Origin of the sequence: Bradyrhizobium sp. MOS002 (assembly GCF_003020115.1) — a bacterium.
Lineage (GTDB): Bacteria > Pseudomonadota > Alphaproteobacteria > Rhizobiales > Xanthobacteraceae > Bradyrhizobium.
Window position 1 is genome coordinate 394,670 of sequence record NZ_PYFX01000004.1, and the last position, 56,466, is coordinate 451,135.

Consider the following 56,466-nt stretch of genomic DNA (forward strand, 5'->3'; position numbering starts at 1 on the left):
CCGCTCCGATGTCGACCCTGCGCCACTAGGACTTATTCACCAGCCAGCTTCAGCCTCGGCCTGGCGCCGGCTTCGACGGCCCGGAGCCTGACTTCTTCACGTGCGATGTAGTCGCGCGTCATCGGCACGACGCCTTGACGCCGGGTGAGTTGAATCTGGAAGTTCATCATCTCCTGCTTGCGGAACGTCATCTCGCTGGCTGCCAGATAAAATTCCCACATCAGCGCGAAGCGCTCGTCATACAGTTGCACGGCTTCTTCGCGCCGCGCCATGAAGCGCTTGCGCCATGCCTTCAGCGTTTCGGCGTAATGCAGGCGCAGGATCTCGATGTCGCAGATCAGCAGGCCCGCCCGCTCGATCGCCGGCAACACCTCCGAGAGGGCGGGGATGTAGCCGCCGGGAAAGATGTATTTGGCGATCCAGGGATTGGTGGAGTCCGGGCCCTGCGAACGGCCGATCGAGTGCAGCAGCATGATGCCATTCTTGTCCAACAGCTCGGCACAGCACTGGAAGTAGGTGTCGTAGAAGCGAGCGCCGACATGCTCCAACATGCCGACTGAGACGATGCGGTCGAACGGGCCGGCGATGTCGCGATAGTCCCGAAGCAGGAATTTGGCCGATCCAGTCAGGCCTTTTTCGGCTGCGCGCGCATCAGCGATCTGCAACTGCTCGGTCGACAACGTGATGCCGGTGACGTCAGCACCGGCGATCTCAGCGAGATAGAGCCCAAGTCCGCCCCAGCCCGAGCCGATGTCGAGCACGCGCTGGCCGCCCTTGACGAGCAGCTTTGCGGCGATGTGCCGTTTCTTGGCGAGCTGGGCATCGTCGAGCGTGCTCTCCGGCGTCTCGAAATAGGCGCAGCTGTATTGCTTGTCGGCATCGAGGAAGAGCGAATAGAGCCTCGCATCGAGATCGTAATGGTGTGCGACGTTACTGCGGGATCGCGGGCGCGGATTGAACTGCTTCAGGTGCCGCACCAGATAGCGCAGGTGCCACCAGGGTTTTGCCCAGTGCGGCAATAGGTCGGGTTGATCGAGCAGGATCGCGAGCGCATCAGCTATGGTGCCGTGCTCGACGACGAACTCGCCGTCCATGTAGGCCTCGCCGAGCCCGAGTTCAGGATTGACGAGGATTTTCCGCTCAGCGTCCGCGGTGACGAAGCGGACTGCGAGCGGTTCGCCCGAGCCGTCCCCCACGGTGAACTTCGAGCCCTTCGCCGTGGTCACCGTCATCGACCCGCGGCGGATGAATTGAGACAGGAATTGACGCAACAATCGGTCCATCGGCACTCATCCTCTCGAGCGAACCCGAAGAGATGCGACGAACCCGGCATTCACACCTTACGCCAAGGCATCCCAGCGGTTCCTATGCGTTTGCATCTAAATCTAGGGAGGTGTGACGGGCCCGCTATTGCGCTGTGTTCAAAGCGGATATTCCAAAACCGCTTAATCACATCCTTGCGCGCGGAGCCTGCTTCCATTCGCGGCTCAATGGGATAAAAGGTGACCCGCCGCGGCGCCGCCTTCCGGCTGCACCTCTCGGAATTCAATGGAGATGATGGGAATGTCGAGCCGAGCGCTCAGCCTCGCGATGATCTTGCTTCTGATCGGCTTCGGCGCGACCGATACCGTTCTCGCGCAGGCGACGAACCTCGAGGCCGGCAAGGCCCCATCCCAGCTTTTCGCGCAGACCTGCAATGCATGTCACAAGAGCCCGCGCGGACTGTTGAAGACCGTGGCGCCGGGCTCGCTGCCGGGCTTCCTGCGCCAGCATTACACGACCAGCTCCGACATGGCCGGCGTGCTCGCCTCCTACCTCGTCTCCAACGGAGCCACCGACACCCGCTACCAGGCCAAGGATGGCAAGGACAAGAAGGACGGCGCCAAGGACAAGGAAGCCAATACAAATCCCGCGCAGTCCCCTGAACGTCAGGGCCGCCGCCAACGTTCCCAGGAAACCGCCAAACCGGAAGGCGAGGGTGTCGCTCCCGCGGCCGATGGCGCACGTCAGAAGCGCGCCACGCGGCCGGCCGAAGAAGGAACGAAGGAAGGCGCGACGCCCGAGGGCCAGGCTTCACCCGAAGGGCGCAAGGCCAAGCGTCTCGGCAAGCGCGGCAAGCCTGGAAGTGATGAGGCGCCGAAGGTCGATGCCGCGGCGCCGGCGGCAGACGACAAGAAGACCGAGCCGAAGGTCGAGTCCAAACCGGAGACAAAGCCCGAGACCGCGAAGGTGGATTCCGGCGAGGCTAAATCTGAAGGCAGCAAGCCGTCCGAGAAACCAGCCGAGGCCAAGCCGGAAAGCGCCAAGGTTGAGCCGCGCGGCAACGAGACTCCGGCGTTGCGGCCCGATCCGGTGCCGCAGGTGACGCCGGCGGCACCGTCCGCCGCGAAGCCCGCCGAGCCCGTTGCGCCCAAGGCGGCGGAAGAGGCTGCTCCCAAGCCCGCCGCGAGGTCCGAACCGCCGGCGAAGTCGCAGGAGCCGGCGCCCGCGACCGCTGCGGCTCCACCGGCGCCGGCTGAATCGTCCGGTCCGCCGGCGCCGCCGATTTCGCGATAAGCGACCACGTTTTATAGACATGCGAAGGCCGCGCACTTGCGCGGCCTTCATCGTCTTGACCGCTGCACGATGGCGGTGGAACGCCGGCCGAACAGCACGGCTTCTTCCATGGCGGCGTCACCGCCTTCCTGATCGACAACGCCACCACGATCGCAGCCGCGACCTCGCGGGGCCAGCCGACGCTGACGGCGGAATACAAGCTCAATCCGTCGATCGTGATGCTGAGCGAGGACGTCACCGCCAAAACGAAAAGCCCGGCCGCCTGAGGCGACCGGGCTTCGAAAGCCTGCGCGAACGCGAGGCTTACTTCTCGGTCTCTTCAGCAGCCGGCGCCGGCTCGGCGTCGTCCTGCAGGGCTTCCGGGTCGAAGAACTCGCCGGCGGCTGCGATCGCTTCGGCCGCAGCATCCCGGTCTTCGTTCCGGCTCGAGATGTCCTCGCCGCGGTTGATGCGCTCGGCCTCGTCCTGGCTGCGCGCCACGGTGACACTGATCTCGATCTCGACCTCGGGGTGGATGGCAACCGTGATGGTGTGCTTGCCGATGGTCTTGATCGGCGCGTCGAGCTGAACCTGCGGGCGGGACAGCGAAACGCCGTCGGCTTCGAACGCCACGACGATGTCGCGCACGTTGACCGAGCCGAACAATTGGCCGGCTTCCGAAGCCTGACGGATCACGATGATGTTCTTGCCCTGGATCTTCTCGGCGACCTTCGACGCCTCGCCCTTGGACTCAAGGTTGCGAGCCTCGAGCTCGGCCTTCATGCCGTCGTACTTGGCACGGTTGTCGGCGGTGGCGCGCAGCGCCTTGCCGCGCTTGAGCAGGAAATTGCGGGCATAGCCGTCGCGAACCTTCACGACTTCGCCCATGTGACCGAGCTTGTTGACGCGTTCCAGCAAAATGACTTCCATATTCGTTCTCCTTTGATGTGTTGAGTGAGTTGGAATTTCGAACTTGAACTTTCGGACTTGAACTCAAGAGGTCGGCAGCGGCGGTGGCTGGCGCGTACGAAGGAAGCGTTCGCGGAGGCCGAATACGGCATCCGCGAGGCCGAGGATCACCATCGCCATCACGGGCCATCCGAACACGACCACGACGGCGTAGATCGAGCCGAGCCAGAAGGTGCGGCTCTTCAGCGCCAGCGTCAGCGTATGCAGCACGGCAAAGCCGGTCAGCGCATATCCCATCATCAGCGCCGCCGCCGCGATCTGCGCCACGATCGCAAGCAGTCCGCCGGTGAAGCAGAAGGCGAGCGCAATGCAGAGCGCCACGAGGGTCATCGGCGGCAACTCCGCCGTCATCAGGTCCGGCCAGGGGCGTCGCAGCCGGCCCGACGTCGCCGTCACCTTGGTGCTGAGCCAGAGATTGAGGGTCAGCGTCATCATCGCGACGATGGTGGCGGCGGCCGGCACGATCCGCACCAGCGCGTCGACGAATTGGTCGGTCTCGCCGGAGGTCTGCGGGTCGGCGGCGCGGAGGAGGCGCATCAGGCCGCGGCGCAGCGTGCCGGTGATGGTCTCGGCGTCGGTGCCGAGCGTGAGCAGGGCGGCGAGCGTGGTCAGTGTGGCGAAGCCCGCGATCCACAGCAGGATGCGGCCGACCGGATACCACTCGAGCGCAGGCTCAGTGGGCGGCTCGGCGGTTGCCTTGGGCGCGGCGGGTCCGACCGGCCGGCTGAGCAGGACGAGATGGCCGAGCCACCAGGCCGGCAATGCGACGGTGACGGCGAAGGCGATGCAGTAGGGCAGGCCGAACAGGGCACCGAGGCCAATGGCGGCGGCGATGCCGCCGAGGCTCGCGCAAAGCGGTCCCCAGCCGATCGAAGCGACCATCAGCGGCAGCGGTGCGAGATAGAACAGGACGAGCGAGATCAGCGCGCCCGAAGCGATCGAGGCGAACATCAGGGCCGACGCAGCGCCGGCGATCAGGGCTATCAGTCCAAAGGCCATCATCAGCTGTCCCGCTCCCTTCGAGCGGTTAGAGGCATCTCGCCCCAACCATCGGCGACCGGACGACCCGGAAGCCTTATGAGAAACTAGGTAGCTCGGCCGGCGGCGATGTCGCCGCCGGCCGAATTCGTCTTAGCGAATGACGTAGGGCAGCAGGCCCAGGAAGCGCGCGCGCTTGATGGCGCGGGCGAGCTCACGCTGCTTCTTCGCGGACACCGCGGTGATGCGGCTCGGCACGATCTTGCCGCGCTCGGAGACGTAACGCATCAGCAGCTTGGAGTCCTTGTAGTCGATCTTCGGAGCATTCGCGCCCGTGAACGGGCAGCTCTTGCGACGACGGAAAAACGGGCGGCGTGCACCAGCTTCAGCCATTGTTCTTACTCCCCATCCGTCGTGGTGGTGGTGGTGGTTTCAGCGTCTTCGCGCGGACGGCGCGGACCGCGGTCACCGCGGAAGCCGCCACCTTCACGATCGCCACCACGGAAACCACCCTCGCGGTCGCCACGGAAGCCACCGCCTTCGCGATCGCCACGGAAGCCGCCGCCACGGTCGTCACGCTCGCGGTCACGGTCGGCCTTGCGCATCATCGCGGACGGGCCTTCCTCGAGCTCCTCGACGCGAACGCTGAGATAGCGGATCACGTCTTCGCTGATGCGCTCCTGGCGCTCGATCTCGGCGATCGCCGCGGACGGCGCATCGATGTTGAGCAGCACGAAATGCGCCTTGCGATTCTTGTTCATGCGGTAGGTGAGGGAGCGTACGCCCCAATTCTCGGTCTTGGTGACCTTGCCGCCGAGACCCTCGACGATGCCGGTCATCTGCGCAGTCAGCTCTTCGACCTGCTGCGTGCTCGCGTCTTGGCGCGCGAGAAAAACATGCTCATAGAGAGCCATGGAAGTCCTTTCCTCATGTTGGCGCATCGCCCGGCGTCAAGCCCTTAAGAGGCCTTCGGAAAGGACTCTGGGATTAAGCTCAGAAGGCGGAAACACGGGACGACGGGCCGACTGGCCCTGCCACACCAAAATCACGAATGATTTGCTGAGACCGTCCGTTCAGCTCCCGGCCGGGGTCTGCGGATGGGCGCCTTATACGGATTTCGGCTGACTTGGCAAGGTTTTTGGCAAGGTTGCAGGCGGCGTTTTGGCGTGGAGGGTCCCGATGCGGGCGGCTAGATCCCCCGCCGGCTACCATACCAGCTTGATTTATTTGTTTGTATATCATACAAATAAGTCAACGGGAGTGAACCCCAATGGCAGAAAAGTCGGGCCATCAACCGCTCGAGGCAGGCGACCCCAAGCACGCCGCCCGCGCCACCCGGTCGGCCGGTCGCAAAATGCGCTCGCTGCTGCTGGATGCCGCGAGCCCGCTGTTCCGGGAGCGGGGGCTGTCGGGCACGGCGATCACCGACATCGCAGCCGCTGCGAACGCGTTTCCAAGCCAGATCACCTATTACTTTCGCACCAAGGAAGCGCTGTTCGTCGAATGCGCCTGCCGCGAGCTGCTGTATCTGGCGCGGGCGACCGAGCAGGCGGCGCTAAAGGCGCGCACGCCTCAGGATTATACCCACGCGCTGGCCGAAACCGTCACGGCGAGCGATTCGGTGGTCTTCTTCGCTGAGGCGCTGACGCTGACGCGGCGCCGCCAGGATCTCGCGCCGCTGGTCGAGCGCACCATCGAGCGCCTGCACAGTGAAGGTGCGCGGGCCTATGCGAGCCAGGTCGCGCGGCAGGGCTGGCGCTCCCTGCGCGCGCCCGATGAGAGCTCGCGGCGGTTCTGGGCCGTCGCCATCGGCGTCATCCTCGAGGGCTACGCCATGGGCCGTTTGCCCGAGGCGCTGTGCGCCGAGATGCTGCGCGTGCTGGGCGAACAGGCAAAGTCCAATGATGACGCTGCGCGCCTGCGCCTCGTCGACGCGCGCGACGCGTCAAGCAATTCGAATGAGGAGAGTTAGGCCATGACTGCGCTTCGCATGCGTGCCCGCGATTTCCTGACCGACGACCAACTTGCCGACGTGCGCCAGCGCGTGACCTGGAAAGGCGTCGCGCTGATCGTGCACGCCTGGGCGCTCATCATCGGAGCAATCGCCCTGGTCGCGTGGTGGCCCAATCCGATCACCTATATCTTCGCCGTCGCCATCATCGGCTCGCGTCAGCTCGGGCTCGCGATACTCATGCATGACGGCGCGCATGGCTGCCTGTCCGCCGACGAGAAAACCAATCTGACCCTGAGCCAGTGGTTCTGCGCCTATCCACTCTTCGCGGAGACGCGCAGCTACCGGCGCTATCACCTTCAGCACCATGCGCGCACCCAGCAGGAGGATGATCCTGATCTCGTGCTGTCGGCGCCATTTCCGATCACGAAGCTGAGCTATCGCCGCAAGTTCATTCGCGACCTCACCGGGCAGACGGGCTACCAGCAGCGCAAAGCGCAGTTGCTCAACGCGCTCGGGCCGAAGGACTGGCCGTTGCGACAGCGCGCGGCGCATTTTTGGGAGAAGCTTGGTCCGCAATGTCTGGTCAATGGCGCGATGTTCGCAGCGCTCACTGCGGCCGGCGTGTGGTGGGCCTATCCGCTGCTATGGCTGGTGCCGCTCCTGACCTGGATGATGGTCATCACCCGCATCCGCAACATTGCCGAGCACGCGGTCGTGCCAGACAGCAGCGATCCCTTGCGCAACACCCGCACCACCTACGCCAATTTCCTCGAGCGCCTGTTCATCGCGCCGTATTACGTGAACTACCACCTCGAACATCATCTCTTGTTCTACGTGCCCTGCTACAATCTGCCCAAGGTTCACCGCGTGCTGAGCGAGAGCCGGCATGCGGGCCGCATGGAGGTGCAACCGAATTACGCCGCCGTGCTACGCCTTGCGACGGCGAAGCCGAACCGCGATGACCGGCCGGGACAATTGGTCAACAGCGCGCGCCGCGCGCAGGCGGGGTCCGAGGTCGACGCCAACCAGACGGCCGGCGGATTCTAGGGACCGGTCTCTATCAGTTGACGGCAGATCGAAGTTCCTATCTTGGCTTGACATTCCGGCCCCGGACAGTGTCTACGGCCCCCTTTGGAGCATGATCCGGAACCATGGCCCAAGGCCGTGCGTAATCGGCTGCCGGTTCTCGCAGGGATCACGCCCGACAAGCAGGGAGCGCCGATGACGGCAGCATTCACTTTTCCGGGGCAGGGTTCCCAGGCGGTCGGCATGGGCAAGGCCCTGGCCGATGCTTTTCCGGTGGCGCGCGCCGTGTTCGACGAGGTCGATGCCGCGCTGGGGGAGAAGCTGACGGCGACCATCTGGGATGGTCCGGCCGAAATCCTCCAGCTCACCCAGAACGCTCAGCCGGCCCTGATGGCGGTGTCTGTCGCCACCCTGCGCGTGCTGGAGGCCGAAGCCGGGTTTTCCGTGGGGCGGGATGCGGCCTTCGTCGCCGGCCACTCGCTCGGTGAATATTCGGCACTGGCCGCGGCCGGCAGCCTGACGATTTCCGACACTGCGCGGCTGCTTCGCATCCGCGGTCTCGCAATGCAAAAAGCCGTGCCGGTCGGCGTCGGTGCGATGGCCGCTCTGCTCGGCCTCGACTACGAGGCCGCCGTGGCCGTGGCGGACGAGGCCGCTCAGGGGCAGGTCTGCCAGGCCGCCAACGACAATGGCGGCGGGCAAGTGGTCGTCTCCGGTGACAAGGCCGCGGTCGATCGCGCCGTCGAGATCGCCAAAACCAAGGGCGCCAAGCGCGCAATGTTGCTGCCGGTGTCCGCGCCGTTCCATTGCAAGCTGATGCAGCCGGCTGCCGACGCGATGGCGGAGGCGCTGGCCAAGGTCACGATCAAGGCGCCGGCGGCCCCGTTGGTGTCGAACGTGCTGGCGAGCGCGATCACCGATCCCGACGAGATCCGCCGCCGCCTGGTCGAGCAGGTCACCGGCACCGTGCGCTGGCGCGAGTCGGTTGCCTATATGGCGGGGCAGGGCGTCACCCGTTTCTTCGAGATCGGTGCCGGCAAGGTGCTGACCGGCCTCGTCAAGCGTATTGCGGACGGTGCCGTCGGCGTTGCGGTCGGTGGTCCCAACGACATTGCTGCCGCCAAAGATGCATTGGCCGCTGCTAAGCAGGCCTGAGGCGCGATGATTCGCCGTCGCGCTTGAGTTCTTTAGTTGACGCACGATCCTTTCGGAAAACCGCTGCGCATTTTTCCGGATCGTGCCTTGGAGGAGTTATCGATGTTCGATCTGACTGGCAAAAAGGCGCTCGTCACCGGCGCAACCGGCGGCATCGGCGGCGCGATCGCCCAGGCGCTGCACGCGCAGGGCGCCACCGTCGCGATATCGGGGACGCGCAAGGAAGTGCTGGATGAGCTTGCCGGCAAGCTCGGCGAGCGCACCCATGTGCTGCCCTGCAATCTCTCCAAGGCCGACGAGGTCGAGGCGCTGGTGCCCGCTGCGGAAGCGGCGATGGGACAGGTCGACATTCTCGTCGCCAACGCCGGCATCACCCGCGACAATCTCTTCGTGCAGCTGCGTGACGAGGACTGGGACGAGGTCATCAACATCAATTTGACCTCGACCTTCCGGCTTGCCCGCGCCGCCACCAAATTGATGATGCGCAAGCGCTTCGGCCGCATTATCGCCATCACCTCGGTGGTCGGCGTCACCGGCAATCCGGGGCAGGGCAATTATACCGCGTCGAAGGCGGGCCTGATCGGCATGATCAAGACGTTGGGTGCCGAATACGCCAAGCGCGGCGTCACCGCGAACTGCATCGCGCCCGGCTTCATCAAGACGCCGATGACCGATGCGCTCAACGACAAGCAGCGCGAAACGATTCTGACCAAGGTTCCGGCCAATCGCCTGGGGACTCCCGAGGACATCGCGGCAGCCGCCGTCTACCTGAGTTCGAACGAAGCGGCCTATGTCACCGGCCAAACCATCCACGTCAACGGCGGCATGGCCATGATCTGACGCCTCATGCCGCACCGCCCCCTTAGCGGCGCGGAATGCGGCAAACGGCCGTTTCCGGAGCGAAATGAGGCTTGTAGTCAACGCAATTGAAGTATGATAACCGGACCTTCAACGGATGGGCAAAGAACGCCATTGCAGGTTTTTGAAACCCTGTATATTGGCGATGCGGAGCCTTGGCCGTCATTCGCCGGGCCTGCATCGGTTAGGATGGGGCCAGCAAAGTTCGTAAGCGAAGGCAGTCAACGACCACGACGGCTCGTATCGTCCCGGGGGGTCGGGTCTACAGGGAACAACACGAGGTTATGCAATGAGTGAGATTGGCGAGCGGGTTAAGAAGATCGTGGTCGAGCACCTTGGTGTTGAACCCGAGAAGGTTGTCGATGCTGCGAGCTTCATCGACGACCTCGGCGCCGACAGTCTGGACACCGTCGAGCTGGTGATGGCGTTCGAAGAAGAATTCGGTTGCGAGATTCCGGACGACGCGGCGGAGACGATTCTCACCGTCGGCGACGCCACGAAGTTTCTCGAGAAGAACGCGAAGAGCTAAGGCTCTTCATTTTCGCGGGGACAACATTGAAACCGGACGGACCGCCCAACAGCGGTCAGCCGGTTTCTTGTTATTGGCCGTGAATCTTTCGATGCGGAGTTTTCGGATATGAGGCGGGTTGTCGTTACGGGTCTTGGCATGGTTTCGCCACTCGGCTGCGGAGTCGAGCCGACCTGGAAGCGCATCCTGGCCGGCGAAAGCGGCGCACGCAAAATCGAGAGCTTCGATGTCTCCGATCTTCAGACCAAGATCGGCTGCACGGTCGTGCGCGGCGACGGTACCAACGACACTTTCAATCCCGATATCTGGATGGAGCCGAAAGACCAACGCAAGGTCGACGACTTCATCATCTTCGGCATGGCCGCAGCCGGCCAGGCGCTCGACGATGCGAACTGGCATCCCGAGACCGAAGAGGATAAATGCGCCACGGGCACCATGATTGGGTCCGGCATCGGCGGCCTCAACGGTATCGCCGAAACCGCGGTCCTGCTGAAGGAACGCGGGCCGCGCCGGGTCTCGCCGTTCTTCATTCCGGGCCGCCTGATCAATCTCGCCTCCGGCTATGTCTCGATCAAGCATGGGCTGAAGGGGCCGAACCATTCGGTGGTCACGGCCTGCTCGACCGGCGCTCACGCGGTCGGCGATGCCGCCCGCCTGATCGCGCTCGGCGATGCCGACGTCATGGTTGCCGGCGGTGCGGAATCGCCGATCGGTCGCATCGGCATTGCCGGCTTCAACGCCGCGCGTGCGCTTTCGACAGCCTTCAACGATACGCCTGAGAAGGCCTCGCGTCCCTACGACAAGGACCGGGACGGCTTCGTGATGGGCGAGGGCGCCGGCGTTCTGGTCCTTGAAGAACTCGAACACGCCAAGCGCCGCGGCGCGAAGATCTATGCCGAGGTGATCGGCTACGGTCTTTCGGGCGATGCCTATCACATCACCTCGCCGTCACCCGACGGCGACGGCGGCTTCCGCAGCATGGCGGCGGCGCTCAAGCGCGCCGGCCTCACCGCGTCCGATCTCGACTACATCAACGCGCACGGCACCTCGACACCGCTTGGTGACGAGATCGAGCTCGGTGCTGTTGAACGTCTGCTCGGCAATGCCGCCTCCAAGGTCGCGATGTCCTCGACCAAGTCGTCGACCGGTCACCTCTTGGGTGCGGCCGGCGCGATCGAGGCGATCTTCGCCATTCTCGCGATTCGCGATAATGTCGTGCCGCCGACCATCAATCTGGACAATCCGTCGGTCGAGACTGCGATCGATCTCGTGCCGCATCAGTCGAAGAAGCGCGAGGTCAATGTCGCGTTGTCGAATTCTTTTGGTTTTGGCGGTACCAACGCGTCGGTCATCTTCCGGCGTCTGGTCCATTAGTTTGTTGTTGCGACGAATCCACCGTTTTGCCGTATTCGGCGATAGTCATGGAAGCGGGCGCGTGCATTTGGCTCGGCAAGCGATTGTCAGGTCGCGATTGAACCGGCAGGATTCAGGTTGCTTCGATGAGTGAAAGGCCGCCCATTTCGCCCCGAAGCCCGCGGGCAGCGCTCGAGCCCGAGCAGGTCCCGCCGCCGCCGAAGCGATCGGACCGCGCGCGCAATCCCTTCGTGATCGTCGGCAACGCCATCATTACCCTGCTGCTGATTGCGATGATCGGTGCGGGCGGCGTGTATTATTACGGCCGACAGGTGCTCGAGGCGCCGGGACCGCTGAAGGAAGACAAGATCGTCAACATCCCGCAGCGCGCCGGCAAGCGCGACATCGCCGAGACGTTGAACCGGGAAGGCGTGACCGACGTCAATCCGTGGGCGTTCATTGCCAGCGTCGCTGCGTTGAAGGCGAGCTCGGACCTCAAGCCTGGTGAATACTCGTTCCAGAAGAACGCATCCTTGCGCGACGTCATTGCCACCATCGTCGAGGGCAAGGTGGTGCAGCATGCCGTGACGATCCCGGAGGGCCTGACCTCCGAGCAGATCGTGGCGCGCCTGTCCGACAACGACATCTTCACCGGCAGTGTGCGTGAGCTGCCGCGCGAAGGCACGTTGCTGCCCGAGACCTACAAGTTCCCGCGCGGCACCCCGCGCGATCAGGTGATCCAGCGCATGCAGCAGGCGCACAAGCGCGTGCTGACCGAGATCTGGGAGCGCCGCAATCAGGACATTCCGGTCAAGAGTCCGGAGCAACTCGTGACGCTGGCCTCGATCGTGGAGAAAGAGACCGGCAAGCCTGACGAGCGCAGCCGCGTCGCCGCGGTGTTCATCAATCGCCTCAAGCAGAGGATCAAGCTGCAGTCCGATCCCACGATCATCTATGGCCTCGTCGGCGGCAAGGGCACGCTCGGCCGTCCGATCAAGCGCAGCGAGATCACGCAGCCCTCGCCCTACAACACCTATGTCATCGAGGGCCTGCCGCCGGGCCCGATCTCCAACCCCGGCCGGGCCTCGCTCGAGGCTGCCGCCAACCCGGCCCGCACCCGCGACCTCTATTTCGTCGCGGACGGCACCGGCGGGCATTCCTTCACCGAGACCTACGACGCGCACCAGAAGAACGTCGCGAAACTCCGCGCGATGGAAAAGCAGATCCAGAACGACACGGTCGAGCCGGCCGAGGACGCGCAGGCGCCGGCCGCCGCCGCGCCCGGCGCCGCCGATACGCCGACGGCGACCACGCCGGCGCGCCCCAACCAGCAGAAAAAGCCGCCGGCCGCTCGCCCCGCGGGCCCGCCGCCGGCCCGGCAAGGTGCAGTGCAGGCCTCGCCCCCGGTGGTGCAGCGCTAGGCCTGCGCGCAGACCTGCCCCGCGGGACTTTGCGGATTACACTTTCCTGCAAAATAGTCTTAAGATTCGCGTGGCTTGATGGCCGCGCGAATCCCGTGCTTCTGGAGAAATTGACCTGATGGCGTTGTCGTCCATGACCGGCTTTGCCCGAAGCCACGGCGCAAGTGGGCCGTATACGTTCGAATGGGAATTGAAGTCGGTCAACGCCAAGGGCTTTGATCTCAGGGTGCGGCTGCCGCAGGGGTTCGACGAGCTCGAGGCTCATGCCAAGAAGCGCGCCGCCGAGCTGCTCTCGCGGGGCACCGTCTACGCCAATCTGACCGTCAAGCGCGCCAATGCGGCCACCAGCGTCCGCGTCAACGAGGACGTGCTCAACGCCGTCCTCAAGGCCGCCGCTGTAATCGCCGGCAAGGTCGATGCGGTCGCGCCGAGCGTCGACGGGCTTTTGGCCATCAAGGGTGTCATTGAGGTCGCCGAGCCCGAGGGCGACGAGGAGGAGGAAAAGGCCGCGCGCGCCGCGGCCGCGGACGCCTTCGACAAGGCGCTCGCCGAACTCGTCGAGATGCGCAAGCGCGAGGGGACCTCGCTCGGGCAGATCCTGATCCAGCGCGTCGACGAGGTCGAGCAACTGGCGAAGAAGGCCGAGGCCGCGCCCGGCCGCAAGCCCGAGGCGATCAAGGCCAGGCTCGCCGAGCAGATCGCGAGCCTGCTCGACACCTCCGACCGTTTCGATTCCGACCGCCTGATGCAGGAAGCGATCCTGATCGCGACCAGGGCCGACATCCGCGAGGAGCTCGACCGCATCGCCTCGCACATCGCGCAGGCGCGCGAGCTGATCGGCAAGGGCGGCCCGGTCGGACGCAAGCTCGACTTCCTGGCGCAGGAGTTTCACCGCGAGGTCAACACCTGTTGCTCGAAGTCGAACGACATCGAGCTGACCAATACGGGGCTCGCCATGAAGAACGTGGTCGAGCAATTCCGCGAGCAGGTCCAGAATCTGGAGTGATCGATGACGATTGGCGGTCACGGAACTGACGGTGTCGAGCGGCGCGGATTGATGTTCGTGCTGTCCTCGCCGTCGGGCGCGGGCAAGACGACGCTGTCGCGTCTGTTGCTTGAGCGGGAGCCCGGCCTGAAGATGTCAGTGTCGGCGACCACGCGTCAGATGCGGCCGGGAGAGGTCGAGGGGCGCGACTATTTCTTCGTCGATAAGCACAGGTTCGAGACGATGGTGGAGCAGGGCGAACTGCTCGAATGGGCCACCGTGTTTGACAATCTCTATGGGACGCCGCGTGCTCCGGTCGAGGCGGCACTGTCGGCCGGGCAGGACGTGCTGTTCGACATCGATTGGCAGGGTACACAGCAATTGCACCAGAAGGCGAGCGTCGATGTGGTTCGCGTCTTCATCCTGCCGCCCTCGGCTGCCGATCTCGAGAAGCGGCTGCATTCGCGCGCGCAGGATTCCGACGAGGTGATCCGCAAGCGCATGAGCCGCGCCAGCCACGAGATGAGCCACTGGGCCGAGTACGATTACATCGTCATCAACCACGACGTCGACGAGGCGTTCGCCGAGGTGCAGTCGATCCTGAAGGCCGAACGCCTCAAGCGCGAGCGGCGGACCGGCCTCGTGGGCTTCGTGCGAGGTCTGCAAGGTCAGCTTCAAGGCTAGTAGGCTGCGCCAACCGCGGCCCGTCCTTCGCCAACCGTTCCAGCATCGTCGTGATCACGTCGATGTCGATGGCGTCCTCGGGTCCCGCATCATCATCGCGATCGGCCACCTCTTCGTCGTTGGCCGCGAGCCGCGGCGCTGCGGCCTCGATCTCGAATTTTCCGTCGAAGATGTCGGCCTCGTCGAGCTCTGCTGTCTCGTCGTGGACTTGGCCTTGGGCTTGCGGGACGCGCTTGTCGATCACGTCAATCTCGCGATCGATCGCGGCGGCCTGTGCGGTCTTGAGCTGGGCTGCCTGCGAACGCACGGCATCGAAATCCACCGGGCGCGGCTGCCGAGCATGCGGTGTGCCGGCCGACGCTGCGTTGAGCCAGGGCGCACGGCCATCGTCGTGATCGTGCGGCTCAAAATTGTCCCAGTTGACGCGGCGCTGGTCGGCGGCCTGGACGCGAATGCGTCCACCGGCCAAGCGGTAGACGACGCTGGCGAGGATGCCGGCAAGCGCCAACGCGCCGCCGATCACGAGCAGCAGCATCTGGAGCGAGCCGGTCTGCTTGTCGGCGGTGCTGTCGGCCGCAGCCAGAGCCATCGGAGCAGGGGACTTCGCCGGCTTCGCGGTCGTCGGCTGCGCGGCGGCCGCGACAGGTGCAGGCGACGGCTGTTCCGTGGGCGCGGCGGCCGCCGTGGAGGCGTCGGGCCAGCGCGCGGCGACGGCGGGTTGCTGCGCGTTGATGTCAGCGGAGGGGCTCGCAGCTTGTTGCGTCGGCGCCGCTCCCGCCTGTGCAGGCGTCTTCACAGTGGCGATGCTCTGCGGCGTCAGATATTCGGCGCGCGCATCCTGGACTGAGTGCTGCTGCGGCACGGCTGAATCCGCTACAGGCGTATCGGGCGCAGCCTGTGCGGTTTGAGTGGCCTTGCCGCCTTCGGCGCGCAGATACCAGCACTGCCGCTTGGTCGCGCGCTCGAGGCGATAATGCCAATGCTGGCCCTGCGGGGCGGCGCCCTTTGGCGAGCCAAGGCAGTCGCTCGCGGCATTCGCCGCGCTCGGTGGCGTCGATGCATTCTGCGACACGGCCGCAAGTGGCGCGCCGGCAATGATGCTGCCTACGAGGGCAGATAAGAATTTTGCGGTGCGGTTGCCCATCCTGGTCTCCCGATTACGCATGACGCAACTCGTTACCTTCCCTTTGTCGTCAAAGACTTGGGTGGCAATGAGCCGCAAATCCGGAGAGGATGTGGCCTGAATCGGGCCTGCGCGGCGTTCGTTCCGCAGCGGAATCAGGCTTTTTCGCTGCTATTGCTTGCTCGAGGTCCAGGTTCCGCCGCAGCCGTCCGAGCGGCGAAAGGATCCGGAGCCGCTGCGGGCACCGAGACGGCCGGAGCCGGTGAAGGTCACGCCATCGCCTTGACCGAACGTACTGACCGCGCCGCTCGCGCTGACGGTGCCCGTGACGCCCTGGCCTATGACCTTGCCTGAGGAGACCACGACCGCGCCGGACGTGGTGCCGCCGCAGCCGACGCTGACGACCATCCAGGCGCCGTCGAAACTCCCGCCACCGCCACCACCACCACCTCCACCACCGCGTCGCGAGGAGCTGCGCGGCTCCTCGGCCGGCTTGCTGCGACGCGCCGAGGGCGCCGGCTCGGCGGAACGGTCCGATCGCGAGCCGGACAGCGACTTCTCGTCATTGCCGATCGAGCCGCCGGCGCTGCCGGACTGCGCGAGGGCGGACGGTGGAGCGATGGTGGCGGACAGGAAGAAGGCCAGGGCAATCGCAGGAATAACGGCATTGCGCATGAGCAAAAATCCAAAATGAAAATCGTATCAGCGGCCGGAGCCGTCGGCACAGACGGAACCGATAATGCGGCAAGCTTTGCCAGCCTTGCCGCATTCGTCAAGCGCGGCGTCTTTCGCGCGCTGCACGCTGTCGCGCTGGACCAGCGACCAGGATTTGTCGGAGATCGCGAACGCGCCGCAGCGGTTGCCATAGAAAGACAGCTCGATCGGACATTTGGCGCCGGCGCAATTGCCGCGCGCATCCGCCACCGCCGCCCGCCGCGAGGCGTGGTTCCAGGATATGCCCCATTTACTGCCGTCGGGGCCGTAGACGATCGAGCCCCATGGCTTCAGATCCTCCATCTTGCGCATCCGCAGCAGCAGGCCTTCGGTGGCTTCGCCCGTCGGCGCCATGGAAATCCGCTGCTGGAGTTTTGTGATCGCGCGGGTCAGTCCATCAGGGCTGTCAGGATCGAAATTGAGCTCGTAGAGCCGCTCGCTGAGTTCGCTCAGCAGGGCGGCATCGCGCAAGGGGACGCGGTCCGGATCGGCGCGCAGCCGATCCGCCGGCAAGGGATCAGGCTGCATCGCTGTGACCTGCGGCGGGGCGGTTTGCGTCGGGGGTACGAAATAGAAGGTGCCGTCGATCGGCGAGGACGACACCCAAGGCTGTTGCGCGCCAGAGGTGGCCCGCTTCACCGCGAGGCCGACCTGATTGAAGGTCTGGAACACGTCGAGGCCCGCGGTCCGGACCGTCGCGGCCAATGCCTTGGTGTAGGGGCTGTGGCCGTCGCTGCCGTCCTGGGCGACGTTGCCGGGTTGCGTTGCGTAGGAGATCAGCGTGCCCTCGGGCGCGCGCATCTGCGCGAGGCCGCCATCGGAGGCGCGCAGGCCGCGTGAGCCGAAGGGGTTGTTGCGGCAGGCGTCCAGGATCACGAGGTTGAGGCGCGTGCCCGATCCCTGCATCTGGCGCAGCACGAGATTGACATCGGTCATCTGGAAGTCGACGTCGGCCTCGCGCGTCGGATTGGCGCCGACCGGCACGAGATAATTGGCGCCCGAGACCTGCACGCCGTGGCCGGCATAGTAGAACAGCGCGACGTCGGCGCCCTGCACCTGCCGGCCAAAGCTCTGCACCGCCAGGTCCATCGCGCCCTTGTCGAGATCGAGCTGAGCGCGGCCTCCGACCAGCGTGAAGCCGAGCAGGCCAAGCGTGTCCGCCATCAGGCTCGCGTCCTTGGATGGATTGTCGAGCGGCGTGATGTTCTTGTAGGCGGAGTTGCCGACCACGAGCGCGATGCGCTTCTCGGCCGATGCAGGTAGCGTGGCGACGGCGAGCAGGGCTGCGACCAGCGTCGCCAGCCCCGGGACGCGATTGAAAATCCTCGCGCGCATCAAAATTCCCCAAAAATAATAGCGTCAGTCTAACAGTCCGGCGCGTCGGCGAAAAGCGGTGCGACGGCAGGCCGCGGCGCAGGCGGCTCAAGCGCTTGCTGCCAATCCCGTCATCCCAAGGCGCGAGCCATGCGTCGCAACGCGACGCGTGGAGAGCGAAGGATGAACGGCCGAACCGGCAGCCGGGCCGTCGCCCTTCGAGGCCTCCGCTACGCTCCGGCACCTCAGGGTGACGGTGAAATAGACGGGGCGCTCGATCCAGATTGCGAACGCGGCCGCGCGTTCCCGCGGCAGGTTCTGCCCGAGCCTTGTTGCCGTTCATCGCCCAATGGAAGCCAAAGGGCGCAGGGAAGGCCGGGCGCCGGCGGCACCCGTTGGTCCGTGCGCTACAGGAATGCACACGGGGTGGACCGATGGGGTGGCCGATCGCCCGGCCTTCCCTGCGCGGATGGTTTTAACGGTGTCCTTCGTGCTCTCCCCGGGGAGCGATGCACTATTGCCCCCGTCACCCCGCCGATCGCTGATGCGCGCGCCCGGTCGGGCCGCTACATCACTGCGAGGCTTGACGCACAGACCCCGGGCGTCAGGACCACACGACTTCTCCGTCCGCGGACGGTCCCACCCAAATCGTCGAGGGCTTGCGTGTGCTCACCCCCGATGACCGACGAGCCCGCTCTCCAGCGCCGTGTCGTACGCGTCGCGTGAGGACTCACGGTTGCCCGCCCTGTCGTCACGCTGCCCGCGCCGTCGCTGCCGCGTCCACCGCCACCCGGCCCGCATATCGTGACGGTCGCGAACGCCCCTTTGGCAGGGCCGGGATGCGCGTGGTATGCCATAAATCCGAAATTCGGAAAAGTGCAATGTTTTTGCGACGAGGGCTTGACGGGGTGTTTTGCCCGACGGCTCGCGGGAGGCAGGCCGCGTGCGGGGAGAGTGCTAGGGCCAGGCCCGCGGCCCCATCGTCATTGCGAGCGCAGCGAAGCAATCCAGAATCTTTTCGCGGCGGCGGTCTGGATTGCTTCGCTTCGCTCGCAATGACTTCGTGGAGACAGTGTGCGCCGGCGCACTGCCCGGGTTGCCCACCTCCGCTCAGGTCAGATAATCCGGCGTGAAATCCGCGAGCGCGCGGAGCTCGTCGGGTTGCAACAGCTCGATCTCGCTTCCCTCCCAGGCAATCAATCGGCGCCCTCTCAGCTCCTGGAGGGTGCGATTGACGTGGACGATCGACAGTCCGCACGCATCGGCGACATGCCGCTGCGTCATCGGGATCTGGAAGCAGCCGTTCTTGACGAGGCCCACGACCTCCAGCCTTGCGGCGAGCTCGCAGATCAGATGCGCCACCTTTGGCAGCGCCGCCTGTGCACCGAGGCGCGCGATCCATTGTCGCGAGATCGCCGCATCGATCAGCGTCTCGCGCCAGAACGCGCGGGTCAGGTGAATGGAGCTGTCGAGCAGCTGCTTGAGCTGGCTGTGTGCAACGTAGCCGACGATGGAAGGGCCAAGACCGACGAGGTCCGCATCCATCGGCGAGACCAGCAGCGTGTGCAGGCACGGCATGTCGCCAGGAACGTGGAAGGCGAGGATCTGGCTGCGATCGCCGACGATGCGAGCCTGGTAGAGGAAGCCGCTGACGACGAAAACGCAGCGAGAGGCATCTTCATCCTGGCGCAGCACGATCTCGCCGTCCGAAACCTGGCGCAGCGTGGACGGCAGGCCAGCGATCTGGCGGCGTTCGTCTTCCGAGAGGCCTTCAATCGCCTGGAGATGCGCGATGAATTTCGGGTGCGGCATGGACAGGAGGAGGTGTTTCACTCGTCACGCGGCATCGCCGGTTCGAGCAGGCGGTGGGAGAGTTTTGCGATGGTCCAATCGGAGACGGGAACCGCCTGGAACTCGCGGATGGCGCGCCCAAGCTCCTGATCCGACATCGGCCGTGCTGGCTCCTTCAACGTGCCTTGCAGGAAGGCAGCGCTGATACTGTCGAGGTGCTCGCCCGAATCCGATGCGAACAGGTGGCGGATGCGCTTCAGGATCGTCGTAGGGCTCATGCGAAGGGCGGGCGCAGTCCGCGATCGAGGGACGGTGGGGCTGCGACCTGTACCGTCGCAAACCGGTAGCAACCTGTGCTTCCGACATGCGTTCTAGTCCGCTGGATACGGGCCAGATGTATCATTTGATCGAACCGGCGGGATTTTTGGCGGGACCCATGGAAAAAGCGCACGACGTGCTGATCCGGAACCTGAGCGAGCACACCGCACTCGCACAGGAGGATGTTGCCGAAATTCGCGGGCTGACCTTCGTGCAGCGCGAGGTCGCGCCGAACGAGGATTTCATCCGCCAGGGTGACGAGCCCGAGCATTCGGTGCTGGTCGTCTCCGGCATGATCGCGCGCTACCATCTGCTCGACAGCGGCCAGCGGCAGTATCTCGCGTTCCATCTGTCTGGAGACCTGCCGGACTCCCAGGGACTGTTCATCGACCAGATGGACCACGGGCTGTGTGCGCTCGGGCCCGCCTCGGTGGCGTTCATCCCGCATCGCGAATTGTTCATTGCCTTCCGGCGACGGCCGACCTTCGCATTGTCGGTCTGGCGCGAGACGCTGCTCGATGCCGCGATCTTTCGCGAGGCGATCACCAACAACAGCGCCCGGCCGATGCACGCGCGCATGGCACACCTGTTCTGCGAGCTGTTCTACCGCGCCCGCGCAGCGCAGCTCGTCCGCGGCAATCGCTGCCGTCTGCCGATCAGCCTGGCGCAGCTCGGCGAGACGCTGGGCATGGCGATCGCGACGGTGAACCGGACGCTCGCCGACCTCAGGCGGAGCGGGACCATGGACTTGCGCGACAGCGAGTTGATCGTCCTCAAATGGCGCGAACTGCAGCGGCTCGGAGGCTTCAGTCCGAGCTATCTGCACCTCAAGCGTCAGTCGCCGCCGCGCGCGTGAGGCCGCAAACCGTCAACCGGCGGCAGATGTCGCGCGCCCAGCACTTCGTCAAAATGCTTCTTCACCCAATCGTTGCAACGGCAGGCTCTGGCTTCGAGCGCCGGCGCGTCGAGGATCAGGATGGCGCCACGGCGTGTCGCGAGGATCCGCCTCGCCTTGAACATCTGGATGACGCGGCTGGCATAGCTGCGGGACACGCCGAGCATCCCGGCAAGCTGCTCGTGGGTGAGGGGGATCTCGGGGCCGCCGACGTGCTCCTGCGCGGAGATGATCCACTTGGCGGCGCGCTGCTCGATCGAATGCGCGGCATTGCAGGCCGCGGTCTGGAGCAGCTGCGCGAACTGGCAGTCGCCATAGCGCGAGAAGACCTGCTGGAGCGTGACCGACCTCTGCTGGGCCTGCTCGAGCGCGCGCAGCGGCAGCCGGACCAGGGCGCCGCCCAGCTTCACGACGATGCGCGAATAGGCCAGCGAGGCGCTGCGGCCGGCGGCAATGCCCACCGCGCCCTCACGCCCGACCAGCAGGCTTTCGACCTCGCGATCGTCCTCGACCGGCACGGCGAACGACACGAGCGTGGAGCGGCAGGGAAAATGGACCGCCGCGACCTCGTCGCCGGCGTGATACAGGACGTGGCTCGCCTCGAGTTCGACCGGCTGGAGGTGCGGCGCGAGCAGTTCGAAATCCGGGCGGCTGAGCTGCTGAAGAAGATCGTTCTGGGCCCGACCGGTCACGTGTGTTGCTCTGGCCGGGAATCGGCACCGGCCAGAACCCTACGTTTCCGCGACGGAGCCGACGGTTCCAAAGTGCACACAAGGCGTTTTTCAGCCGTTGAAAAAATTGTCTCCGGCTTACGGAATTCCGGAAACTGCCGGCGAGGGGCACAGCACGCGAGGCACTGGCACGCGAGGGTCATGGCGGGGCCGAACCCTGCGGCCTTCAACTTCACGAGCTCTGTGCAGCAGTGCACACAGCAGAGGTGCGGATCGGCGTATCGTCCTCGTCGCCGAGCGCGCACCCCGTGCGCTCTGCCCGACGGACCGCCGGCCTATAACTCAAACGCCGCCGGGCCGGCGGGCCCGAGGGCGGCCAGGATGTTCATCACCGATGTTCATCACCCGAAGCGTGCTTCGCAATCGTGCGCGGGGCGGCTTTTTTCCGCGTGGGCGCGATAGGCATCGATCGCCCTGTTGGCGAGCATCAGTTGCCGGCGCTCACCGGTCCTGAGCTGGGCCTCAATGGCGTCGAGCAGGACGTTCGCCGTCTCGTCCGGAGAGCCGAGCTCTCCGCTCTGCTCCAGGAAGCTCCAGGCGATGAAGAATGCGTTCTCGACGGTGCAGCGAATGGACATGGCTGCCAACGCGGCGCGGCCATTGCCGTTCCGCGCGACAGACGAATGCCGTGTATTAACGCGTGCCCGCGTTACTTCAGCGAGCTGCTGATCGAGGTGAACTTTTTGTTCAGCGTCGCGCCGAGGTTGTTGACGACGGCGATGATCGCCAGCGCGATGCCGGCGGCGATCAGGCCGTACTCGATCGCGGTGGCGCCGGATTCGTCGGCGAGGAAGCGGCGGATGGTCTGCATGGTCTTGCCAGAATTCCATAAGAGAGCTGGCGAGGACCATAGTCCGCAGAGAGCGGGTTCCCCTATCCGGAACCCCGGCTTGCGTCAATTTCGAGTTAATCGCGACACATACCGATCTCCGTCGCCTCGTGCTTCTCGCGCGTCCTAGTTCTTGAGCACGATGCGGCCGACGACCTTGCCGGCGCGAAGCTCGTCGATCCATGTCTGGACGTCGCTCATCGGCTCCTCGCGCATCGGCGTCGGCTTGATCTTGCCGGCACGGGCGAGCGCCATCAGTTCGTGAGCCTCGGTGAGCGTGCCGACCATGAAGCCCTCGATGGTCATGCGCTTGTAGACCCATTGCACCATCGGCAGCGTGAACTGACCGCCCATCAGGCCGGAGACCACGATCTTGCCTCCGCGCGCGGCGACGGCGACCGCGAAAGCCATGGATTTCTCGTTGCCGGCGAAATCGACGATCTCGTCGAAGCCGCCCTCGGTCTCCTTGAGGATGCGCTTGATCACGTCGGGCTCGGCCGGATCGTAGGCCACCGCGGCGCCGTTCTTCAGCGCGGTCTCGCGCGCGGCACCGCTGAGGTCGGCGACCGTGATCGGTTGCTTGAACATGGCCTCCGCGAAGGAAAGGCCCATCATGCCGACGCCGCCGAGGCCGATCAGCAGGAGATTGCGCTGGCGGGGACGGTCGACCAGACGCTTGAGCGCGCCATAGGCGGTGACGCCGGAGCACATCAAGGTCGCGGCCTGGTTGACGGGCAGGGGATCGTAGTCGAGCAGATATTTCGCGTCGGGCACCAGCACGTGGGTGGCGAAGCCGCCGTCGATGGAGACGCCGAGAAAGCGCTGCCTGGCGCAGAGGTTCTCGTCGCCATTGGCGCAGTCGCGGCACTGGCCGCAACCGATCCACGGAAACACCGCCTTCTTGCTGCCGACGAGACCGGCGAATACGTCGGAGCCGACTTCGTCGACCACGCCCGCGATCTCGTGGCCGAGCGTGAAGGGCAGCGTCATGCCGCGCGTGGTGTCGAGCTTCTTGCCGCCGCCGAGATCGGCGTAGCCGTCCTGGATGTGCAGATCGGAGTGGCAGAGGCCGCAGCGCTCGATGCGCACCAGCACCTCTCGTCCTTGCGGCTTCGGCGTGTCGACGATGGTCTCGCACAGCGGCGCATCGAACTTGACCAGGGACTGCCGACGCATCAACGCCATATTTCTTCCTCCGAAATTATCTCTCTGTTTCGCTGCGTATATTGGCCAATTCACGGGCCATGGCAACAAAGCCGGAAATCGGAACGGTCTCCGCGCGCCGCGTCGCATCGACGCCGGCAGCTGCGGCGAGCCGCGCGGGATCGGCGCCGAGCGACTTCAGGCTTTGCCGCAGCATCTTGCGGCGCTGGCCGAAGGCGGCGGCGGCGACCTGTTCGAGCAGCTTGCGATCGCAGGCGAGAGGCGTTTCGCGCGGGATCAGTCGCACAACGGAAGACGTAACCTTCGGCGGCGGCACGAAGGCGGACGGCGCGATGTCGAACAGGATCTTGGTCTCGCAGCGCCAGTTGGCGAGCACGCCGAGCCGGCCGAACGCCTCCTCGTCCTCGCGCGCCACGATGCGCTCGCCGACCTCGCGCTGGAACATCAGGACCATCATGTCGTACCAGGGCGGCCAGGGTTCGGTGGTGAGCCAGCCGACGAGAAGGTGGGTCGCGATGTTGTAGGGCAGGTTGGCGACGATTTTTGCTCTTTCGCCTGATAGCAGCGGGCCTGGATCGAAGGTCATGGCGTCGCCATGCACGATCTCGAGACGGCCGGGATAGCGCGCGGAAATATCCTGCAAGGCAGGGATCGCGCGCTCGTCATGCTCGATGGCGATGACGCGTCTGGCGCCGAGCGCGAGCAAGGCGCGCGTCAACCCGCCCGGACCAGGACCGATCTCGATGATGGTGGAGTCCTCGAGCGGAGCCGCCGCACGTGCGATGCGCGCGGTGAGATTGAGGTCGAGGAGGAAGTTCTGGCCGAGCGATTTGCGCGCCGACAAAGCGTGCTGGCGAATGACCTCGCGAAGCGGCGGGAGGTCGTCGATCGCGCTCATCGGGTTTTCGCAGCCGCCATCCGGCTCGCAAGCCTCAACGCGGCGATCAGGCTTGCCGGATTGGCCTTGCCGGTGCCGGCGATGTCGAAGGCGGTGCCGTGGTCGGGCGAGGTGCGGATGAAGGGCAGGCCGAGCGTGACGTTGACCGCGTCGTCGAAGGCCACCGTCTTGATCGGGATCAGCGCCTGATCGTGGTACATGCAGACGGCGCAGTCATAGCTGTTTCGCGCGGCTTCGTGGAACATGGTGTCGGCGGGGAGCGGTCCCTTCGCTTCTATGCCGTCGCTGCGCAACGTCTTGATCGCCGGCGCGATCACGGTCTGCTCCTCGTGGCCGAGCGAGCCGTCCTCGCCCGCGTGCGGATTGAGGCCGGAAATCGCGATGCGCGGATTCGTGATGCCGAAGCGGGATTTGAGTTCGGTCGCGACGATGCGCACGGTCGAGACGATCAGCTCGCTGGTGAGCTGGGCCAGTGCATCGCGCAAGGAGATGTGGATGGTCACGGGCACCACGGCGAGCCGCGGCGACCACAGCATCATCACCGGCTGCGGCACCCGACCGTCTTCCGCGGCGAGCTCGGCGAGGAATTCGGTATGGCCGGGATGGCGGAAGCCGGCGCGATAGAGCACGCTCTTGGCGATCGGATTGGTGACGACGGCACCAGCGCGGCCCTCGCGGACATCAGTGACCGCCTGGCGGATCGAGGCGAGCGCGGCCGGCGCGCTCGATGCGTCGGGCTTGCCGGGCTCGGCGCTCGCGGGCTCGCCGGTCGCAACCACGGGCAGGGCCTCGGGGAAGGCGGCCTCGGCCTCGCCGGCGCTCACCGAAGCGATCCTGATTTCGGCGCCGAGCGCCTTGGCGCGGCGGGCGATCAGTGCCTCGTTGCCGAGCAGATAGAAGGCGGGCAGATCCAGTTCGCGGCGCTTGAGCCAGGCTGCGATGGTGATGTCGGGCCCGATGCCGGCAGGCTCTCCCAGCGTCAGGGCGAGGGGCTTGGCAGGCTGCTTGGCCATCAGCGGTTGCGATACTCGATCATCGCCGCCTTGCGGAGATCCTCGAGATAGGCCTTCTGGGTCTTCTCGTACTTCTCCTGATACATCTTCTCGCGAACCTCGCGCTTCTTCGGCGTGTCGATCATGGTCGGCTTGCGCGAGCACAGCACCACCATCTCGATGCCCGCCTTGGTCGTCTCGGGCGCGGTCAGGTGGCCGATCGGCGTGTCGTCGAGGACCTTGCGCAATGCCTCGGGCAATTCAGCGGTGGTCTTGGTGACGATATCGCGGATGGTGGCGTTCGGCGTGGAGCGGAACAGCGAATTGGCTTCTTCGCAGCTTCCGACGCGCGAGCGATATTGCTCGGCTTCCTTATGCCGCGTCTCCAGGAACGCCGGCGACGAGCCGCGCGGCACGATCAGCACGATCGGCTGCATCTTGTATTCGGTGCCCTCGATCTGCAGCTTGTCGCCGGTCTGGGCCTGTACGGCCTGCGCGACGTCCTTCTCGCCGACCAACAGCTTCTCCTTGAAGCGGCCGCGCACGAGGCTGGTCCAGACCATCTCGGCCTTCATGCGGCTCTTCAGGGTTTCAGGACGGACGCCCTTGACCTCGAGCGACTTGGTGAGCTGGTCCGTTGAGATGCGCATGCGCTGCGCCATGCCATCGTAGGACTGGTTGATGTCGGAGACGCCGGGGTCGACCCCGTATTTCTTGCCTTCCTTCATCTTCACCCGGTCGTCGATCAGCTCGTTGATGACCTCCTGACGGGACGGTGTCTTCTGCGTCGTCAGCTGGTCGAGCTTGGAGCGCTGATCGATGTCGAAGTCGGTGATGGGATCGCCGTTGACCATCACGACGATGTTCTGCGCGCGCGACTGCGTGCCGGCCAGGAGCAGGGCGGCGAGGACGAGGAAGAGGCGGAAGACAGGCAATGGGATCGTCATATTTGTCGCTCGCATGTCAGCCGCGGTGAACCTGCGATCGGGAACACGCGGCCGGCACCTTCAAACCAATCACTGGAGTCCGCCGCCGGAACTGCTGGTCGTCGCTGTGTTCGCCAGCGTGCGCAAGCCGATCTGGAACATGATCGCGTGGTTCAACACGGGCGGCGTCGCGCCTGCGGAATAGCTATAGGCAGTTACATAGTTCAAGCCGAGCACAAAACAATCGTCGACGTAGCCGGCACCGAGCACATACTGGTTGATCTTGTTGGCCTCCAGGTCCCAGCGCGCCGAGCCCGTGACCACCCAATTGGCCGCGACCTTGATCGAGCCCGACGTCAGGATGCCCTCGCGGCGGGTCAGATAGCCGAGCTCCGGCTGCGCCGCGTAATTGCCGTACAGCATGCTGACTGACCAGCGGTTGAAGTTGGCGCGGCCTTCCGCCTCGAAGCGCTGGATGTTCCAGGTCTGCTCGTCCATGCGCGAGCGAACGCTGAACGTATAGGTGCTGTTGGGCGAATAGGCGGCGCTCGCCACATAGTCGGAGCGCGGCCTTTGCAGGCCGGAATCCACGCCGGTATTGATGGAGTCCTGGACCGCGAAGGAGTTCATGCCGAACAGCTGGTAGGACTGGCCGAACAGCGTCTTGATGGCGCCGCCCCTGTCGAACTGCGTGGTGGACTGCACGCCGACATTGGCGCGGCCGCCGCCCTCGACACGGTCGTAGCCGGAGAACTTGTCGACGCTGAACAGGTTCGAGGCGTCGAACACCATGCTTTGCGCGTCCTCGTTGGGGAGCTTGCCGGCATAGGTCTCGTTCGGCCGGATGATGATCTGCGCGATCGGCTCGATGGTCGTCGAGCCCCAGGGCTGAACGTTGATGAAGGGGTAGCGGTACTCGAGGCCCACGGTCGGCATCAGGCGGAACGCCTGGGTGTCGCCGACAGGGAGATAGTTCGACACGCCCGGCTGGTTGGAGACCGAGGAGTTGATCGCATCGGCGCGGAGAATGGCGAACGGCGTCCAGATTTCACCAAACGGATCGGTGAAGGACTTGCGCCACTGCGCTTCGGCCGTCAGGCGGGTGTAGGTGCCCGGGAAGCCGCGCAGCAGGCACTGCGACGGCGTACGCGCGAGCGGATCGGCCGACACCGTCGTGCAAAGGCCGTTGGTGTTGGCGAGCGTCGTGATCGGATCGAACACCGCGGTGTCACGCGACAGGTTCACGAAATTGGTCTTGTAGCTGAACTCGCCGCCGAACACCGGATAGTTCAGCACGTTCGAGTAGTCGATCACGGGGTAGACGACCGGCACCTGGCTCTGGTTGCCCGAGTAACTCAGCCAGTACATCGTGCGCGCGTCGAAAAAGCTGCGATTGCCGACACCGGTCAGGTAAAGCTGCGAGAGTGCATCCGTCGGCAGATACAGGAACGAGCCCAGTGGATCGCGATACTGCGACAACCGATAGTCCGAGAAGAAATAATAGTCGGACATCAGGACTCCGTCCCAACCCCAGACCCATTTGTCGTTCAGCGCGAACTGACCCTTGGTGTCGACGGCGCCGCGGAACTGCTTGTCGCCGGGCTGGCCGGCGAGCGCGTTGCGATCGAGCTGGTCGATGCCGTAGACGCGGATCTGATAGGCACCGTCCATCAGGCGCTGGCGGAATTCGGCCTGGAACAGCACGCCCTGCTTGGACGTGATGCGCGGGTTGAAGGTCGCGTCCATGTCGGGCGCGATCGCCCAGTAGAACGGAACCTCGACGCCATAGCCGAACGGCGTATTCGACGTGAAGCCCGGCATCAGGAAGCCGGTCTTGCGCTTCACGGTCGGGTCGGGCGTCGAGAAATAGGGCATATAGGCGATCGGCACGCCGAAGAATTCGAGCTGCGCCGTCTCGAAATACAGCATCTTCTCCTGCTGGTCGTGGATGATGCGCGCACCCTTGACCTGCCATAGCGGAGGCTTCTTCGGATCGTCCTTGCACGGCGCGCAGGCCGTGTAGACGCCGTTCTCGAACACCGTGTAGTTGCCGCTGGATCGATCGGAGCGGCTCGCCGCCATGCGGGTCTGGTCGGCCGTGTCGACGCGCAGCGAATCGACGAACCCGTCTCGGTAGTCGTCGGAAAGGTCCAGGATCTCGGCATAGGTGATCTTGCCGTCGGCATCCGTCATGCGGATGTTGCCTTCGGCATGGAGCCGCTTGGTCTTCTGGTCGTAGACGACCTTGTCGGCCTCGACGCTGGTGCCGTTGTAGAACAGCTGGACGTTACCAACCGCGGAGACGCGCGAATTGTTGTAGTCGTAGTCGACCTCGGTCGCCTGAACCAGCATCTGGTTGTCGTTGACGGCCTTCGGCGGCTTCGCACGCGGCGGCAGCGGATTGTAGGTGAAGCTCTGGGCGGAGGCCGGCGCCACGGCGGCAACATCCATCAGGCCACCGAGCGATGCTACGGCGGCGACAGCAAACAGGAACCTGCGAATGGACAAGCCACACCCGTTCGCGCGCACCAATGTGCGCCGCGTCAAACGAGACACGGGCCCTCGGTGGACGGCCGTCACTATCCGTCCTCCTGATACAGCAAGGCCAAAAAGCCGGTGAGGCCGCCCACCACCACGGGCAACCACGCCGCAGCGATCGGATGCATCAACTCAGCCTTGCTCAAATCTTCAGTCACTTTCGACAGAACGTAGAGCAGAAAGCCTGCGCCCACGCCACTCAAAACCATCTTCTGCACGCCGCCCATCCGGAAGAAGCGCAACGACACGGAGGCCGCGAGCATCACCATGGCCGCAAGCAAAAACGGCTGTGCCAGAAGCTTCTGATACTGGAGTCGGTATCCGGCTGTCGCGAAGCCCGAGCTTTCGGACGAGCGGATGTAGCTCGGTAGTTGCCAAAAGGACACAGTCTCGGGTGTGGAGAAGCTGTTGCGGACCTGCGCCTCGGTCAGCGTCGTCGGAATCTCCAGGCTGGCCTGATCGACCGGCGGCGAATCCAGCGAGAAGCGGCGGACGCCCTTGAACAGCCAACGGCCGGACTCGAGCGTCGCCTCGCGCGCCTCGACCCGTTCCTTGAAGTGCTGCTCTGTGTCAAACCGGAACAGCGTGAGCCCAGTGAGCCGGACGCCCTGCTGCTCGCTGCGCGCCGCGTTGATGATGGTCTGGCCGTCATTGGTGACCTGATTGAGCCAGAAGCCGGAAGCGTCCTGAATGCCGCCGCCGGGCGCCGAGCCGAACAGCTCGGCTTCCATGCGCTTGGAGAGCTCGCGCAGATTGGCCGACATCGGATTGTAGGCGACGGTGGCGATCACGCCGATCAGCAGCGCGCTGCCGAGCGCCGGCGAGATGAATTGCCATGCGGAGACGCCGGCGGCGCGCGCGACCACGAGCTCGAGCCGGCGGGAGAGGGCGAGATAGCAGGTCATGGCGCCGATCAGCATGCAGAACGGCGTCAGCTTCTCCAGCAGCTGCGGCACCCGGAACAGCGAGGTCTCGGCCACCATGACCGCGGAGGCGGATGCAAGGCCCGAAGTCTTGCGCACCATCTCGATGTAATCGACCAGCACCAGCAACAGGAAAATGCTGGCGAACACGCCGAGCGCCGCGACCACGAAGCGGCCGGCGAAATAGCGCCCGAGTGTGTTGGTGAGCATGCTCATGCGGTGGCCGGCCGTCGGAACAGCCGCGCGATGCGCGCGTTCGACCTGTTGATGGCCTCCATGAGGCGCGGCGGCGGTTCGACCACGAGGCCGCCAATGATGATCGCCAGCCCGATGCCGATGGCACCGATGACCATCGCATATTGGACCAGCACCGCGCCCGGCGATTTCACCGCCATCACCGAGCAGGCGAAGCCGGCCATGCGCAGGCCGAACACGGCGAGGATCGAGGAGCCGATCGAGAAATTGCGGCTCTGGCGCGTGGTGCGAGGCGCGCCCAGAAACGCGAAGGTCAGCACGGCAAAGGCGAAGGGATAGATCGGCGCCAACAGGCTGTCATGCAGGGCCGAGCGGAACTGGCCGGGAATCTGCTTGTAGACGGGATCGTCCTCGGACGGCGAGAGCAACTCCCAGAGATAACGCTCGCGGATGCCGAGGGTGACGTCGCGGCCCTGGCCCGAGAACTTCGACATGTCGAAGCCGTAGCGGCCGAACGCCACCAGCGCGGGATCGCGCTTGCCGGCCTCGAAGCGCTGAAGATTGCCGGTCTCCAGCACCAGGAACGATCCAGTTTCGTTCTTCACGACTTCGCCGTGCTCGGCGACGATCGAGACCCGCTCGTTCGGATCGCGGCGGTCGTCGATGAAGATGCCGGCGAGGATGCCGCCGGGCTGGCGTTCGCGAATCCGGATCGTCAGGTTCTTGTCGAGCTGGGCGAAGCGGCCGGGCTGCAGGATGTTGGTGAGCACGTCGGCGGTGATCTCGGCGTCCCACTGCTTGATCCGCCGCATGCCGTCGGGAGCGAGATAGGCCGCGATGAAGGCGACCAGCAGCGCCACCACGCAGGTGGCGTAGAAGAACGGATAGAACAGCCGGAACGGCGAGAAGCCGGCGGCATTCATCACGATGATCTCGGAATCGGTGGCGAGCTTGTTCAGCGTATGCGAGATCGCGATCATCAGCGCGATCGGCGAGATGATCAGGACCAGCGCGGGCACGACGAGGCTGGTGATGCCGAGGAAGGTCAGGATGGTCTGACCTTGGCTCGTCATCAGGTCGATGCCGCGCAACGCCTGCGTAATCCAGATCACGCCCGTGAGGCTGACCAGGACCAACGCAAACGACGCGAGCGTCGTGCGGAAGATATACCTATCGATTGACCCCATGCGCTACCGCACGAATCCCACCAAGTCCCCAATGCCGGTCGGAATTCCGGCTGTCCAACCAATCCCCGCAAGGGGATCCCCAAGGTCGGCCAACCATCCCATCCGCCGGCTTACTCTCTCAGTACCATCCCTTTGATCCGTCAACAAAATGGCTGCCCCGTGGCACCCTCAATATATGGTTAATATTTCCCTTGTTGTGGCCCCTCGGCCACGGGGGGTGCTTGGCATCTGCCGGGCCGGTGGCCCATAGTGCCGCACGCTCAGTGAATCGCCGTTCAGCTCCGGCCCGTGGCCGGAACCGCCGATCGGTAAAAAGCCCTGTGTTTTTGAGGAGTTACTCATGTCCGATGCCATCAAGGTCGGCTTCGTTCCATTATCTGGCGCCGTCCGTGGCATCATGGTCGTGTTCTGCGACGAAGCTCTGAAGCTCGGCCCGGCGACCGCGAAGGCGCTCGGCGGGGCCACCGAACTCGTGAAGCGGGCGGCCTCCGCCGCCGCCTTCAAGGGCAAAAGCGGCGCTGCGCTCGACATCCTTGCCCCCGAAGGCGTGAAGGCCACCCGCCTGATCGTGATCGGCGCCGGCAAGGCAACCGGCCTGAAGGCCAACGACTTCCTCAAATTCGGCGGCGTGGCGGCCAGCAAGCTTCCGGCCGGCGCGGCGGCCATGACCATCATGGCGGAACTTCCCAATGGCGCCATGTCAAGCGAGCAGGCGGTCGCGATCGCTTCGGGCCTGCGGCTGCGGACCTACAAGTTCGACCGCTACAAGACCAAGAAGAAGGACGGTGAGGAGGGCGGCTCGCGCGCCGACGTTTCGCTTGCGGTCGGCGATGTCGTCGCGGCGAAGAAGGCGTTTGCATCGGCCGCGGCGATCGTGGACGGCGTGATCATTGCGCGCGACCTCGTCAACGAGCCGCCGAACGTGCTTTTTCCCGAGGAGTTCGCGCGCCGCGCAGGCCTGCTCCGCAAGCTCGGCGTCAAGATCGAGGTGCTCGACGTCAAGGCGATGGACAAGCTCGGCATGGGCGCGCTGCTCGGTGTCGGCCAGGGCTCGGCGCGGCCGAGCCGCACCGTGATCATGCGCTGGGACGGCGGCAAGAAGGGTGAGGCGCCGGTTGCGTTCGTCGGCAAGGGCGTCTGCTTCGACACCGGCGGCATTTCGATCAAGCCGGCCGGCAGCATGGAGGACATGAAGGGCGACATGGGCGGCGCTGCCTGCGTCGTCGGCCTGATGCATGCGCTCGCGGCACGCAAGGCCAAGGTCAACGTCGTCGGCGCCATTGGCCTCGTCGAGAACATGCCGGACGGCAACGCGCAGCGCCCGGGCGACATCGTCACCTCGATGTCGGGCCAGACCATCGAGATCATCAACACCGACGCGGAAGGCCGCCTGGTGCTTGCCGATGTGCTCTGGTACGTCGCCAGGAAAACCAAGCCGAAATTCATGGTGGATCTGGCGACGCTGACCGGCGCCATCGTGGTCGCGCTCGGCACCGAGCATGCCGGCATGTTCTCCAACAATGACGAGCTTGCCGAGCGGCTGCTGGCGGCCGGCATCGAGAGCGGCGAGAAGGTCTGGCGCCTGCCGCTTGGTCCTGAATACGACAAGCTGATCGATTCCCAGTTCGCCGACATGAAGAACACCGGCGGCCGCCATGGCGGCTCGATTACCGCGGCGCAGTTCCTCCAGCGCTTCGTGGACGGCACGCCGTGGGCGCATCTCGACATCGCCGGTACCGCCATGGGGGCGCCGAAGACCGACATCAACCACAGCTGGGGAAGCGGCTATGGCGTTCGCTTGCTCGACCGTCTGGTCGCCGACCACTACGAGCCCAAATGACCCGAGATGACTGAAGTCCTGTTCTACCATCTGCAAAATATGACGGTGGAGAACGTGTTGCCGCCGCTTCTCGAGAAATCGCTGGAGCGCGGCTGGCGCGTCGTGGTGCAATCGAATTCGCCGGAGCGCGCTGATGCGCTCGATGCCCATTTGTGGACCTATCGCGACGATTCCTTCCTGCCGCACGCGACATGGCGGGTGAGCGACGCCGCCGAGCAGCCGATCGTGCTGGCGGTCGAGGAGGACAATCCGAACGGTGCCAACGTCCGCTTTCTCGTCGACAATGCCGCGCTGCCGCAGGACGCGCAGGGCTATGAGCGCATGGTGCTGCTGTTCGATGGCGACGATCCGGACGCGCTTGCGTTCGCCCGCAGCGCCTGGACGGATTGCAAGGCGCGGGGATTTGATGTCACCTATTGGCAGGCCGACGAGCGGGGCCGGTGGCAGAAACGGAATTAGCGGTCGCTCGCAGTTAATGATAATTTGCACTTTTCGGGTGATGATGGCGTTTGTCACCTTCGTGCCGCAAAGTGATGTTGGGACAATTGCTTAGGGCCGATCCTTCACGCGGGGAATTTAGTTTATCGTGCGACATCAAAAGCTTCCCAGCTCGCTCATAATTGCGTTGGCTGCCGTAGCCCCGCTGGTCGCGGGCTGTTCGGGCGGGTCCGATCTGTTGTCCAGGGACACCCAGTGGTTCAACACGCCCAGCCGCCTGTTCATCAAAAGCATCTCGATTGAGTCGCCGCCGCTGACCCCCGACAAGCCGGTCGGGGCCGAGGATCTGGTCAGCGCCGACGGGGGCTGTGCCGGCATGGCGCCGCCGCCCGGGCCGGCCGATGCCAATGCGTCGACGACCGCGCCGGCCCCCATGGGCGGCACCGTCGCGCTCGGCCACACCGAATGCGACGTTGTGCGCGGCATCGGCGCGCCCTCGAGCGTCAACCTCTCCGGCGATGCCGCCGGCAGGCGCGTTGCGGTCGTGACGTGGACGACCGGTCCGCGCGCCGGCATCTACACCTTCACGTCCGGCCGCCTGTCCTCGATCGAGGGCACGCCCGAGGCGCCGGTGATGCCGAAGGCGACCAAGCCGAAGGCGAAGAAGAAGTCAGCGTAGCACGGTCGGCCTTTTACCCTGATGCCGTTGCGGCTGTCGATGCGATCAGCCGCGCATGCCTACCTCCCATCATCAAGCGGTTTTGCGTCCCTTGATTGCGATGGCCCAGGCGTGAACCGCGATCTCTCCGTTCGCGCTCGCCGGCGATCTTGTTCGTGCGTTTCGACATCGCGGCTGCCGACCTTCGCCCAAAGCGCCTTCATTGCCTCGAGCCGCGTTCTTTCGCGCGCGTCGAAAATCACGCGGGCGTTACGCGTGATCCGTGATCAGGCGATTCGTGATGAGAGAGCCTTCGCATCCGCTGTCGAAAACTGCCCCGAAGCAAAACTGGAGGAAATCTCCAGAATAATCACGTGCGTCTCAAGCAAGGGTTCAAGAATGTCATGCGCGCGAATGCTACCCACGAGGGGAGGGGCTAGGTCGGAAGGATCATTTGGATGTCCATTACCTCTGTTTTTTCCCCGGTTACGGGGCAGCTCACCACTTTCGGCGACAGCACCAATAACGGCCTCGTGATAAGTCGCGACAAGTCCGGCCGCATCCTGGTCAATAACGGTCACGTGAAAACGGTTGGTGGCGAACCCACGGTCGACAACACCACCGCGATCGACATCTTCGGTCAAGCCGGTGACGACACGATCACCGTCGACGAATGCCACGGTCCGATGCCGGCGGTGCACATCTTCGGCGGTGACGGCAATGACAGGATCACGGGCGGCTCGGGGGCCGACCTTCTATTTGGTCAGGCCGGCAACGATTTGATCAAGGGCGGCGGCGGCAACGATCTGCTGTTCGGCGGAGCGGGTAACGACATCCTGGACGGCGGCAGCGGCGACAACCAGCTGTTCGGCGAGGCCGGCGACGATCTCATGGTCTGGAATGCGGGCGGCGGCACCAACCTGTTCGAAGGCGGGGAGGGCAACGATACAGCCGAGGTCAACGGAAGCAACGCCGCCGAGGCTTTCACGATCACGGCGAACGGCACCCGCGTGCGGCTCGACGGGACGGGAGCGGCGCCGTTCTCGCTCGACATCGGCACGACGGAAAATCTCGTCTTGCACGGCGGCGGCGGCGACGATGTCATCGCCGCGGGCAACGGGCTCGGCAGCCTGATCTCGCTGACGCTCGATGGCGGCGCCGGCAACGACAGGATCATCGGCGGCGACGGAAACGACCTTATCATCGGCGGCAGCGGCGACGACATCGTCAATGGCGGACGCGGCAACGACGTGGCCCAGCTCGGGAGTGGCGACGACACTTTCATCTGGAACCCCGGCGACGGCAGCGACACGGTCGAGGGCGGCTCGGGCAGCGACAAGCTGCTTTTCAATGGCGCCAACATCAACGAGACCATCAACATCTCGGCCAATGGCGGCAGGGTGCGCTTCACACGCGACGTCGCCAACATCACGATGGATCTCAACAGCGTCGAGCAGATCGAATTCGATGCGCGCGGCGGCGCCGACAACATCACCGTCGGCGACCTCACCGGGACCGGCGTCAAGCAGGTGCTGGTTGATCTCGGAGCCGTTCCGGGAGGGACGCAGGGCGACGGCGCAGCGGATACGATTACCGTCAACGGCAGCAACGGCAATCAGCACATCGACGTCACAGCCACGGGCACAACGGTCACGGTCACGGGGCTACCGGAGGTCGTGACGATCGCAAACGCAGAGGCCGGCAACGACCGGCTCGTCGTCCAGGCGCTCGGCGGCAACGACGTCATCGATGCATCCACGCTCGGCGTGGCGATCGGGCTGACCATCGACGGCGGTGCGGGCAACGACACCATCACCGGCAGCCAGGGAGCGGACACCCTGATCGGCGGCGACGGCAACGACAAGGTCATCGGCGGCCGCGGCAATGACGTCGCGCTTCTCGGCGCGGGCGACGACATCTTCACGTGGAATCCCGGTGACGGCAGCGACACTGTCGAAGGCGGCACGGGAACCGATACGCTGGTGTTCAACGGCTCCAATGTGGCCGAGAACATGTCGATCTCGGCGAACGGAAGCCGTGCGCTACTCACCCGTGACGTCGGTGCTATCGTCATGGACCTCGACGGCATCGAGCACGTGCAGATCGCGGCAGCAGGCGGCGCCGACAACATCACCGTCAACGATCTGACCGGGATTGGAATCGGGCAGGTTGCCATCGATCTCAGTGCCGGCCCCGGCAGCCAGAGCGGCGACGGAGCGGCGGACCGCGTGACCGTGAACGGCACGACCGGTGACGACAACATATCGGTCGTGACCGCCGGCGGATCGATCGTGGTCAACGGCCTCGCTGCGCAGGTGACGATTGCGCACGCGGACGCCGGTGATGTGCTCGGCATCAACGGCGGACAAGGCAATGACGTCATCAATGCATCTTCCATCAAGGCGGGACAGTCGTTCAGCCTCAACATCAATGGCGGCGACGGCAACGACACCATCACCGGCAGTGCCGGCAATGACATTGTGACCGGCGGACGCGGCAACGATTTCGCCAATCTGGGCGCGGGTGACGACACCTTCGTCTGGAACCCCGGCGACGGCAGCGACACCGTCGAAGGCGGCAAGGGCACCGACACGCTGGCATTCAACGGCGCCAATATCAGCGAGAACATCAACATCTCGGCCAATGGCGGCCGGGTGCTGTTCACGCGAGATGTCGCCGCCATCGCGATGGACCTGAACGGGGTCGAGCATGTCGACTTCAATGCCCTCGGCGGTGCCGACAACATTACCGTCGGCGACCTCTCCGGCACCGGCGTGAGCCAGGTCGACCTCGATCTCGGCGCCAATGACGGCGCCGCGGATACCGTGACCATCAACGCAACCGGCGGCAACGACGTCATCACCGTGACCGAGCACGACGGCATCATCACGGTGTCGGGGCTTGGCCAGGACATCAACATCACCGATGCCGGCGCGGGCGACAGGATCGTCATCAACGGTCTCGATGGCGACGACGTCATCACGGCCTCCGGTCTGCACGGCGGCATCCAGCTCGTTGCCAATGGCGGCAACGGCGACGATGTGCTGATCGGCAGCCCCGGCAACGACACGCTGGCGGGTGGTGCCGGGGATGACGTGCTGATCGGTGGCGGCGGCCTCGACATCCTGGACGGCGGCACCGGCAACAACGTCGTCATCCAGGGCGGAGCGTTCGCGGCCGCGATGCTGCTCAACCAGGCCATGGCGGCCAGCTTTGTCCCGGCAGGTGAGGGGAACGGCGAAATGCCACTGCCCGATCCGCACGCGATGCAGAGCCAGGTGCTCGCACCGCCGCAGCACGCCTGAAGCCGGCTGCATCGGCCCGGAGAACGCTCATGACGACGAACGCGGTCTCCACCGATACGGGGCTCGATGCGTTGCTGACGCTGCTGCACCTGCAAGGTGTTGCGGCCGATCGCGCGCAGCTCAGGCACCGGCTAGGCGTGGCAAGCTTCGGCGCAGCGGATATCGTCCGCTGCGCCAGGTCTCTCGGACTTAAAGCGCGAACCTATCGAACGCAGTGGAGCCGTCTGTCGGACACCCCGCTGCCTGCGATCGCAATGCTGCGGGACGGCGGCTTCATGGTCATCGCAAAGGCCTCCGCCGACAAGGTGCTGGTGCAGTCTCCGCAGGCGCAGCGCCCGGTGCTGATGGATCGCGACGAGCTGTGCGCGATCTGGGACGGCGGCTTGATCCTGATGGTCCGGCGCGCCGGCCTGTCCGACCTCGGGCGGCACTTCGATATCACCTGGTTCATCGGCGCGATCGGCAAATACCGGCGGCTGCTGGGCGAGGTGCTGGCGGCTTCGTTCTTCCTCCAGCTGTTTGCGCTGGTCTCGCCGCTGTTTTTCCAGGTCGTGATCGACAAGGTGCTGGTGCACCGGTCGCTGTCCACGCTCGACGTCCTCGTCATCGGCCTCGTCGTCGTCTCCCTGTTCGACACCGTGCTCGGGATCCTGCGCAATTACCTGTTTGCGCACACGACCAACCGCATCGACGTCGAGCTCGGGGCACGCCTGTTCCACCATCTGCTGGCGCTGCCAATGGCCTGGTTTCAGGCCAGGCGCGTCGGAGATTCCGTGGCCCGGGTCCGTGAGCTCGAGAACATCCGCAATTTCATCACCAGCTCGTCGCTGACGCTTCTTATCGACCTGGTCTTCACCTCGGTGTTCCTGGCGGTGATGTTCGCGTATTCGGCGCAGATGAGCTTCATCGTGCTGGCATCGTTCCCGTTTTACATCGCGATCTCGGCCGTGGCGACGCCGCTGTTTCGCCGCAGGCTGGACGAGAAATTCCGCCGCGGCGCCGAGAACCAGGCCTTCCTGGTCGAGAGCGTCAGCGGCATCGAAACGCTGAAGGCGATGGCGGTCGAGCCGCAGATGCAGCGCCGCTGGGAAGAGCAGCTCGCAGGCTATGTCTCCGCGAGCTTCGGTGTCACCAGCCTCGGCAACACGGCAAGCCAGCTCGTGCAGCTCGTCAGCAAGATCGTTACCGCCGCCGTTCTCTATGTCGGCGCCAGGCTGGTGATCGGTGACGCGCTGAGCGTCGGCGAGCTCGTGGCCTTCAACATCTTCGCAGGGCGGGTGTCGGCTCCGGTGCTGCGGCTCGCGCAGGTCTGGCAGGATTTTCATCAGGCGCGGCTGTCGATCGCGCGGCTCGGCGACATCCTCAACAGCGCGGCGGAGCCGGCTTACTCCGCCGCCCGCGCCGGGCTGCCGCCGATCCGGGGCAACATCCGCTTCGAGCACGTGTCTTTCCGCTACCGGCCCGATGGGCCGGAAATCCTGCACGATGTTTCATTCGACATTCCAGCCGGCCAAACCGTCGGCATCGTCGGATCGTCCGGCTCGGGCAAAAGCACCTTCGCCAAGCTGGTGCAGCGGCTCTACGTTCCGCAAGGCGGCCGGGTGCTGGTCGACGGCATGGATCTGATGACGACCGACCCGGCGGGTCTCCGTCGGCAGGTCGGAATCGTGCTCCAGGACAACATGCTGTTCAACCGGTCGGTGCGCGACAACATCGCGCTGGCCGATCCGAGCCTGCCGATGGATCGCATCATCGACGCGGCGAAGCTGGCGGGCGCGCATGATTTCATTCTGGAGCTCCCCGAGGGCTACGATACGGTGGTCGGCGAACGTGGCTCGACGCTCTCGGGCGGGCAGCGCCAGCGCATCGCGATCGCTCGCGCGCTGGTGGGCAATCCCCGGATACTGATCTTCGACGAAGCCACCAGCGCGCTCGACTATGAGAGCGAGCGGATCATCCATGACAACATGAAGGACATTGCGAAAGGCCGCACCGTCCTGATCATCGCGCACCGTCTGTCCACCGTCCGCGGCGCCGATCGTATCTTCACCTTGGAACGCGGCCGTCTGGTCGAGGACGGCACGCATGATGCGCTGATCAAGACCGGCGGCCGCTACGCCGCCCTGCATCGTCTCCAGGGAGGCATCTATGAGGTCGGTTAGCACTGTGCCGGCCGCTCGGCCGGAGCAGACCGTGATCCCGTTCCGGAATGGAAAGGGCCGGCGCGCCGAGGAAGTCGCCTTCCTGCCCGCGGCGCTGGAAATCACGGAAACACCGCCATCGCCGATCGGCCGCGCCATCGCAATGGCCCTGATGCTGCTTGTCTGCGCGGCGCTGGCCTGGTCGGCCTGGGGCACCATCGACATCGTGGCGTCCGCAACCGGCAAGGTCGTGTCGAGCGGGCGAAGCAAGGTGGTCCAGCCGTTCGAGACCGGCGTGGTGCGCGCCATTCACGTGCAGGACGGGCAATTGGTCAAATCGGGCGACCTGCTGATCGAGCTTGATCCGACCGTAAATGCCGCAGAGCGCGATCGTCTGCACGACGATCTCATGGCCGAGCGGCTCAACGTTGCGCGCCTCCGCGCCGCATTGACGGGCAGCGAAGAGGTGTCCGTCGATCTCGTCGTACCGGAGGACGCCGATCCCATGCTGGTCGCGACGCAACGGCAGCTCCTCGCCAATCAGGTCAGCGAGAACAGGGCCAAGCTCGCGGCGCTGGCACGTCAGGAAGCACAGAAGGAAGCCGAACATCAGACGATTGCGGCGACGATTCACAAGCTTGATGCGTTGCTGCCGGTCACCCAGCAGCGTGTCGAGATCCGCAAGACGCTGATGGAGAAGGAGATCGGCTCGAAGCTGACCTACTATGAGACCCTCCAGCTCCAGATCGAGCAGCAGGAGGAGCTTCGCGTCCAGAGCAGCCGCCTGAAGGAGGCCGAGGCGGCCGTCGCCGCGATCCGGGAGACTCGCATCCAGGCCCTGGCCGAGTACAGGAAAAGTCTCTCTGACGAGCTTGCCAAGAGCGAACAGAAAGCCAATGGCGTCGCACGCGATCTGATCAAGGCGCAGCAGAGGACGAGGCTTCAGCAACTGACGTCGCCAGTCGACGGCGTCGTGCAACAGCTTGCGGTCCACACCGTGGGCGGCGTAGTCACGCCCGCACAGTCGCTGTTGGTGATCGTGCCGACCGATACGCGGCTCGAGATCGAGGCGATGATCTCCAACCGCGATATCGGATTCGTCGAGGCCGGGCAGGGCGCCGCCATCAAGATCGACACTTTCAATTTCACCCGCTACGGGCTTCTCGCAGGCCAGGTCGTGAGCGTCTCGCAGGACGCCATCATCCGCGACCGGCCGCAGGAGCGCGGGAGCGACCGTGCGCTCGGGACGCCACGCGACAGCAGCGAGCCCAGCGGGCAGGAGTTGAGCTACAGCGCCCGCATCTCGCTCGATCGCAACCAGATGCAGGTGGACGACCGCCTCGTCAATCTGTCCCCGGGGATGGCGGTGACCGTCGAGATCAGGACCGGTTCGCGCACCATCCTGAGCTATCTCCTGTCGCCCCTGCAGCGCTACCGGCACGAGATCATGCGGGAGCGCTAGTTCCCGCCTGTTGCCGAGGAAGCTTCGCGAGGCGCGCTGAGAACCGATCGGGTTTTTCGGCAGCTACACCATGCCGCGGGCGCGCCACTCTCGATGAAGTCGTTTTGGTGTGGCCGCGCAGCCCGGAATGCGTACATAGGAGCAAGCAGAAATTTGGAGGAAACTATGCGGCTCATTGCCCTCGTGTCGGCTCTGATCTTGCCGTTTGGCGCGGCGCTCGCCCAGGACTATCCAGTCAGGCCCGTCACCATGCTGGTGCCGTTCGCCGCCGGCGGACCTACGGACACCATTGCCCGTCTGACCGCGGCAGGCATGACGAAATCGCTCGGCCAACAGGTCATCGTCGAGAACGCTCCCGGCGCCGGTGGCACCATCGCCACGACCCGCGCCTCGCGAGCCCAGCCGGACGGATACACGCTGCTGATCCATCATGTCGGCCTGTCGACCGCCGCCACACTTTACCGCAACCTCAGCTATGACACGAAGACGGCCTTTGCGCCGATCGGGCTTGTGACCAATGCGCCGATGACCATCATCGCGCGTGCGGATTTTCCCGCCGACACGCTCAAGGAATTGGTCGCCTACGCCCAACAGCAGGGCGACAAATTGACCTATGCCAATGCCGGGCTCGGAGCGGCCTCGCATCTCTGCGGCATGCTGTTCATGACGGCGATCCAGAAGCAGCTTACCGCGGTGCCCTACAAGGGCAACGGACCCATCATGAACGATCTTCTGGGCAAGCAGATCGACCTCACCTGCGACCAGGCCACGAACACGACCGGCCCGATCATGGCGAAACAGGTGAAAGCCTATGCGATCACCACCAAGGAGCGGCTGAAGAGCCTGCCCGATTTGCCGACGGCCGACGAGGCCGGCCTCAAAGGATTCGAACTTGGCGTCTGGCACGGCATCTATGCCCCCAAGGGCACACCATCGGCGGTCGTTCAGAAGCTGACGGCAGCGCTCCAGTCCGCACTCAAGGATCCCGCGCTGATCGCTCGGTTCAACGACATCAACACGGAGCCGGTCCCGCAGGAGAAGGCGACTCCGGAGGCGCTGGCGGCGATGCTCGCGAGCGAAGTCGACCGCTGGGCGCCGATGATCAAGGCAGCCGGCCAGTTTGCGGACTGAGCCATTCCTGCGCAATTCGTAACGACATCACCGCGCGGGCGAGCTAAGCCGACACGGTAAAGAACAGTCCATTCAACAGCTAATTACCAGGTATTAAAATACCGGTACTGTGCATGGGGTTGTTTTTGCGATTTTTAATGTCGGCCCGGTCGTGGAGCTTCAACCCGCCGCCGCATCGAACTGCGTGCTCGCCTCGAGCCACTGCTCTTCGGCGCGCGCCAGCGCGTCGGCCGCATTGGCCCGTGCTTTCGACAGTTGCGCGGCCTGCTTGGGATCGCGGGTGAAGATGTCGGGCAGGGCCAGCGCAATGTCGATCTTGCTGATGATCTCGCTGACGCGGGCGATCTCGCCTTCGGCTTCCGCGATACGCTTCTTCAGCGAGCCGCGATTGTCCGATCTCGGACGCTGCGGCTTCTCGCTCGCCGCGTTGCGCTCGCGCGGGGCGGGCTCGCCATTGCGCGCGGACAGCACCAGGCGGCGGTATTCGTCGAGGTCGCCGTCGTAATTGGTCACGGTGCGGTCGGCGACGATCCAGAGCTGGTCGGCGCAGGACTCGATCAGATAGCGGTCGTGCGAAACCATGATGACGGCGCCGGGGAATTCGTTGATGGCTTCCGCGAGCGCGGCGCGGCTGTCGATGTCGAGATGGTTGGTCGGCTCGTCCAGGATGATCATGTTGGGGCCGAAGAAGGTCGCAAGTCCCAGCAGGAGCCGCGCCTTCTCGCCGCCCGACAATTTTCCAACCTTGGTATCGGCCGCCTTGCCGGAGAATCCGATGGCACCGGCGCGTGCGCGCACCTTGGCCTCAGGCGCTTCCCCCATCAGCTTGCGGACGTGGTCGTAGGTCGAGGCATCCTCGTTCAATTCGTCGAGCTGGTGCTGGGCGAAATAGGCAATCGAGAGCTTGTCGGCGCGGGTCACCTTGCCCGAGAACGGCGCGAGGCGGCCGGCGAGCAGCTTCACCAGCGTCGACTTGCCGTTGCCGTTGGAACCAAGGAGCGCGATGCGGTCGTCATTGTCGACGCGCAAGGTAACGCGGTTAAGCACGGGCGTGTTCGGATCGTAGCCGACCACGACGTTGTCGGCGGCGATGATCGGCGGCGACAGGATTTTCTCCGGCGCGGGAAAGCTGATCTCGCGCACGTCCTGGGTGACCAGCGCCGTGATCGGCTTCAGCCGCTCCAGCATTTTCACACGGGACTGCGCCTGGCGTGCTTTCGAGGCTTTCGCCTTGAAGCGATCGACGAAGGCTTGCAGACGCGCGCGTTCGGCCTCCTGGCGCTTGACCGCTTTGGCATCGAGCATCTCGCGCATGGCGCGCTGCTCCTCGAAGGAGGAGTAGGTGCCTTTGTAAAGCGTGAGCTTGCTGCGATCCAGATGCAGGATCTGGTCGACCGAGCTTTCCAGCAGGTCGCGGTCATGGCTGATCACGATCACTGTGCGCGGATAATGCGCGAGGTGATCCTCGAGCCACAGCGTGCCTTCGAGGTCGAGGTAGTTGGTGGGCTCGTCGAGCAGCAGCAGGTCGGGAGCCGCGAACAGCGTGGCGGCGAGCGCAACGCGCATGCGCCAGCCGCCGGAGAATTCGGCGCAGGGGCGGAGCTGGTCGGTGGCGGAGAAGCCGAGGCCGGAGAGGATGGCGGCGGCGCGGCTCGGTGCCGAATGCGCGTCGATGTCGACCAGCCGGGTCTGGATCTCGGCGATCCGGTGCGGGTCGGTCGCGCTCTCGGCCTCGGTGAGCAGCGCGGCGCGTTCGAGATCGGCCTTGAGCACGACCGAGATCAGGCTCTCGGGGCCGTTTGGCGCTTCCTGCGCGAGGCTGCCGACGCGCCAACGGGGCGGCAGGGTGACCGTGCCGTGCTCGGCGGCGAGCTCGCCGCGGATCACCTTGAACAGGGTCGATTTGCCGGTGCCGTTGCGACCGACCATGCCGACGCGGGATCCGGGCGTGATCTGCACGGAACTCTGGTCAATCAGAAGGCGTCCGGCGAGGCGGATGGAGAGGTCGGTGATAGCAAGCATGCGGCCTTGTCACCGCACCCGGGATCAAACGCAACCCGTTTTTCCGTGTCCGCAAGCCGCTGCTTGTCAACTCAATGCGAATCGCGATCGCGCTGCTTCAGCTCATTGAGGAGTTGCTCGAGGTGCGTCGGCAGCCCGGCTTCGGGACGCAGGCTCTGCTGGAGCCGTTCGGCCACGGCATCGGAGATCGAGCGGCTGGTCCGCCGGTCGATTTGCTCGCTGTCATTGGCAAGAAGGCCAGCCATCGCAGGGTTCCGTGTTCTCAAAGAAGCGACACGGTACCAAGTCCTTGGCTCCTAAATGGTTTCGCCACTCGCGGCAATTGCGCGGCATTCTAGCAAAAATTGTGTGAAGCCCCGCAATATCCCCCTCCGAACACAAAGCCCCGGCGCTGGGGGGACGCCGGGGCTTCGCTTGAAAGGTACCTTGGGGGGCTCAGGTACCCTTTTGGTTCAGGTATCCTTGGAAAGGTGCTGTCGGGCTCAGTAGCAGCGGTTGATCATCCGCCAGCGGGGTCCCCAGGGGGTCGGGACCAGCCGGCGCACATAGCAGCCGCCATAGCCGTAGGAGACGGGGCCGCCGGCAAAGAAGCGCGGTCCGCCCCAGCCATGATGCCAGCCACCGCCGCCGCCATGGCCCCAGCCGCCATGCCAATGAGCGGACGCAGAGGTCGGCGCCAGCGCGGCACCAAGCGCAACCGCGGCGACGGCGGCGAGCGAAAGTTTCCTCAACATGGTGATCTCCTCAAATCTGTCGGCGCGGGGCTATCGCGTCGATGGAAAGGCCGCCGAAACGGTCTGCCTCGGAAGGAGGCTTTGGTTTCGATGGACCTGAGATTATCCGAGCGAGCCTGAACCAAACCCTGACGAGGCCTTCAGATTGGGTTCATTTCGGTGAAATCGTCGTAATCCATGTTGGCATTCGGACCCCTGGCCTGCGGCGAAGCGCCCGCGAGTCGGTTTGGCGGTCGCTTGCCGTATCGCGAAGGCGCCGATATAAGCCCGGCAACTCCGAACCACCGTTTCCTCTTCAAGGACAAGATCATGGCCATCGAACGCACCTTCTCGATCATCAAGCCCGACGCCACCGCGCGTAACCTCACCGGTGCGGTTAACGCCGTGATCGAGAAGGCGGGCCTGCGCATCGTCGCGCAGAAGCGCATCCGCATGACCAAGGAACAGGCCGAAACCTTCTATGCGGTCCACAAGGCGCGGCCGTTCTTCGGTGAGCTCGTGGAATTCATGACCTCGGGCCCCGTGGTGGTCCAGGTGCTGGAAGGCGAGGGCGCCGTCGCCAAGTACCGCGACGCGATGGGTGCGACCGATCCGTCCAAGGCGGCCGACGGCACCATCCGCAAGCTCTACGCAAAGTCGATCGGCGAGAACTCCGCGCACGGTTCGGATGCGCCGGAGACCGCCGCGATCGAGATCGCGCAGTTCTTCTCGGGCAACGAGATCGTCGGCTGATCCGTCAGCCGATAAGTTAACGGGACGCGGCGAAAGGACGTAGTGTGAACTGGCTCTCGCAGATCTTCGATCCCGCTACGATCGGGGCATTCTTCACCCAGTTCCGCGTCGAGATGGCCGAACCGACCTTCTGGGTCGCGGTCGGCAAGATCATCTGGATCAACATCCTCTTGTCCGGCGACAATGCGCTGGTGATCGCGCTCGCCTGCCGCGGCCTCAAGCCGCGGCATCGGCTGTGGGGCATGATCTTCGGTGCCGGCGCCGCGGTGCTGCTGCGGATCATCTTCACGGGCATCGTCGCGAGCCTGATGGAGTTGCCCTACCTCAAGCTGGTCGGCGGTCTTGCGCTGATTGTGATTGCGGCAAAGCTGCTGGTGCCGGAGCAGGAGGACGAGGACGGCGTCGAGTCGGCTTCGCATCTGTGGCAGGCCGTGCAGATCGTCGTCGTCGCCGACATCGTCATGAGCCTGGACAACGTCATTGCGGTGGCCGCCGCCGCCAATGGCAGCGTGCCCTTGCTGGTGCTCGGTCTTGCCATCAGCGTGCCCTTGATCGTCGCCGGTGCGGCGCTGATCATGGCGCTGCTCGCAAAGCTGCCGGTTCTGGTGTGGGCCGGCGCGGCGCTGCTCGGCTGGATCGCGGGCGAGGTGATTGCGACCGATCCCGGCATCGCGCCGAGGCTGCACACGCTGTTCGACGGTCCGTTCGGCGCCTCGCTGGACAACGTGCTCGGTGCCTTGCGCATCCCGCCGCAATTCGCCCATGGCGGCGGAGGCGGCGAATATCTCTGCGCGGCTCTTGGCGTCGTCGTCGTGCTGGTCGTCGGCTTCATCTGGCGCCGCCGCAGCATGAGCGCGGCCGCGCTGGAATCCTCCGAACGCCACGCCAAGGCCTCGGCGGAATAGATCTATCTTCTGAGTATGATCTTTTCGGAAAAGCGATTCACGCTTTTCCGGATCACGCGCTACCGCCGGACGATCGAGCCAGCGCGGTTGATCAGCCGGGCGAGCGCGCGGAAGCGGCTGCCGACACGGTCCGCGACGAGATCGCCGAGGCGGTGCTCGAACACCAGCATCAGTTTGCGGCCCAGGCTGCGGAAATGCGTTGCAGGCAAGACGCCCGGACGCGCCGCCGAGATCAGATGCGCGACGCGGAAGGCCGCGCCCAGCAGGCGGGCGCGCTCGAGCTGCGCCGGCGTCAGCAGCTCCTGCATGGCGACCGGCGGCTGGTTCTCCTCACTCAGGCCCGCATAGCGATAGAACACGGACAGACCGACGAAGGCGCGCTCGGTGTGGGTGATCGCGCCGAAATTGCCGTTGACGACGAGGCTCATCGTCTGCTCGCCGCGATGGTCGGGATGCACGCGCCAGCCGATGTCGGACAGCAGGCACGCGGCGTGGCGCAGACGGCGGTCCTCCTCGGTCTCGCGCAGCTTCACCACGCGCGCGAGGCGGTCGGTCCAGGCGATCAGCTCGCGCGCGTGCTTTGCCGAACGCGAGAGCAGTTGGTTCAGCTCCTCGGCCGCGCAGATCAGTCCGTCCTTGTTGCGTTCGGACTCCGGCAGCTTCTCGTGCAGCAGGCCCTCGCGCACGCCGAACGTCGAGAACACGATGGTCTTCGGCTTCGCCACCCGGATGATGTGCTCGAGCACCAGTGCCGCATAGGTGAGGAGCGGGCGCCGGGCATCGGCGACGATCTCGATGTCGGCGAGCATGCCGGCGGCCGCAAGCCGGCGGAGACGACGGGAAAAATCGAGCGCCTCGGCAGCCGAAATCGAATAGCCGTGCATCACCTGCAGCGGATAGCCGCTCTGGATGATGTGGATGCGCGCAAGCGCGCGCCAGGTGCCGCCGACGGCATAGAAGCTGCGGCCGCTCCCTGCCTTGAGCTGCGGCACTTCGTCGAGCGCTTCGCGCACGATGCGGTCGGCTCGTTTCAGGGATTTATGGGCGAGGTCCTGCAGCGCGAGGCCGCCGAGCGGCAGCGTCACGCCGCTGCGCACGGTGTTTTTGCGCACGTCGATCAGTTCGAGCGAGCCGCCGCCGAGGTCGCCGACGATGCCGTCGGGATGGTGGATGCCGGAGATCACGCCGAGCGCCGACAGCCGCGCCTCGCGCGGGCCCGACAGGATCTCGATCTTCACCGCACAGATGCGCTCGGCCTTGGCGATGAAGTCGGCGCCGTTGGAGGCGTCGCGGCAGGCGGCGGTCGCAATCGCAAACACCCGTCCAACCTGCATTACCCGGCACAACGCACGGAAGCGCTTGAGCGAGGTCAACGCCTTGTCGACGGCGTCGGGCGCAAGCAGTCCCGTGCTCTGCACCTCGCGCCCGAGGCCGCACAGCGTCTTCTCGTTGAAGATCGGAATCAGGCTCCGCGTCAGTCCCTCGTAGACGACGAGCCGGACCGAGTTGGAGCCGATGTCGATGACCGCGACGCTCGAGCCGCGCTTGCGCGGCCGCTTCACGCCGACAATCCCGGATCAGGATTGATGACGTTCATTGCGGCGCGTGAGGCGGCGCGGCGAGGATTCCTTGAGCGACTTACCACGGCCAGACAGACTCGGATTTGTCATGAAGTAGTTGTGGACGTTGAAAGGCTCCTCGCCCTTCGCGGTCTTCATACGCGTTGAGGACCCGTCCGGCAACAATTGCCAGCTCTGTTCATTGTCCTTGAGATTCGCGACCATGATCTGTTCGAGAACCTGCTGATGCACCGTGGGATTTTGCAGCGGACACAGCACCTCGACGCGGCGGTCGAGGTTGCGCGGCATCATGTCGGCCGAGGAGATATACACAGCCGCTTTCGCGCTCGGCAGGCCCTGGCCCATGCCGAAGCAGTAGATTCGGCCGTGCTCCAGGAAGCGTCCGATGATCGACTTGACGCGAATGTTCTCCGACAGTCCGGGAATGCCGGGCCGCAGGCAGCAGATACCGCGCACCACGAGCTCGACCTGCACGCCGGCCTGTGAGGCCTCGTAGAGGGCGTCGATGATGTCGGGGTCGACCAGCGCGTTCATCTTCATCCAGACCGCACCGGGCCGGCCGTGCCGCGCATGCGCGGTCTCGCCCTGGATGTGCTCGATGATGCGCTTGCGCAAGGTCAGCGGCGAGACCGCCATCTTTTCCAGATCGCTCGGCGCGGCATAGCCGGTGATGAAGTTGAACACGCGGGCAGCGTCGCGGCCGATGGTCGGGTCCGAGGTGAAGTAGGAGAGATCAGTGTAGATGCGCGCTGTCACCGGGTGGTAATTGCCGGTGCCGGTGTGGACGTAGGTCGTGAGACTGCCGCCCTCGCGGCGCACCACCATCGACAATTTCGCGTGGGTCTTCAGTTCGAGGAAGCCATAGACGACCTGCACGCCGGCGCGCTCGAGGTCGCGCGCCCAGCGGATGTTGGCCTCTTCGTCGAAGCGCGCCTTCAGCTCGATCAGCGCGGTGACGGATTTGCCGGCTTCGGCGGCTTCCACGAGCGCGCGCACGATCGGCGAGTTGCTGGAGGTGCGGTAGAGCGTCTGCTTGATGGCGACGACGTCGGGGTCGCGCGTCGCCTGCTGGAGGAATTGCACGACGACGTCGAAGGATTCGTAGGGGTGATGGACGACGAGGTCCTTCTGCCGGATCGCAGCGAAGATGTCGCCGCCTTGCTCGCGCACGCGCTCGGGATGGCGCGGCACGTAAGGGGTGAATTCGAGGTCGGGCCGGTCGAGGCGGGTGAGCTGGGAGAGCTCGTTCATGGCGAGCACGCCGTCGACCAGGAACACCTCGTCGTCGGCGGTTGACAGCGCGTGCTGCACGAAGCTGCGCAGCTGCTCCGGCATCTTGGCGTCGATCTCGAGCCGGATCACCGAGCCGCGGCGACGGCGCTTCAGCGCGGTCTCGAACAGGCGGACGAGATCCTCGGCCTCTTCCTCGATTTCGAGTTCGGAGTCGCGGATGACACGGAATGCGCCCTGGCCGTGCAGATTGTACCCCGGGAACAGGCGGTTGATGAATAGCGCGGTGGCCTGCTCCAGCGAGATCAGCCGGACGACCTTGCCATCGGCCGGCAGGCGGATGAAGCGGTCGATCTTGCCTGGCATGCGGATCAGCGCGTTCATCTGCTTGCCGTCGGCGGCGCGCGTGAGCTGGAGCGCGATGGTGAAGCCGAGGCTCGGAATGAACGGGAAGGGGTGGGCCGGGTCGATCGCGAGCGGAGTCAGCAGCGGGAACACGTTGCTGAGGAAGTAGTCCTCGATCCAGGTTCGTTCCGCCTTGGTGACCTCCTTGCCCTCGACCAGTACGATGCCCTCGCCGGCGAGCGTGCCGCGCAGGTCGCGCCAGATTGCCTGCTGGTCGGAGGCAAGCTGCGAGACGGTCCGGTTGATGAGCGCGAGCTGTTCGGACGGCGTCAGACCGTCGGGGCTGCGCTCGGCAATGCCCTCGCGCACCTGGGCCTTGATGCCGGCGACGCGGACCATGAAGAACTCGTCGAGGTTATTCGCTGAAATCGACAGGAATCGCACGCGCTCCAGCATGGGGTGGCTGGGATTGACCGATTCCTCCAGGACGCGGCGGTTGAAGTGCAGCCAGGAGAGCTCGCGATTGATGAACCGCTCGGGGCTCGATGCGATCGCCGGTGGGCCTTCGGCTTCCGGGGCTTTTTCTTTAACTTCAACAGCTTGCGCAGAGTCCATCAGAAGTCGATCCATCCAGTTCGCCCCAATTTGCGACTTACGCGCAAAACCCGCGGGAGCATGTGTTAGAGCGATGACGTTTCGATGACATTGATGTTCCGCCGCCCGGCCGCGTCAAGCCGCCTTGGTCAGACATCCCGGAGCAGCTCGGCCGCCAGGGCCCTTGTGACCGGGCGGCCAAGCCGCAGAGCCTCGCTGTCCAGCAGGTCGACTGCCCATCGGGCGGCGGCCGAGGACCGCTCCAGGCGAGTGGCGAGGTAGCTGACTACGCTCTCGTCCACCGCGAGCTGGCGGTCGGCGCAAAATTTGACGATCAGGCCGCGGAAGAGCTGGTCGTCAGGCGGCAGCAGCGAGATGAAAGGCACCGCGCGCAGCCGCGAGCGCAGGTCGGCAAGCTCGATCTCGAGAGAGGCGGGCGCCTCGCGTCCGGTGAAGAGGACGTAGGCGCCGTCCTCCCGGGCCATATTCATCAGATGGAACAGGGCGCGCTCGTCGAATTCCCCGGCCTTGGCATCCTCGACCACCAGCGCGCCGGTGGCGAGCGCAGTCGGGACGGCTTCGGCGGTCAGCCCATTGGCCGTGGTCGAGCGGGCGCCTGAGGCCTCGGCCCAGATCGCGGCGAGATGGCTCTTGCCGCTTCCTTCCGGGCCGGCCAGCCACATGATCCGGTTCGGCCATTCCGGCCAGGCGTCGATGAGGGCAAGACCGGCGGCATTGACGGGGCCTTCGAGGAAGTTGTCCCGGCTCAGGCTCTCCGCATGCGGAAGCGAAAACGCCAATTGTCGGGGATGAACGCGGCCTGGCACGCTTGCTTTGCTCCGTGCCGGCGTGCCGGCGTCGTTTGAAGAGATGCGACTTAATCGAGCGGGAGTTGGCCTTTTGCGGGGCCGCGTCCCAACTCATTTGGCCTCGATCGTGCTCATGTGCCGCAACCACTCGACGAGATAGAGCGACACGGAGGAGAGCGTGAAGACCGTGACGAGGCCCATCAGGATTATATCATAAGGACCGGGTTTGAAGCCGAACGCGAGGGCGGCCAGCACCAGCGCTGCGAACGCCACCTGCGCCACAGTGTTGAGCTTGGATACTTTCGAGGGTTTCATCTCGACAGGGCGGTCGAACAGCCACGATATGATCACGGCGGCGACGATCATGATGTCGCGCGAGACCACCAGGATGACGATCCAGCGCGGAATAGCGCCCCAGATGCCCAGGGCCATGTAGATCGAGACCAGCAGCGCCTTGTCGGCGAGCGGGTCGAGCAAGGCGCCGAGCTCGCTCGTCATGTTGAAGCGCTTGGCAAGGAAGCCGTCGACCGCGTCGCTGATGCCGGCGATCAGGAAGACGGCGAACGCCACCTCCATTTGGCTCGACACGATGGCCCAGACGATGATCGGGACCAGCATGATGCGGCCCAAAGTAATGATGTTCGGTATACTCACACGGCGCTTCCCGGCACCCGGCCTGACCTCGAATTCGGCCCTTTGGAGGCTGAACCGGTTGATATCTCTACATAGTATACGGAGGCGCGCCATGCGAGCCATTGCGCGTCCCCGGAATTCGACGTAACCAGCCGCAAACCCACTGGAAATCGGGCATGACCGACCGCAAAAACGGCCTCACTTACGCCGATTCAGGCGTCGATATCGACGCGGGCAACCGCCTGGTCGACCTGATCAAGCCAATGGTGCGCGCCACCGCGCGGGCCGGCGCCGACGCCGAAATCGGCGGATTCGGCGGCCTGTTCGACCTCAAGGCCGCCGGCTTCAAGGATCCCATCCTGGTGGCCGCGACCGATGGCGTCGGCACCAAGGTCAAGATCGCGATCGAGACCGGCTTGCATGGCGGGATCGGCATCGACCTCGTCGCCATGAGCGTCAACGACCTTGTGGTGCAGGGCGCCGAGCCGCTGTTCTTCCTCGACTATTTTGCCTGCGGCAAGCTCGATCCGGAGGCGACCGCATCGATCGTCGCCGGTGTCGCCGAAGGCTGCCGCGAATCCGGTTGCGCCCTGATCGGCGGCGAGACGGCCGAGATGCCCGGCCTCTACAAGGACGGCGACTACGACCTCGGCGGCTTTGCCGTCGGCGCCGCGGAGCGTGGCACGCTCTTGCCGCGCAAGGACATCGCCGCCGGCGATGCCGTGATCGGGCTTGCCTCGTCGGGGGTGCACTCCAACGGTTTCTCGCTGGTGCGCAAGATCGTGGAACAATCCGGCCTCGGCTTCGGGGCGCCGGCGCCGTTTGCGCCCGTCATGACGCTCGGCGGCGCGCTGCTGACGCCGACGCGTCTCTACGTCAAATCCTGCCTGCGCGCGATCCGCGAGACCGGCGCGGTGAAGGGGCTGGCCCACATCACCGGCGGCGGCTTCACCGACAACATTCCGCGCGTGCTGCCGCCGCATCTCGGCGTCGGTATCGATTTGGCGCGCCTGCCGGTGCTGCCGGTGTTCAAATGGCTGGCAGCCCAAGCCGGCATCGCCGAGCTCGAAATGCTGCGCACCTTCAACTGCGGCATCGGAATGATCGCGATCGTCGAACCGGACAAGGTCGACGAGGTCGTGCGGGTCCTCACCGAAGCCGGCGAGACCGTCGCGCAGCTCGGCACCGTGATCGCGGCCGAAGGCGAGCATCGCGTCGTCTATAATGGCCACCTCGACCTGGCGCTGTAATGACCGGCGCTGTGATGAAACGCCGCGTCGCCATCCTGATCTCCGGTCGCGGCTCCAACATGTCCGCGCTGATCAGGGCCGCTGCTGCTGCGGATTTCCCGGCGGAGATTTCACTCGTCATCTCGAACAAGGCCGACGCGCTCGGGCTTGAACGGGCCAAAGCGAGCGGCGTGAACACGCTGGTGATCGAAAGCAAGCCGTTCGGCAAGGACCGCGCCGGCTTCGAGAAGGTGCTGCAAGCAGCGCTCGATCAGCACGGCATCGAGCTGATCTGTCTCGGCGGTTTCATGCGGCTGTTCACGGCTGAATTCACAAAAACCTGGTACGGGCGGATGCTCAACATCCATCCCTCGCTGCTGCCGTCGTTCCCCGGTCTCGATCCGCACGGCCAGGCCTTGCGCGCCGGCGTCAAGCTGTCTGGCGCGACGGTGCACTTCGTCATCCCCGAGACCGATGCCGGCCCAATCGTGATGCAGGGCGCGGTGCCCGTGAGCGATCACGATACTGGGGCCACGCTGTCGGAGCGTATCCTCGAAGTCGAGCACCGCATCTATCCCGCAGCACTGAGCCTGCTCGCGACCGGCAAGGTCCGGATCGAGGGCGACGTGTGCAAGACGGCGGGCAGCGGGCCGTCGGAGAATTTTCTGGTTGCGCCGTTGGTGCGGTGAAGCGCCGTCACACTGCGAAATACTACTCATCCCAAACAAAAACCCCCGGCAGAGCCGGGGGCAACGTCATGATCTCTTGCGCAGACGGCGAGAGAAATCAGGAGACCTTGAGGTTCTCCGCGGAGGCTTTGCCGCGGTTCTCCACGAGGTCGTATTCAACCACCTGATTTTCATTGAGGGTCGAGAGTCCGGCGCGCTCGACGGCGGAGATGTGGACGAAGACGTCCTTGTCACTGCCGTTCGGCTTGATGAACCCATAGCCCTTGGTCGGGTTGAACCATTTGACGGTGCCCTTTTGCGGCATCCTCAGTCTCCTCCGCTAGATACAAAAACGACGCGGCCGCTTTTCGCGTGCCACGCCACAAACGGGCTTCCGGTAGTCTGTTCGAGTCTTGAGTCTCAATGTCGCGAAACGCACAGTCGAGCGGCCAATTCCGATTGTGTCCGATATTGCAACATGAAAATCGCCCGTTAGCAAGCCGCGCGCGAATTTCAAGTCTGGGCCGGGTATCGTCATCTGCAATTTACGACCTGTGGCCGGGGAACCACAATCGAGGGCAATCGCCTTGGCGACGAGGTGTGGACCGGTTGACCCTCGGCGGCGCTTCAGCACAAATCGCCGCATGCATAGTGGCCCGTGTTGCATTTTTGCGCGCCGCCATTTTGCTTTGGGATTCATTGTCATGCGCTGCACATTGCAGCTTTCCGGGACACGGCGGGTGATTGGCGGAGACAGGGTTCGTCGGACGACGGCCAAGGTCGCAAGTGCCATCGTGCTTGGCTTGGCGACGACGGCCGCTCCCGTTCTCGCTCAGGTCGCCCCGCCGCTGCCACCGCCACCGCCTCCCACGCCGTCGGCCACCTCCGCCAATTACGACCAGTCGGCCGGCAACGGCGCGCTCAATCTCGGATCGAATTTCCTGGAGCGGCTCGGCAACCAGGCATCTGGCGGCGTCAACCGGGCGTTCCGGACCAATCCCGGCGGCGGCGGCGCATCGGCGGGCGCGGAAGATCCGCGCTACCGCACCTGGTTCGAGGGTTACGGCATCTCGGTCCGGACCGATGCGCAGGGCGACTTCGTCGGCGACAAGCGGAAAACGGTTGGCGGTGTCGCGGGCTTTGGCGCGCGGCTCGCACCGGGTGTCAATCTCGGCTTCTCGGTCGACCAGAGCCACACCGACATCGACGTGCCGCTCGCACTTCAATCCGCGACGCTGGACCTGACGCAAGTCGGCTTCAGCGGCTCCGTCGACAAGGGCCCCTGGACCTGGGCCTTCGCGGTGGTGCACGGCTTCGGCAAGGTCCGCTCCAGCCGGGATACCGGCCTGGGACTTGCGACAGCGGGTTATCGCGCCGCAGTCGACGGCGCGCTGACCGAGATCAGCTATTACTGGACCAAGGACCAGATGCGCATCGTGCCCAAGGGCGCACTGGAATATGTCCGCGCCACCAGCGTCGCGTTCCAGGAGGTTGGCGGCCTCGACCCACTCAATGTCGGCTCGACGGCGCTGTCTCGCGCGCGCGTCATGATCGGGGCCGAGATCGGGCGCTACTTCATCTTCGACCAGAAGATCCTCGACGTGTCCGCCTACGGCAAGGTCGTCGACAATTTCTATCAGAACCTGGGATCGGTGCAGGTCAGCCTCGGGACCCAGAGCATCGTCGTGCCCGGCATCGGCGAGAGCCGCTACGGCATGGATGCCGGCGCCTCGGCCTCGCTCAGCCTGACCAACACGGCGCGGCTCTACGTCAACTACGACGGCAAGTTCCGCAACGAGCTGACGTCGCACCAGGGCACGGTCGGCTTCGAATATCGGTGGTGAGGCGAAGCCTGCCCAAGCCCGCCCAGAGCAGGATCCGGAAAACTGCGAAGCGGTTTTCCGAAAAGATCATGTTGAAGGTTTAAGTCGGCATTGCCGCGACATAGCCGGTCAATCCAAAGCCCTCGCGCGCGGCGGTCATCATCGGCGCCAGCGCGTTCGGGTGGATGAACTCGTCGCGAAAACAGGGATGGATCTTGGGATCGAAGATTTTCTTCAGCCAATCGACCACGATCTTGTGACGCTCGGAGGCGCGGAACTCCTTGTGATAGGTGAGCCAGAGATCGGCGTGGTGGCTGACGCCGAGATCGACGGCAACGAGCGGGGCGCCGAGCGCGATCGAGACCGTCGGCAGGAACCCGATGCCGGCACCGCGCTCCACGGCATAGAGCACGCCGACCGAGGAATTGGTCTTGATCCCGACAATGCCCTCGAGCGACTTCAGTCCGAGCACGCGGGCGTAAGCGCCGTCGTCGACCTGCGGGGCGCTCTGCTTGATGATGCGGTGGTTCTTCAGCTCGGCCAGGCTCGCGGGCACGCCGTAGAGGTTTTCGTACTCCTTGGAGACGAAGGGATAGATGTGCAGCCGGCCAAGCTTGGCGACGATCAGATCGGGATTGGTCGGCGGCTCGAGCTGGATCGCGATATCGGATTCGAGCCGCGCGACGTCGGCCTGTTCCATCGCGCAGCGCAGGTCGACGGTGATCTTGCGATAGGTCTTCTGGAAGTCGATCAGTCGCGGCAGGATCCAGAAATTGCCGGGGCCTTCCGTCACCGCGACGCGCACGGTGCCTGACATGTCGTTCGACGATCGCGAGGCGCGCCGGAACACGTTGAAGGCATGACGCTCCATGAGCGCGACGTCGGCGATCATCGCGCTGCCTTCGTCGCTGAGCGTGAGCCCGCTCTGGTCGCGCAGGAACAGCTTGCAGTCGATGCTCTCTTCGAGCCGGTCGATCCTGCGCATCAGGGTGGTGGAGGTGAGCCCGAGCTCCTCGGCGGCGTTACGGAAACTTTTATATTTTGCGCAAGCTAAAAACAGTTTCAAATCGTCCCAGGACGCGTCCAGGGCTTCTTCACCGTGCTGCATCATCGCAGCACCCCGGTGCAATAACTGCTGCATACTCCTGATCCCCAGCCGCTAAGCTCTTGGTCATAGCGGGGCACGAAAGCCGCGAACGATA

The 56,466-nt window shown here is 64.9% G+C and carries 52 protein-coding genes; 23 read left to right on the top strand and 29 right to left on the bottom strand.

Annotated features, from left to right (window positions below; all coding sequences use genetic code 11):
- Nucleotides 1-32: 32 nt before the first annotated feature.
- Nucleotides 33-1,283: a cyclopropane-fatty-acyl-phospholipid synthase family protein gene (locus tag C7G41_RS14810; RefSeq protein WP_199198375.1), complete on the bottom strand. Its 1,251-nt coding sequence runs from the start codon at nucleotides 1,281-1,283 to the stop codon at nucleotides 33-35.
- Nucleotides 1,284-1,563: 280 nt separating this feature from the next.
- Here C7G41_RS14810 and C7G41_RS14815 point away from each other — a divergent pair, with 280 nt between their 5' ends.
- Nucleotides 1,564-2,556: a hypothetical protein gene (locus tag C7G41_RS14815; RefSeq protein ID WP_199198376.1), complete on the top strand. Its 993-nt coding sequence runs from the start codon at nucleotides 1,564-1,566 to the stop codon at nucleotides 2,554-2,556.
- Between the two features lie 303 nt (nucleotides 2,557-2,859).
- Here the strand turns inward: C7G41_RS14815 and rplI are convergent, their stop codons facing one another.
- The 4 genes from rplI to rpsF all read right to left on the bottom strand — a co-directional run bounded on the left by rplI (nucleotide 2,860) and on the right by rpsF (nucleotide 5,396).
- A complete protein-coding gene (gene rplI / locus C7G41_RS14825) occupies nucleotides 2,860-3,465 on the bottom strand; it encodes a 50S ribosomal protein L9 (protein WP_106943270.1) in 606 nt (201 codons plus the stop codon).
- 63 nt (nucleotides 3,466-3,528) lie between these two features.
- Nucleotides 3,529-4,506, bottom strand: coding sequence for a DUF2232 domain-containing protein (locus C7G41_RS14830; protein ID WP_106943271.1), 978 nt, complete (start codon nucleotides 4,504-4,506; stop codon nucleotides 3,529-3,531).
- A gap of 129 nt (nucleotides 4,507-4,635) precedes the next feature.
- On the bottom strand, nucleotides 4,636-4,875 hold the full coding sequence (gene rpsR, locus C7G41_RS14835; RefSeq protein ID WP_007592020.1) for a 30S ribosomal protein S18: 240 nt from the start codon (nucleotides 4,873-4,875) through the stop codon (nucleotides 4,636-4,638).
- Nucleotides 4,876-4,880: 5 nt separating this feature from the next.
- Nucleotides 4,881-5,396 carry a 30S ribosomal protein S6 gene (rpsF, locus tag C7G41_RS14840; RefSeq protein ID WP_085352909.1) on the bottom strand — a complete coding sequence of 172 codons (516 nt, stop codon included), beginning with the start codon at nucleotides 5,394-5,396 and terminating at the stop codon, nucleotides 4,881-4,883.
- 356 nt (nucleotides 5,397-5,752) lie between these two features.
- Here rpsF and C7G41_RS14845 point away from each other — a divergent pair, with 356 nt between their 5' ends.
- The 9 genes from C7G41_RS14845 (at nucleotide 5,753) to gmk (ending at nucleotide 14,447) form a co-directional block, all read left to right on the top strand.
- Nucleotides 5,753-6,454, top strand: a complete 702-nt coding sequence (locus C7G41_RS14845; RefSeq protein ID WP_106943272.1) for a TetR/AcrR family transcriptional regulator C-terminal domain-containing protein — start codon at nucleotides 5,753-5,755, stop codon at nucleotides 6,452-6,454.
- Between the two features lie 3 nt (nucleotides 6,455-6,457).
- Nucleotides 6,458-7,483: a fatty acid desaturase family protein gene (locus C7G41_RS14850; protein WP_106943273.1), complete on the top strand. Its 1,026-nt coding sequence runs from the start codon at nucleotides 6,458-6,460 to the stop codon at nucleotides 7,481-7,483.
- A 174-nt stretch (nucleotides 7,484-7,657) separates the two neighbouring features.
- On the top strand, nucleotides 7,658-8,617 hold the full coding sequence (gene fabD, locus C7G41_RS14855) for an ACP S-malonyltransferase (protein ID WP_106943660.1): 960 nt from the start codon (nucleotides 7,658-7,660) through the stop codon (nucleotides 8,615-8,617).
- A 102-nt stretch (nucleotides 8,618-8,719) separates the two neighbouring features.
- Nucleotides 8,720-9,457, top strand: coding sequence for a 3-oxoacyl-[acyl-carrier-protein] reductase (gene fabG / locus C7G41_RS14860; protein WP_106943661.1), 738 nt, complete (start codon nucleotides 8,720-8,722; stop codon nucleotides 9,455-9,457).
- A 307-nt stretch (nucleotides 9,458-9,764) separates the two neighbouring features.
- Complete coding sequence (locus C7G41_RS14865; RefSeq protein ID WP_006020277.1) at nucleotides 9,765-10,004, top strand: acyl carrier protein; 240 nt, start codon at nucleotides 9,765-9,767, stop codon at nucleotides 10,002-10,004.
- 108 nt (nucleotides 10,005-10,112) lie between these two features.
- Complete coding sequence (gene fabF / locus C7G41_RS14870) at nucleotides 10,113-11,378, top strand: beta-ketoacyl-ACP synthase II (RefSeq protein WP_106943274.1); 1,266 nt, start codon at nucleotides 10,113-10,115, stop codon at nucleotides 11,376-11,378.
- A 125-nt stretch (nucleotides 11,379-11,503) separates the two neighbouring features.
- Nucleotides 11,504-12,778: an endolytic transglycosylase MltG gene (gene mltG / locus C7G41_RS14875; RefSeq protein ID WP_106943275.1), complete on the top strand. Its 1,275-nt coding sequence runs from the start codon at nucleotides 11,504-11,506 to the stop codon at nucleotides 12,776-12,778.
- 118 nt (nucleotides 12,779-12,896) lie between these two features.
- Nucleotides 12,897-13,784, top strand: coding sequence for a YicC/YloC family endoribonuclease (locus tag C7G41_RS14880; RefSeq protein WP_106943276.1), 888 nt, complete (start codon nucleotides 12,897-12,899; stop codon nucleotides 13,782-13,784).
- Nucleotides 13,785-13,787: 3 nt separating this feature from the next.
- Nucleotides 13,788-14,447, top strand: coding sequence for a guanylate kinase (gene gmk, locus C7G41_RS14885; RefSeq protein ID WP_106943277.1), 660 nt, complete (start codon nucleotides 13,788-13,790; stop codon nucleotides 14,445-14,447).
- On the opposite strand, the gene C7G41_RS14890 is transcribed toward gmk, so the two are convergent.
- The 5 genes from C7G41_RS14890 to C7G41_RS14920 all read right to left on the bottom strand — a co-directional run bounded on the left by C7G41_RS14890 (nucleotide 14,380) and on the right by C7G41_RS14920 (nucleotide 19,667).
- Nucleotides 14,380-15,591: a hypothetical protein gene (locus C7G41_RS14890; RefSeq protein WP_106943278.1), complete on the bottom strand. Its 1,212-nt coding sequence runs from the start codon at nucleotides 15,589-15,591 to the stop codon at nucleotides 14,380-14,382. The two genes, gmk and C7G41_RS14890, sit on opposite strands and share 68 nt — an antisense overlap.
- A gap of 150 nt (nucleotides 15,592-15,741) precedes the next feature.
- Entirely contained in the window at nucleotides 15,742-16,245 is a 504-nt protein-coding gene (locus C7G41_RS14895; RefSeq protein WP_106943279.1) for a hypothetical protein, read from the bottom strand.
- Between the two features lie 27 nt (nucleotides 16,246-16,272).
- A complete protein-coding gene (locus tag C7G41_RS14900; protein WP_106943280.1) occupies nucleotides 16,273-17,619 on the bottom strand; it encodes a caspase family protein in 1,347 nt (448 codons plus the stop codon).
- A gap of 1,089 nt (nucleotides 17,620-18,708) precedes the next feature.
- Nucleotides 18,709-19,431, bottom strand: a complete 723-nt coding sequence (locus C7G41_RS14915) for a Crp/Fnr family transcriptional regulator (RefSeq protein WP_245446543.1) — start codon at nucleotides 19,429-19,431, stop codon at nucleotides 18,709-18,711.
- Nucleotides 19,428-19,667 (bottom strand): hypothetical protein, encoded by a 240-nt coding sequence (locus C7G41_RS14920; protein ID WP_106943283.1) that lies wholly within the window; start codon nucleotides 19,665-19,667, stop codon nucleotides 19,428-19,430. Before C7G41_RS14920 ends, C7G41_RS14915 begins: the two co-directional genes overlap by 4 nt.
- 158 nt (nucleotides 19,668-19,825) lie before the next feature.
- Between C7G41_RS14920 and C7G41_RS14925 the strand changes: the two genes are divergently transcribed.
- Nucleotides 19,826-20,563 (top strand): Crp/Fnr family transcriptional regulator, encoded by a 738-nt coding sequence (locus C7G41_RS14925; RefSeq protein ID WP_106943662.1) that lies wholly within the window; start codon nucleotides 19,826-19,828, stop codon nucleotides 20,561-20,563.
- On the opposite strand, the gene C7G41_RS14930 is transcribed toward C7G41_RS14925, so the two are convergent.
- From C7G41_RS14930 to lptF, 10 genes are all read right to left on the bottom strand, one after another.
- Complete coding sequence (locus C7G41_RS14930; protein ID WP_106943284.1) at nucleotides 20,542-21,294, bottom strand: Crp/Fnr family transcriptional regulator; 753 nt, start codon at nucleotides 21,292-21,294, stop codon at nucleotides 20,542-20,544. The genes C7G41_RS14925 and C7G41_RS14930 overlap by 22 nt on opposite strands.
- A 380-nt stretch (nucleotides 21,295-21,674) precedes the next feature.
- On the bottom strand, nucleotides 21,675-21,911 hold the full coding sequence (locus tag C7G41_RS14935; protein WP_007609339.1) for a hypothetical protein: 237 nt from the start codon (nucleotides 21,909-21,911) through the stop codon (nucleotides 21,675-21,677).
- Nucleotides 21,912-21,982: 71 nt separating this feature from the next.
- Complete coding sequence (locus C7G41_RS14940; RefSeq protein WP_007609340.1) at nucleotides 21,983-22,144, bottom strand: Flp family type IVb pilin; 162 nt, start codon at nucleotides 22,142-22,144, stop codon at nucleotides 21,983-21,985.
- 144 nt (nucleotides 22,145-22,288) lie between these two features.
- Complete coding sequence (locus C7G41_RS14945; RefSeq protein WP_106943285.1) at nucleotides 22,289-23,347, bottom strand: alcohol dehydrogenase; 1,059 nt, start codon at nucleotides 23,345-23,347, stop codon at nucleotides 22,289-22,291.
- A gap of 16 nt (nucleotides 23,348-23,363) precedes the next feature.
- Entirely contained in the window at nucleotides 23,364-24,224 is an 861-nt protein-coding gene (rsmA, locus tag C7G41_RS14950) for a 16S rRNA (adenine(1518)-N(6)/adenine(1519)-N(6))-dimethyltransferase RsmA (protein ID WP_106943286.1), read from the bottom strand.
- On the bottom strand, nucleotides 24,221-25,237 hold the full coding sequence (gene pdxA, locus C7G41_RS14955; protein WP_106943287.1) for a 4-hydroxythreonine-4-phosphate dehydrogenase PdxA: 1,017 nt from the start codon (nucleotides 25,235-25,237) through the stop codon (nucleotides 24,221-24,223). The genes rsmA and pdxA overlap by 4 nt, the downstream gene beginning before the upstream one ends.
- Complete coding sequence (locus C7G41_RS14960; protein WP_199198377.1) at nucleotides 25,237-26,163, bottom strand: SurA N-terminal domain-containing protein; 927 nt, start codon at nucleotides 26,161-26,163, stop codon at nucleotides 25,237-25,239. The genes pdxA and C7G41_RS14960 overlap by 1 nt, the downstream gene beginning before the upstream one ends.
- Nucleotides 26,164-26,232: 69 nt before the next feature.
- A complete protein-coding gene (locus tag C7G41_RS14965) occupies nucleotides 26,233-28,722 on the bottom strand; it encodes an LPS-assembly protein LptD (RefSeq protein ID WP_199198378.1) in 2,490 nt (829 codons plus the stop codon).
- Nucleotides 28,722-29,819: an LPS export ABC transporter permease LptG gene (gene lptG, locus C7G41_RS14970; RefSeq protein ID WP_106943290.1), complete on the bottom strand. Its 1,098-nt coding sequence runs from the start codon at nucleotides 29,817-29,819 to the stop codon at nucleotides 28,722-28,724. The genes C7G41_RS14965 and lptG overlap by 1 nt, the downstream gene beginning before the upstream one ends.
- Nucleotides 29,816-30,985, bottom strand: a complete 1,170-nt coding sequence (gene lptF / locus C7G41_RS14975; RefSeq protein WP_106943291.1) for an LPS export ABC transporter permease LptF — start codon at nucleotides 30,983-30,985, stop codon at nucleotides 29,816-29,818. The genes lptG and lptF overlap by 4 nt, the downstream gene beginning before the upstream one ends.
- Before the next feature lie 340 nt (nucleotides 30,986-31,325).
- Between lptF and C7G41_RS14980 the strand changes: the two genes are divergently transcribed.
- The 7 genes from C7G41_RS14980 to C7G41_RS15010 all read left to right on the top strand — a co-directional run bounded on the left by C7G41_RS14980 (nucleotide 31,326) and on the right by C7G41_RS15010 (nucleotide 41,960).
- Entirely contained in the window at nucleotides 31,326-32,825 is a 1,500-nt protein-coding gene (locus tag C7G41_RS14980; RefSeq protein WP_106943292.1) for a leucyl aminopeptidase, read from the top strand.
- 6 nt (nucleotides 32,826-32,831) lie between these two features.
- Complete coding sequence (locus tag C7G41_RS14985; protein ID WP_106943293.1) at nucleotides 32,832-33,284, top strand: DNA polymerase III subunit chi; 453 nt, start codon at nucleotides 32,832-32,834, stop codon at nucleotides 33,282-33,284.
- 166 nt (nucleotides 33,285-33,450) lie between these two features.
- Entirely contained in the window at nucleotides 33,451-33,942 is a 492-nt protein-coding gene (locus tag C7G41_RS14990; RefSeq protein ID WP_199198379.1) for a hypothetical protein, read from the top strand.
- Between the two features lie 437 nt (nucleotides 33,943-34,379).
- The gene (locus C7G41_RS14995; protein ID WP_106943295.1) at nucleotides 34,380-37,226 is read left to right on the top strand and encodes a calcium-binding protein; all 2,847 of its coding nucleotides are present in this window, start codon (nucleotides 34,380-34,382) and stop codon (nucleotides 37,224-37,226) included.
- A 29-nt stretch (nucleotides 37,227-37,255) separates the two neighbouring features.
- Nucleotides 37,256-39,388, top strand: coding sequence for a type I secretion system permease/ATPase (locus C7G41_RS15000; RefSeq protein ID WP_106943296.1), 2,133 nt, complete (start codon nucleotides 37,256-37,258; stop codon nucleotides 39,386-39,388).
- Nucleotides 39,375-40,829 (top strand): HlyD family type I secretion periplasmic adaptor subunit, encoded by a 1,455-nt coding sequence (locus C7G41_RS15005; RefSeq protein WP_106943297.1) that lies wholly within the window; start codon nucleotides 39,375-39,377, stop codon nucleotides 40,827-40,829. The genes C7G41_RS15000 and C7G41_RS15005 overlap by 14 nt, the downstream gene beginning before the upstream one ends.
- A gap of 165 nt (nucleotides 40,830-40,994) precedes the next feature.
- A complete protein-coding gene (locus tag C7G41_RS15010; RefSeq protein WP_106943298.1) occupies nucleotides 40,995-41,960 on the top strand; it encodes a tripartite tricarboxylate transporter substrate-binding protein in 966 nt (321 codons plus the stop codon).
- Nucleotides 41,961-42,119: 159 nt separating this feature from the next.
- On the opposite strand, the gene C7G41_RS15015 is transcribed toward C7G41_RS15010, so the two are convergent.
- The 3 genes from C7G41_RS15015 to C7G41_RS15020 form a co-directional block, all read right to left on the bottom strand.
- Nucleotides 42,120-43,982, bottom strand: a complete 1,863-nt coding sequence (locus tag C7G41_RS15015) for an ABC-F family ATP-binding cassette domain-containing protein (protein WP_106943299.1) — start codon at nucleotides 43,980-43,982, stop codon at nucleotides 42,120-42,122.
- A 71-nt stretch (nucleotides 43,983-44,053) separates the two neighbouring features.
- Nucleotides 44,054-44,227 carry a hypothetical protein gene (locus C7G41_RS37785; RefSeq protein WP_199198380.1) on the bottom strand — a complete coding sequence of 58 codons (174 nt, stop codon included), beginning with the start codon at nucleotides 44,225-44,227 and terminating at the stop codon, nucleotides 44,054-44,056.
- Nucleotides 44,228-44,464: 237 nt separating this feature from the next.
- Complete coding sequence (locus C7G41_RS15020; protein WP_106943300.1) at nucleotides 44,465-44,716, bottom strand: sulfur globule protein precursor; 252 nt, start codon at nucleotides 44,714-44,716, stop codon at nucleotides 44,465-44,467.
- 309 nt (nucleotides 44,717-45,025) lie between these two features.
- On the opposite strand from C7G41_RS15020, the gene ndk reads away from it, so the two are divergent.
- Together ndk and C7G41_RS15030 are read left to right on the top strand one after the other, a co-directional pair.
- Nucleotides 45,026-45,448 carry a nucleoside-diphosphate kinase gene (gene ndk, locus C7G41_RS15025; RefSeq protein ID WP_106943663.1) on the top strand — a complete coding sequence of 141 codons (423 nt, stop codon included), beginning with the start codon at nucleotides 45,026-45,028 and terminating at the stop codon, nucleotides 45,446-45,448.
- A gap of 44 nt (nucleotides 45,449-45,492) precedes the next feature.
- Complete coding sequence (locus tag C7G41_RS15030; protein ID WP_106943301.1) at nucleotides 45,493-46,353, top strand: TerC family protein; 861 nt, start codon at nucleotides 45,493-45,495, stop codon at nucleotides 46,351-46,353.
- Between the two features lie 59 nt (nucleotides 46,354-46,412).
- Here C7G41_RS15030 and ppx read toward each other — a convergent pair whose 3' ends face one another.
- From ppx to C7G41_RS15050, 4 genes are all read right to left on the bottom strand, one after another.
- A complete protein-coding gene (gene ppx / locus C7G41_RS15035) occupies nucleotides 46,413-47,915 on the bottom strand; it encodes an exopolyphosphatase (protein WP_106943302.1) in 1,503 nt (500 codons plus the stop codon).
- A gap of 15 nt (nucleotides 47,916-47,930) precedes the next feature.
- Nucleotides 47,931-50,123, bottom strand: a complete 2,193-nt coding sequence (locus C7G41_RS15040; RefSeq protein WP_199198436.1) for an RNA degradosome polyphosphate kinase — start codon at nucleotides 50,121-50,123, stop codon at nucleotides 47,931-47,933.
- A gap of 128 nt (nucleotides 50,124-50,251) precedes the next feature.
- Nucleotides 50,252-50,929 carry a DnaA ATPase domain-containing protein gene (locus tag C7G41_RS15045; protein WP_106943303.1) on the bottom strand — a complete coding sequence of 226 codons (678 nt, stop codon included), beginning with the start codon at nucleotides 50,927-50,929 and terminating at the stop codon, nucleotides 50,252-50,254.
- A 93-nt stretch (nucleotides 50,930-51,022) separates the two neighbouring features.
- Complete coding sequence (locus C7G41_RS15050; protein WP_026233129.1) at nucleotides 51,023-51,565, bottom strand: CDP-alcohol phosphatidyltransferase family protein; 543 nt, start codon at nucleotides 51,563-51,565, stop codon at nucleotides 51,023-51,025.
- A 155-nt stretch (nucleotides 51,566-51,720) separates the two neighbouring features.
- On the opposite strand from C7G41_RS15050, the gene purM reads away from it, so the two are divergent.
- Both purM and purN read left to right on the top strand, forming a co-directional pair.
- Nucleotides 51,721-52,794: a phosphoribosylformylglycinamidine cyclo-ligase gene (gene purM, locus C7G41_RS15055; protein ID WP_106943304.1), complete on the top strand. Its 1,074-nt coding sequence runs from the start codon at nucleotides 51,721-51,723 to the stop codon at nucleotides 52,792-52,794.
- 14 nt (nucleotides 52,795-52,808) lie between these two features.
- A complete protein-coding gene (gene purN / locus C7G41_RS15060; RefSeq protein WP_199198381.1) occupies nucleotides 52,809-53,462 on the top strand; it encodes a phosphoribosylglycinamide formyltransferase in 654 nt (217 codons plus the stop codon).
- Nucleotides 53,463-53,559: 97 nt separating this feature from the next.
- Here purN and C7G41_RS15065 read toward each other — a convergent pair whose 3' ends face one another.
- On the bottom strand, nucleotides 53,560-53,766 hold the full coding sequence (locus tag C7G41_RS15065) for a cold-shock protein (protein WP_007591938.1): 207 nt from the start codon (nucleotides 53,764-53,766) through the stop codon (nucleotides 53,560-53,562).
- A gap of 379 nt (nucleotides 53,767-54,145) precedes the next feature.
- Between C7G41_RS15065 and C7G41_RS15070 the strand changes: the two genes are divergently transcribed.
- The gene (locus C7G41_RS15070; RefSeq protein ID WP_106943305.1) at nucleotides 54,146-55,285 is read left to right on the top strand and encodes an autotransporter outer membrane beta-barrel domain-containing protein; all 1,140 of its coding nucleotides are present in this window, start codon (nucleotides 54,146-54,148) and stop codon (nucleotides 55,283-55,285) included.
- Nucleotides 55,286-55,364: 79 nt separating this feature from the next.
- Here the strand turns inward: C7G41_RS15070 and C7G41_RS15075 are convergent, their stop codons facing one another.
- On the bottom strand, nucleotides 55,365-56,405 hold the full coding sequence (locus C7G41_RS15075; RefSeq protein WP_106943306.1) for a LysR family transcriptional regulator: 1,041 nt from the start codon (nucleotides 56,403-56,405) through the stop codon (nucleotides 55,365-55,367).
- Nucleotides 56,406-56,466 lie beyond the last annotated feature (61 nt).

Excerpts from the sequence above, each read along its gene's own strand:
- C7G41_RS14810 (WP_199198375.1), bottom strand. The coding sequence starts at position 1,283 with ATGGACCGATTGTTGCGTCAATTCCTGTCTCAATTCATCCGCCGCGGG.
- C7G41_RS14815 (WP_199198376.1), top strand. The coding sequence starts at position 1,564 with ATGTCGAGCCGAGCGCTCAGCCTCGCGATGATCTTGCTTCTGATCGGC.
- rplI (WP_106943270.1), bottom strand. The coding sequence starts at position 3,465 with ATGGAAGTCATTTTGCTGGAACGCGTCAACAAGCTCGGTCACATGGGC.
- C7G41_RS14830 (WP_106943271.1), bottom strand. The coding sequence starts at position 4,506 with ATGATGGCCTTTGGACTGATAGCCCTGATCGCCGGCGCTGCGTCGGCC.
- rpsR (WP_007592020.1), bottom strand. The coding sequence starts at position 4,875 with ATGGCTGAAGCTGGTGCACGCCGCCCGTTTTTCCGTCGTCGCAAGAGC.
- rpsF (WP_085352909.1), bottom strand. The coding sequence starts at position 5,396 with ATGGCTCTCTATGAGCATGTTTTTCTCGCGCGCCAAGACGCGAGCACG.
- C7G41_RS14845 (WP_106943272.1), top strand. The coding sequence starts at position 5,753 with ATGGCAGAAAAGTCGGGCCATCAACCGCTCGAGGCAGGCGACCCCAAG.
- C7G41_RS14850 (WP_106943273.1), top strand. The coding sequence starts at position 6,458 with ATGACTGCGCTTCGCATGCGTGCCCGCGATTTCCTGACCGACGACCAA.
- fabD (WP_106943660.1), top strand. The coding sequence starts at position 7,658 with ATGACGGCAGCATTCACTTTTCCGGGGCAGGGTTCCCAGGCGGTCGGC.
- fabG (WP_106943661.1), top strand. The coding sequence starts at position 8,720 with ATGTTCGATCTGACTGGCAAAAAGGCGCTCGTCACCGGCGCAACCGGC.
- C7G41_RS14865 (WP_006020277.1), top strand. The coding sequence starts at position 9,765 with ATGAGTGAGATTGGCGAGCGGGTTAAGAAGATCGTGGTCGAGCACCTT.
- fabF (WP_106943274.1), top strand. The coding sequence starts at position 10,113 with ATGAGGCGGGTTGTCGTTACGGGTCTTGGCATGGTTTCGCCACTCGGC.
- mltG (WP_106943275.1), top strand. The coding sequence starts at position 11,504 with ATGAGTGAAAGGCCGCCCATTTCGCCCCGAAGCCCGCGGGCAGCGCTC.
- C7G41_RS14880 (WP_106943276.1), top strand. The coding sequence starts at position 12,897 with ATGGCGTTGTCGTCCATGACCGGCTTTGCCCGAAGCCACGGCGCAAGT.
- gmk (WP_106943277.1), top strand. The coding sequence starts at position 13,788 with ATGACGATTGGCGGTCACGGAACTGACGGTGTCGAGCGGCGCGGATTG.
- C7G41_RS14890 (WP_106943278.1), bottom strand. The coding sequence starts at position 15,591 with ATGGGCAACCGCACCGCAAAATTCTTATCTGCCCTCGTAGGCAGCATC.
- C7G41_RS14895 (WP_106943279.1), bottom strand. The coding sequence starts at position 16,245 with ATGCGCAATGCCGTTATTCCTGCGATTGCCCTGGCCTTCTTCCTGTCC.
- C7G41_RS14900 (WP_106943280.1), bottom strand. The coding sequence starts at position 17,619 with ATGCGCGCGAGGATTTTCAATCGCGTCCCGGGGCTGGCGACGCTGGTC.
- C7G41_RS14920 (WP_106943283.1), bottom strand. The coding sequence starts at position 19,667 with ATGAGCCCTACGACGATCCTGAAGCGCATCCGCCACCTGTTCGCATCG.
- C7G41_RS14925 (WP_106943662.1), top strand. The coding sequence starts at position 19,826 with ATGGAAAAAGCGCACGACGTGCTGATCCGGAACCTGAGCGAGCACACC.
- C7G41_RS14935 (WP_007609339.1), bottom strand. The coding sequence starts at position 21,911 with ATGTCCATTCGCTGCACCGTCGAGAACGCATTCTTCATCGCCTGGAGC.
- C7G41_RS14940 (WP_007609340.1), bottom strand. The coding sequence starts at position 22,144 with ATGCAGACCATCCGCCGCTTCCTCGCCGACGAATCCGGCGCCACCGCG.
- C7G41_RS14945 (WP_106943285.1), bottom strand. The coding sequence starts at position 23,347 with ATGGCGTTGATGCGTCGGCAGTCCCTGGTCAAGTTCGATGCGCCGCTG.
- rsmA (WP_106943286.1), bottom strand. The coding sequence starts at position 24,224 with ATGAGCGCGATCGACGACCTCCCGCCGCTTCGCGAGGTCATTCGCCAG.
- pdxA (WP_106943287.1), bottom strand. The coding sequence starts at position 25,237 with ATGGCCAAGCAGCCTGCCAAGCCCCTCGCCCTGACGCTGGGAGAGCCT.
- C7G41_RS14960 (WP_199198377.1), bottom strand. The coding sequence starts at position 26,163 with ATGACGATCCCATTGCCTGTCTTCCGCCTCTTCCTCGTCCTCGCCGCC.
- lptG (WP_106943290.1), bottom strand. The coding sequence starts at position 29,819 with ATGAGCATGCTCACCAACACACTCGGGCGCTATTTCGCCGGCCGCTTC.
- lptF (WP_106943291.1), bottom strand. The coding sequence starts at position 30,985 with ATGGGGTCAATCGATAGGTATATCTTCCGCACGACGCTCGCGTCGTTT.
- C7G41_RS14980 (WP_106943292.1), top strand. The coding sequence starts at position 31,326 with ATGTCCGATGCCATCAAGGTCGGCTTCGTTCCATTATCTGGCGCCGTC.
- C7G41_RS14985 (WP_106943293.1), top strand. The coding sequence starts at position 32,832 with ATGACTGAAGTCCTGTTCTACCATCTGCAAAATATGACGGTGGAGAAC.
- C7G41_RS14995 (WP_106943295.1), top strand. The coding sequence starts at position 34,380 with ATGTCCATTACCTCTGTTTTTTCCCCGGTTACGGGGCAGCTCACCACT.
- C7G41_RS15000 (WP_106943296.1), top strand. The coding sequence starts at position 37,256 with ATGACGACGAACGCGGTCTCCACCGATACGGGGCTCGATGCGTTGCTG.
- C7G41_RS15005 (WP_106943297.1), top strand. The coding sequence starts at position 39,375 with ATGAGGTCGGTTAGCACTGTGCCGGCCGCTCGGCCGGAGCAGACCGTG.
- C7G41_RS15010 (WP_106943298.1), top strand. The coding sequence starts at position 40,995 with ATGCGGCTCATTGCCCTCGTGTCGGCTCTGATCTTGCCGTTTGGCGCG.
- C7G41_RS15015 (WP_106943299.1), bottom strand. The coding sequence starts at position 43,982 with ATGCTTGCTATCACCGACCTCTCCATCCGCCTCGCCGGACGCCTTCTG.
- C7G41_RS37785 (WP_199198380.1), bottom strand. The coding sequence starts at position 44,227 with ATGGCTGGCCTTCTTGCCAATGACAGCGAGCAAATCGACCGGCGGACC.
- C7G41_RS15020 (WP_106943300.1), bottom strand. The coding sequence starts at position 44,716 with ATGTTGAGGAAACTTTCGCTCGCCGCCGTCGCCGCGGTTGCGCTTGGT.
- ndk (WP_106943663.1), top strand. The coding sequence starts at position 45,026 with ATGGCCATCGAACGCACCTTCTCGATCATCAAGCCCGACGCCACCGCG.
- C7G41_RS15040 (WP_199198436.1), bottom strand. The coding sequence starts at position 50,123 with ATGGACTCTGCGCAAGCTGTTGAAGTTAAAGAAAAAGCCCCGGAAGCC.
- purM (WP_106943304.1), top strand. The coding sequence starts at position 51,721 with ATGACCGACCGCAAAAACGGCCTCACTTACGCCGATTCAGGCGTCGAT.
- purN (WP_199198381.1), top strand. The coding sequence starts at position 52,809 with ATGAAACGCCGCGTCGCCATCCTGATCTCCGGTCGCGGCTCCAACATG.
- C7G41_RS15065 (WP_007591938.1), bottom strand. The coding sequence starts at position 53,766 with ATGCCGCAAAAGGGCACCGTCAAATGGTTCAACCCGACCAAGGGCTAT.
- C7G41_RS15070 (WP_106943305.1), top strand. The coding sequence starts at position 54,146 with ATGCGCTGCACATTGCAGCTTTCCGGGACACGGCGGGTGATTGGCGGA.
- C7G41_RS15075 (WP_106943306.1), bottom strand. The coding sequence starts at position 56,405 with ATGCAGCAGTTATTGCACCGGGGTGCTGCGATGATGCAGCACGGTGAA.